Consider the following 57,671-nt stretch of genomic DNA (forward strand, 5'->3'; position numbering starts at 1 on the left):
AGCAGAAGTTTTAGATTACTCTCTTGTATACACAGGCATTACTTCCCTTGGTTTTCCATTCCTGATCCTTACTACTGGAGGCTCTAACCTGATCCGGGCAGACGGAAGTCCCCGTTTCTCCATGGTCTGCACACTTACAGGCGCACTGATCAACACGATCTTAGACCCTTTGTTTATCTTTACTTTTCATATGGGAATGGCCGGTGCTGCTCTGGCAACCATTATCGGCCAGATTGTATCCGGTATCATGGTAATCATCTATCTGACCCGCTTTAAAACAGTCCATTTGACATTTGACTACCTTCGTCCCATTCCTTCCCACATTAAAGCGATCATATCCCTGGGAATGGCACCCTTCTTTAACCAGATTGCAATGATGGTGGTACAGATTGTTATGAATAATGTACTTCGCTATTACGGCGGACAGTCTCATTACGGCAGTGAGATTCCTCTTGCCTGTGCCGGGATCATCAGCAAGGTAAACATGATCTTCTTCTCCCTGGTCATCGGTCTTTCCCAGGGACTGCAGCCCATTGTCAGCTTTAACTACGGAGCAGGAAAATACCGCCGTGTACGTTCCGCCTATCTGAAAGCGGTATGTATCGCCACCTGTATTTCCTCTGTATCCTTTTTATGCTTTCAGCTGATCCCCAGACAGATCATCTCCATTTTCGGTTCAGGAAGTGAGGAATATTTCCGCTTTGCAGAGCAGTATTTCCGTATTTTCCTTTTCTTTACATTTTTAAATGGCCTTCAGCCCATTACGGCCAACTATTTTACCTCCATTGGAAAGGCAGGTACGGGTATATTTATATCCCTCACACGCCAGATTATCTTCCTTCTGCCTCTAATCCTCATTCTTCCTATGTTCTTAGGAATTGAGGGCGTTATGTACTCGGCTCCTGTGGCAGATCTGATGGCCGCTGTTTTGGCAGTCTTCTTTGTGTCCAGAGAGCTAAAGCGAATGAAACAGATGGAGCATCTGTCTGAAACATAAAATCCACACAGCTCCGACAGTATCATTGTATATCTGCCGGGGCTGTATGGATTTTACATTTATCTGACTATAGCTGTTTTAAAAGCTGTTCATACCGTTCCCGGTTTTCCCTGGGAATCTTAAGGGCATCCATCGCCTGACCGGAGGACCAGCTCATGGTCTCCATCAGATTGCGGATGGAGGAAAGAAGACCATGTTCCATGCCCTGTTCCAGCCCCTGCTCCAATCCTTTTTCCATTCCCCTGTCTTCAATTCCTTTACTAAGATTACACATGAGCGATACCTCCCGTTCTAAATCCCTTGTCATCTTAACTGAAAAATCTTCCTCTAAAATATGTTTCTTCTTCTGCGGATCCTGCTCATCAGAAAGAAGGACATCTAAAAGCTTTATAATACCTGAATAATGTTCATTCTCTGAGTCTCCCAGACAGATTATAACTGCCGTCATCAGGTCATAATTTTCCTTCTTCTCCTTTTCCTCTCCTACCATGCACTCTTCTGTAATCGAATATCGGTTAATCGTATTTTTCCGCCGTTTAGGTGGATTCATACAGATCCAGATCGAGTAAACCTTACATATCTTTTCATAGTGTCCATCTGTAAATTCCGAATCGTATCGGAACCATTCGCGGACCGTTCATCCGAATTTACTGCTGTATGGGCAATCTGCGGTTCCTCTTCAATATAATACTCTGCAATGTCCTTAACACTGCATTCTCTATATTCCTCAATACAGCTTTTCATAATCCAGGCTAAAATCTCTTTATTAGCCAGAAGCCGTTTACAGGCCGCGTCATAAGATGCCTTATCTGCAGCAAAATCCAGATTTCTTGCTAAAGTATTTTCTGTTTTCACTTGCCTGCGTCCCCTTTCAACCGTTTTCCTTCTTAAATTCTACCATACTATCAATATCCACGCCAGACTATGAAAACGAAATTTAAATTTTTTAAAAAAACTGTTGACAAAACAGCATAAATCATTTATATTGATATCAGTAATCATTACTATTATCGATTCGCAATGTTAACAGGGTTCCGGGGCATCCCCGGTTCCCACACACTATATAATAAAGGAGATCAAGACTATGAAGAAATGGGTTTGTACAGTTTGCGGTTACGTTTATGAAGGTGAGCAGGCTCCTGAGAAATGTCCTCAGTGCGGCGTTCCTGCTTCCAAGTTCAAGGAGCAGGCTGCTGATCAGATGGCTTGGGCTTGCGAGCATGAGGTTGGCGTTGCTCAGGGTTCCCCTGAGGATATCATGGCTGACTTAAGAGCTAACTTTGAGGGCGAGTGCTCTGAGGTTGGTATGTACCTGGCTATGTCCAGAGTCGCTCACAGAGAGGGCTATCCTGAGATCGGCCTGTACTGGGAGAAGGCTGCTCTGGAAGAGGCTGAGCATGCTGCTAAGTTTGCTGAACTCTTAGGCGAGGTTATTACAAGCTCCACCAAGAAGAACCTGGAGATGAGAGTTGCTGCTGAGAACGGCGCTACTGCCGGCAAGTTCGACCTGGCTAAGAGAGCTAAGGCTGCTAACCTGGATGCAATCCATGACACTGTTCATGAGATGGCTAAGGATGAGGCTCGTCACGGAAAGGCATTTGAAGGTCTGTTAAAGAGATACTTTGGCTAATACTTCCATAATCATTACACACTCTCCATTCATTATAACAGAGATTATTACAGCTCCGGCACATGCACTGCCGGAGCTGTTTTTCATTAAATTAAAACAGCGCCCGCAACAGAATTTCCTCTGCCGGAGCGCTGTTTTCAAAACATATTTATAATCGGGATTGTAAGTCTTTACACTCCCATCTTCCTCTGAACAAACTTTACAACTTCCATAATCGGAATGATCAATACTGCCAGTCCCAGAGCAATAATATACTCATGGAAATCAATAGGAGTAAACTCAAATGCCTTTGCAAGGAACGGAACCTCGATTACTGCGGTTGTAAGAATCAGGGATACGATCATTGCACCGTAAAGGAAGGTATTTCCGGTCTTCATGGTGAAGATAGAACCTCTGCGGCTTCTCATATTCAGAGAGTGGCAGATCTCAACCATGGACAGGGTCAGGAACGCCATTGTTGTTCCGTCAGGGCTGTTTACAAATTCCCAGACGCCGCTTTCAATATAATGGCCTATGATATAGGAAACCATTACAAGGATCGTTACAACAAAACCCTGGAAGAATACGTCAAATCCCATACCGCCGGCAAAAATGCCTTCTCTCGGGTCTCTTGGAGACTGCTTCATAATGTCAGCCTCGCTCTTTTCCATACCCAGAGCCAGAGCAGGGAAACAGTCTGTGATCAGGTTGATCCACAAAAGATGTACCGGCTCCAGAATCGTAAAGCCGATCAGCGTTGCAAAGAAGATTGCCAGCACCTCTGCCAGATTGGAGGCTAACAGGAACTGAATCGCCTTACGGATATTTGCGTAAATGCGGCGTCCCTCTTCTACTGCGGATACGATTGTTGCAAAGTTGTCATCTGCAAGAACCATGTCTGCTACATTTTTGGTTACGTCTGTACCCGTAATACCCATTCCCACACCGATATCCGCACTCTTGATAGAAGGAGCATCGTTTACGCCGTCACCGGTCATAGCTGTAATACGGCCCTTTGCCTTCCATGCATTTACAATGCGTACCTTATGCTCAGGCTGTACGCGGGCATAAACGGAGTATTTTTCAATATCTGTCTTAAACTGCTCGTCGCTGATCTCATTTAACTGAGCGCCTGTAATCGCCTGGCTGGCATCCTCGATGATTCCCAGCTCCTTTGCAATGGCTACCGCTGTATCCTTGTGATCACCGGTAATCATAATAGGGCGGATTCCTGCCTCACGGCACTCAACGATTGCCGCCTTTACCTCAGGACGTACCGGGTCGATCATGCCGGAAAGTCCTACATATACCAGATCCTGCTCCAGATTGGAGGCGTCTGTATTCTCAGGCAGTGCCTTCCATTCTCTCATGGAACCGCAGAGTACGCGGAGCGCCTTATCTGCCATGGACTTATTATTCTTTAAAATGCTGCTGCGGATTTCGTCGGTCATTTCCACGATCTGTCCGCCCACATAGGCCTTTGTACAGCGTTTTAATACTTCATCCGGAGCGCCCTTTGTAAACTGGATGAAACGTCCGTCCGCAGTCTGATGAATGGTTGTCATCATCTTACGCATGGAATCAAAGGGAGCCTCAGCCACACGGACATATTCCTTTTCCAGCTGATCCTTTGGAAGTCCATTCTTTGCAGCATCATTTACAAGAGCACACTCGGTAGGTTCTCCCACTGCCTCGCCGCTGTCAGGGCTTAAGGAAGCATCGGAACAGAGCGCCATAGCAGTTTCCAAAAGCTTCTCATCATCTGCCACATGCTCCACAACAGTCATCTTATTCTGTGTCAACGTACCCGTCTTATCCGAACAGATAATCTGTGTACATCCCAGAGTCTCTACTGCAGTCAGCTTACGGATAATGGCATTTCTGCGGGACATATTTGTAACGCCGATGGAAAGCACGATGGTAACAACTGCAGCCAGACCCTCAGGAATTGCCGCTACTGCCAGAGAAACAGCTACCATAAATGTACTTAAGATCGTATCGCCGGTAATGCCTTCTGCGCTTCCCTGTGCACGGAACAGGCCTACTGCAAAGATAACCACACAGATTCCCACAACCAGCATGGTCAGGAACTTGCTCAGCTGATTCAGCTTGATCTGGAGAGGTGTTTCCTCATCCTTAGCCTGAGCCAGGGCATCTGCAATCTTACCCATTTCCGTATCCATACCGGTCGCTGTGATAACAGCTTTTCCACGGCCGTATACAACGGTGGAGCCCATGTATACCATATTTTTGCGGTCGCCTAAAGGTACGTCCTTTTCACCGCCCAGATTTAACACCTGGATAATCTTGTCTACAGGAACGGATTCTCCGGTAAGGGCCGCCTCCTCGATCTTCATGCTGGCGCATTCAATAATACGGCCGTCCGCAGGAACGGAATCGCCTGCTTCCAGAATCACTACGTCACCCGGTACCAGCTCTTCACTCTTTAATGTAACAAGCTTTCCGTCACGCAGCACCTTACTGGTAGCTGCCGCAATTTCCTGCAAAGCTGCGATTGCCGCCTCTGCCTTGCTTTCCTGAACAACGCCCAGAACTGCATTGATAATAACTACCGCCATAATGATGATCACATCTGCAAAGGACTCACCCTCGTAGTAAGCGGTAATACCTGAAATAACAGCTGCCACGATCAGAATAATGATCATGGGATCTGCCAGTTCATCAAGAAATTTCTTAAGAAGGGAATCTTTCTTTCCTTCCTTCAGCTTATTGTGCCCGAATTTTTCCAGACGGCTGGCAGCTTCCTGAGAAGAAAGTCCCTCTTCTGAAGTATTCTGCTCCTTCAGCACATCCTGAATACTGGACAGGTACTCTTTCATTGCTTTTTCCTCCTTATTATCATATGGAAGTGTCTCTCTCATCATTCCCGTACTGCAGGTGCACTATACATCTGTCTCACAGGCGCATCTGTGCATTTCCATTTCATTGGTGCAAACAAAACGAGACTTACCAGAAGTCCTCCCCTCTGCTGAGAAGACTCCCGATAAGTCTCGCCATTTAAAACCAAGCCACGGACACGCTCCGATGCTGTTGACTTCGCTACACGGTTCCCGGCCTGAAAACTGCCGGTCAACTGCGCTGACTACTCCCTTACTGCCAATAATGCTATCACGGACATGGGAAACTGTCAAGATTCTATTTTCAGGAGTTTTTATGTTCCTCTAAAAAGCGGTCAATTTCTTCCCGTACAGGCATAGAAAGTGTTGTCCCCATCTTCTGTACGGATAATGCAGCAAGACCACTTGCAAAACGGACTGCCTCCCATATATCCCTGCCTTCTGAAAGTGCAGCCAGAAGGCCTCCGTTAAAGGCGTCACCTGCTCCTGTGGTATCTACTGCTTCCACCTTAAAGCACGGAATAATTTCCTCTCTTCCTCCGGATGAAACAAACACACCTCTTGAGCCAAGAGTAATCAGAACCTCTTTAACACCTCTGTCATAAAAATAGGCTGCTGCCTTTTTCGCAGACTCCAAATCTTTTACAGGGACTCCCGTAATCTCTTCTGCCTCTACTTCATTAGGCGTTACCATATACGCTTTTGATAAAAACTCATCTGTAACCGGCGCATAAGGAGCTGTATTTACAATCACCTTACAGCCATGTTTACATGCCAATTCAGCTACAAGCTCATTGGCCTCTTGATTTACCTCCAGCTGCAGCAGTACATATTCTGCTTCCTTAAGCACCGCTTCAATGTTCTTTACTTCCTCTTCTGTTATAGTACTGCACGCTCCGGGAACAATGATAATCTCATTCTGGCTGGTCTTTTCATCTACTAAAATCAAAGCACATCCTGTTTCTGTATCATCCGTTACAAACATATGAGACGTATCCATCTGAAGCTCTCTCATCGTATTGAAAGCAACCTCTCCAAAACTGTCCCGTCCGACTTTCGATATCATAGTTACATCGGCGCCTGCTTTATGGGCGGCAACTCCCTGGTTAAATCCCTTTCCTCCCGGTCCCATTTTAAAAACGGAACCCTTTACCGTCTCTCCCGGTACAGGAAGACGAGGGCTTCTTGCCATCAGATCTACTACAAAACTTCCAAAAACCGCTGCCTTACTCATATTCTTTCCTCCAATCCCCAATATCATTCTTTTGATTTGTCTGTCCCCTATCGTACCTTCTCTCTGATTTCCAGCGTCCTCTCCAGCCCCGGATACAGCACTCCCGCAATCACCAGTCCGCTGATCCCCTGGATCCCATTGGCAGGGAGACTCAAAAAAGCGGCTGCCGGACCATAGAGAAGGCTTTCACAGAGAAAGTATCCGCCTGTCACCAGCAAAATATCTGTTATGCCACCATACAGCACTGCCAGCTTCCCGCTTTTTCCTTTGCTCACTCCATGACAGTATACCACAGATGTGACTACAGCCACAAGGCCTTTGACCACGAATGTAATGGGTACATAAATAAAATATCCGCCCAGGAAATCAGCCATACAGGAGCCAATTCCCGCGGCCAGAAATGCAGCCACCGGATCCAGAAAAATCCCCGACAGGATTACCGCGGCATCGCCCGGATGAATATATCCTCCGGTACCTGGTGTAGGAATTCGGATTGCCATGGTAAAAACACAGCTCAGTGCTGCAAACAGGGCAGCTGCTGCCAGATTTTTTACAGAATTATTCCGCATCATACGTTCCTCCTTGCTTTTTCATCATTTCCCGTATTATAGCAGAATTATGGACTGGTTAAAATAACCATTTTAGTTATTTTAAACCAGTCCAGCTCTGTATTTCCTATTATCTTTTCATCCCTGTCTTTGCCACGTTTTTCATCCTGTCCATACAGTGCTCAAAAAAACTCTTATACGCCTGACAAAAATAGTTCTTATAATAATTGCTTCCCTCCACAGGATCCCTGTAGCGCTGGCATCCGCCCCGGCAGAGGAAGAAATAGGGACATTCCCGGCACTGGGGATCCAGCTGGTGGGAGCGCTTTATAAAGCCAGTCTCCTGACGACGTTTATCCATCTCTTCCATCGTATTCTCATTGAAATTCCCCAGACGGTATTCATCCAGCATATAAAAATCACAGGGATAGACACTTCCGTCCGCTTCTACCACATACTGGATCCCGCACTCGCCTCTCTGGTCGCAGGCCTCAGGGTAATACCCCATCAAAAGGGCAATGTAATTTTCAAACTGGCGGATATAGGGCTGACGGTTTTTCTGCCAATCCTTATACCAGAGATCAAAGAGCCGGGTGAGGAATCTGCCATAGGTCTCCGGCGAAATAGCATATTCTGTCTTCTGATGGCCTTCGCCCAGAGGATCCAGACAGGCAATATACTGCTGATAGTTCCAGCCTCTGCGGCTGTACGCCTTATAGATCTCATCTATCCCTGCAGCTGTTTTTTCTGTCACAACCGTAAGAATATTATACTCCACGCCATAAGCATCCATAAGCGCTGCAGCTTTTGTCACCACATCATAAGTTCCGCTGCCCTTTTTATCATGGCGGCAGGCATCATGGGTTTCCTTCGTTCCGTCAACCGAAAGTCCTACCAGAAAATGATTCTCCGCCAGAAAACGGCACCATTCTTCATCCAGAAGATACCCGTTGGTCTGGAAGGCATTATGTACCTGTATTCCTCTGCGGTTATACTTGTTCTGAAATTCTACCGCTTTTCGGAAAAAGTCCAGCCCCCGCAGCGCAGGCTCTCCCCCCTGATAGGCATAATTAACCTGTCTCCGGGCATGGACCATTGTCCTGCGAATCACATTTTTTAATGTTTCCTCAGACATAAAACCATAGGATTCCTGCTCTCTTTTCTGCATTTCATCACAGTAAAAGCAGTAATCACAATGCATATTGCACATTCCCGATGAAGGCTTCATCAACACGCTCGAATCCGGCATCTTTCTCTCCCTGTCGCTTCGTTAGAATACTTCTTTAAGCACCAGATCCACTACCTTCTCAAAGGTCTGCTTTACCCTTGCGGCAGTTTCCACTACCTCTGCATGATTCAGTGGCTGATCCAGAATGCCTGCTCCCGGATTGGTAACGCAGGAAATCCCCAGTACCGGGATACCGCAATGGCCGCATACGATTGCCTCCGGTACGGTAGACATTCCTACAGCATCCGCCCCCAGAAGCCCTGCCATGCGGACCTCTGCCGGTGTCTCATAATTAGGGCCAGAGAACATCATATATACGCCCTCCTCCAGATGAATTCCATTTTCCTGTGCTTTTTCCTTCAGACGTGTTCTGAATCCTGCATCATATACGCAGCTCATATCCGGAAAACGGGGGCCATCCTCCTCAAAATTAGAGCCAATCAGAGGATTAGAACCGGAATAATTGATATGGTCTTTGATAACCATCAGTGTTCCCGGCTCATAGGACCGGTTTACGCCTCCGGCTGCATTGGTAAGAAGAACCTTTTTAACGCCCAGACGCTTCATAATCCGAATTGGAAGAGTGATCAGTCTCTGACTGTATCCCTCATAATAATGAACTCTGCCCTGCATGGCAATGACTCTCTTTCCCATGCACGTTCCCAGCACGAACTGTCCTGCATGGCCTGCCACTGTGGATACCGGAAAATCCGGGATATCATGGTAGGAAATCTTTACCGGATTTTCAATCTTATCCGCATAATCCCCCAGTCCGCTTCCCAGAATCATGCCGATTTCGGGCTCAAAATCCGTCTTTTCGCGGATGATGCGGACAGAATCCTCGATTATCTTTAATTCTCTTTCATTTGTCATGGATGGTGCGCCTCCCTTACCGATTCTCAATCTCCATCAGCATATTCACTCTTCTCTCATGTCTTCCGCCTTCAAATTCAGCGTCCAGCCATGCTTCGGTGATCATCTTTGCCATCTCGCTTCCCACTACTCTGGCGCCAAAGGCAAGGACGTTGCTGTTATTGTGCATACGGGACAGCTTTGCGCTGTAGGGTTCGCTGCATACACAGGCGCGCACGCCCTTTACCTTATTAGCTGCCAGTGAAATGCCTACGCCGGTGCCGCAGATCACGATACCCAGATCTGCTTCTTTGGAAGCCACAGCCCGTCCTACCTTTTCACCATATACAGGGTAATCGCAGCTTTCTGTAGAATTGGTACCCAAATCAATAACCTCGTAGCCTTTTCCCTCTACAAACTCCTTAATAATATTTTTAAGCTCAATGGCTGTATGGTCGTTTCCCATTGCAATTTTCATTTTCATTTTCTCCTCATTCTCTCAAAAAATTCCTCCATCCGGTCAAGCCGGGAGGTCATGGACATAAGCAGCAGATCTGCCGCAGTAAGCGCTGCCATGGCTTCTGCCACCACAACTGCCCTTGGAACGATAATGGGATCGTGACGTCCATGGATCTCGATCTCCCGTTCTTTCCCGCTCCGGTCCACCGTGGACTGAGGCTGGGCAATGGACGGAGTAGGCTTAAAGGCCGCCCGTATTACAACCGGGCTGGAATCGCTCATCCCTCCCAGGACGCCACCGGAGTGATTGGTTCGCTTGGCCGGGTGGCCCGCACTGTCAATGCAGAAGCTGTCGTTATTCTGTGAACCGGTGGATACTGCCGCCTCAAATCCGTCTCCGATCTCAACGCCTTTCACTGCTCCAATGGACATCATGGCTTTTGCCAGAGCCGCATCCAGCTTGTCAAACACCGGCTCTCCCACGCCTGCGGGAAGCCCCTCGATCACACACTCTACCACACCGCCGCAGGAATCCCTTCGAGCCATCATATCCTCTAAATAACTCTCTGCTTCCTTTGCCGCAATGTCATCAGGCATATAAAGACGGTTTTCCCACATTTTGGAAATCTCCATCCGGGACCGGTCGATGCTTACAGGGCCGATTGCGCTGGTATAAGCAAAAACCCTTACCCCAAGGCGCTCCAGAAGCTTTGCGGCCACTGCTCCGGCTGCTACCCGGCCAATGGTCTCCCGTCCAGAGGAACGGCCGCCTCCTCTGTAATCCCTGAAGCCATACTTTTGATCAAAGGTGAAATCTGCATGACCGGGGCGGTATACATCCATGATATTGCTGTAATCGTGGGATCTCTGGTCTGTATTCCGCACCTCCAGGGCAATCGGCGTTCCGGTTGTCTTTCCTTCAAAGACGCCAGAAAGGATTTCCACCTGATCGCCCTCCTGTCTGGCTGTGGTAAAGCGGCTCTGACCCGGCTTTCTCCGGTCTAAATATCTCTGAATATCTTCTTCATCTAAGGGCAGACCTGCCGGACAGCCGTCTATGACCACGCCAATGCCCTTTCCATGGGACTCTCCCCAGGTGCTGACGCGAAAAAGCGTCCCGTAAATTGAACCCGCCATGACTAATCTCCAATCTTTACAATCGCACAGCAGTTTGGTTCATTAACCGGAATGCTTCTTCCGCTCATGACCAGAAGTCCCTTCTCATAGTCTACCTTAAAGAAGGAAATGCTGCCGCTGTCATGGTTAATGGACGCAATATGCTTCCCATCCGGGAAAACAGCCACGTCCTTAGGATATTCGCCGCTGATCGGCAGGCAGCAGATCATGGAAAGAAGTCCTGTTTCCTCATCCCTGCTGTAGATACTTACCGTATTCTCTCCCGCATTGGTGCAGTAAACATACTTCTCATCCCAGGACATACGCATCGCGCAGGCTGCCGTAAGATTGCCCGGATTTTTCGTCGAGGTAGTAGAAATCGTCTGGATCTTCTCGATTACGGGAGCTCTGTCCCCTGTCTCATAAGTAAATACATCAATTACATTTTTAAGCTCGTACATCAGATAAAGGAAGCGTCCGTCCCTGCTGAACCGGAAATGTCTGGGCGCAGATTCCAGGTCGCAGCGGATGGCGTCTACCTGAACCATCTTCTGTTCCTTATCATTAAAGCGGTAAATCTTTACCTGATCCACTCCGTTATCCACACTGAGGACGTATTTATTGTCCGGCATCCGGCGGGTGCATGTCACGTGAGGGCGGAAATTACGCTCTGCCACGCTTCCGTATCCTTTATCATATACACCGTCCACGATCCCCCCTACGGAGCCGTCTTTGTTCAAGCTCAGGATCGTGGTCTTTCCGTCATGATAACCGGATACGAAGATAAACTTGTCCTCCAGATCGCTGCACAGATGACAGCCCCTCATTCCGCGGATGGGCGCGCTGTTTAAACGCGCCAGGGCGCCGTTCTGCAGGATCCGGAAAGACACCACTCCTTCATCGGCAATGGAATACAATGTCTTTCCATCGCTGGAGGCAATTACATAGGAAGAATTATTTACCTCCATCTCGCATCGCTCCTTAAACGTTCCCTTCTCCACATCTACGTCAAATACTGTGATTCCCTTTGCTTTCCCGGTATAGGAGTAGGATCCCACATATGCCATATATCTGCCGCTCATACCTGTATTTACCTCCTGAAAATAAGTCCGATTTTGTTAAAACCTATCATATCATAATTTTTATTATTTGTTAACCGCTAACTTTCAGAAAAGGTATTGACACCTGATTTATTTCATGTATAATGAAATTCGCCTTGTTTATTATTACTAAACTTTTTGATTATTTATATATTGGGTTAGTATTGCTAAACTTTTTGTATATTTTGCAGCCGTGCAGGGAGGAATTGTATGGATATCGGAAACAGACTGAAGGAGCTTCGTGTCTTAAAGGGACTGACTCAGGAGGAGCTGGCCGACCGCTCGGAGCTTTCCAAGGGGTTTATCTCTCAGCTGGAACGCAATCTGACCTCCCCCTCTATCGCTACTCTGATGGATATTCTCCAGTGTCTGGGAACTACCATCGGGGAGTTTTTTACGGAAGAGCCTGAGGAACAGATCGTATTCGGCACTCAGGACTACTTTGAAAAAGTAGATCCTGAATACAACAATGAAATCAAATGGATCATTCCCAATGCTCAGAAAAACACCATGGAACCCATTCTCTTAACGCTCAAAGCCGGCGGTTCTACCTACCCGGATACACCTCATGAGGGAGAAGAATTCGGCTATATTCTGAAGGGTTCTGTTTCCATCCATCTGGGAAAAAAGACATACCATGCCAAAAAGGGAGAATCCTTCTATTACACAGCAGATAAAAAACACTATCTTTCAAGCAAAAACGGCGCCATGCTCATCTGGGTAAGTTCACCTCCCAGTTTTTAATACGGCCTCCGTTGTAAAAAAGACAATGTTATGACCCACTTCACTTTATAAAGGAGAAAAGACAAATGAGCCAGCCATTGATTGATTTACAGCACATCTCAAAAAGCTTTGACGGCGAGCTGATCCTGGATGATCTGAATCTCTCCATCAGGGAAAACAGCTTCGTCACCTTACTTGGTCCCAGCGGCTGCGGAAAGACCACTACTCTGCGTATCCTGGGAGGCTTTACCAGTCCCGATACCGGAAGGGTTCTCTTTGATGGTCAGGATATCACAAAGCTTCCGCCCAACAAGCGGCAGTTAAATACGGTTTTTCAGAAATATGCCCTGTTTCCTCATATGAGCATTGCAGACAATATTGCCTTTGGCCTGAAAATAAAAAACAAGCCCAAAAGCTATATTGATGACAAAATCCGCTACGCATTAAAGCTGGTCAATCTCTCCGGCTACGAAAAGCGCGATGTAACCTCTCTCTCCGGCGGTCAGCAGCAGCGTATTGCCATTGCAAGAGCCATTGTAAACGAACCGAGAGTGCTGCTCCTTGACGAGCCTCTGGGCGCTCTGGATTTAAAGCTGCGCCAGGATATGCAGTATGAACTGATCCGCCTGAAAAATGAGCTTGGCATCACTTTTATCTATGTAACCCACGATCAGGAAGAGGCTCTTACCATGTCAGACACCATTGTTGTTATGAACCAGGGCTATATCCAGCAGATGGGATCTCCGGAGCAGATCTACAATGAGCCGGAAAATGCCTTTGTAGCCGACTTTATCGGCGAAAGCAACATCGTCCACGGCATCATGCTTCAGGACGAGCTGGTTGAGATCTTCGGAGCAAGATTTGCCTGTGTGGATAAGGGCTTTGGCACAAATAAGCCAGTGGATGTCGTGATCCGTCCTGAAGATATCGACCTTGTAGAACCGGAAAAGGGCACGCTTGTCGGCACAGTGACCCATCTGATCTTCAAGGGTGTTCACTATGAGATGGAAGTTACTACCCCGGACGGCTTTGAGTGGCTGGTTCACTCCACTGATATGTTCCCCGTTGGAAAGCAGGTGGGAATCCATGTAGATCCCTTTGATATCCAGATCATGAACAAGCCTGCGTCTGAGGATGAGGAGGCGCTGGGAGTCGATGAATAAGGAAAAGAAATATCTCGATCTGGGGAAATCCCTTCTCTCCGGCCCCTATCTGGTCTGGATGACCGGTTTTACTATTATTCCTCTGCTCATGATTCTCTGGTATGGACTGACGGGACGTGACGGAGCTTTTACATTGGAAAATATCCTGTCAATCGCAGAACCGGATCATATGAAGGCTCTGGTGCTGTCTCTGGGTTTATCCCTGATCAGCACTCTGCTTTGCCTTTTTCTTGCATATCCTCTGGCTATGATTTTAAGAGGACGGGGAAATAAGGCCGGCAGCTTTATCGTATTTATTTTTATCCTCCCCATGTGGATGAATTTTCTGCTGAGAACCCTTGCATGGCAGACGCTTCTGGAGAAAAACGGCGTAATCAACGGAATCCTTTCCTTTTTCCATCTGCCCGGTATCTCCATTATCAATACTCCGGCAGCTATTGTACTGGGTATGGTATACAACTTCCTGCCCTTTATGGTTCTTCCGATTTATAATGTACTTGCCAAGATTGACGACAGCGTTATCAATGCGGCTCAGGATCTGGGAGCCAATACCTTCCAGACCTTTATAAAGATCTGGCTTCCTTTAAGCCTTCCGGGAGTCATCAGCGGAATCACCATGGTATTTGTGCCTTCTCTGACCACATTCGTTATCTCAGACCTCTTAGGCGGCAGCAAGATCCTTCTCATCGGAAATGTAATCGAGCAGGAGTTCACACGCGGAAGCAACTGGAACCAGGGAAGCGGTCTTTCCCTGGTGCTGATGATCTTTATTCTGATCAGCATGGCTATGATTGCCAAATATGACAAAAATGGAGAAGGGAGCGCATTCTGATGGTAAAAAGCAGAAAAATGATACGGAAGATCATTTCCGATTTCTATATGGTGCTTATCCTGATCTTTTTGTACGCACCCATCCTCACTATGATGGTATTGTCCTTTAACCAGTCCAAATCCAGAGCACGGTGGGGCGGTTTTACTCTTGACTGGTATCTGCAGATGTTTGACAGCCGCTCCATTATGAGCGCCCTGTCAACCACCCTGATTATTGCCTTTGTTTCAGCCCTTGCGGCAGCTGTTATCGGAACAGCGGCAGCTATTGCCATTCAGTCCATGAGGCTGGTTCCCAGGACAATTATTATGGGGATCACAAACATTCCCATGCTGAATGCAGATATCGTTACAGGCATTTCACTGATGCTGTCCTTTATTGCCTTTGGCGTATCATTAGGCTTTAAAACCGTGCTGATCGCTCATATCACCTTTAATATACCTTATGTGATCTTAAGCGTCATGCCCAAACTGAAGCAGACGGATAAGAGTACCTATGAGGCGGCTCTGGATCTGGGAGCCACTCCCCTTCAGGCCTTTTTCAAGGTGGTATTCCCGGATATTCTGCCCGGAGTGCTGTCCGGCTTCCTTTTATCCTTTACCATGTCCCTTGATGATTTTATTATCACCCATTTTACAAAGGGCGCAGGCATCAATACTTTGTCTACACTGATTTACAGCGAGGTACGCAGGGGCATTAAGCCATCCATGTATGCCCTTTCCACAGTCATTTTCCTGACTGTACTGATCCTTCTGCTGATCGTAAATTTCCGTTCCTTTAAGAAAAAGGACTGAAATAATTCATTACTATTAAAAAGGAGAGCGACCCATGAAACGAACACCCATCCTCCTCACAGCAGGAGCACTGGCTGCCCTGATGACCGCAGGTCTTCTGACCGGCTGCGGCGGTTCCGGCAAAAATGGTTCTTCGGGAGATGACAACAAGCTTTATGTATACAACTGGGGCGAATATATTGACGAAAGCGTCATCGACGACTTTGAAAAGGAAACCGGTATTCAGGTGGTCTACGACGTATTTGAAACCAACGAAGAAATGTATCCTGTAATTGAAGCCGGAGGCGTAAGCTACGATGTGGTATGTCCCTCCGACTATATGATCCAGAAGATGATCGAAAACAACCTTCTGGCTGAAATCAACTTTGACAATATCCCCAATTACAAAGAAATCGGACAGGAATATCTGGATATATCCAAAGGTTTTGACCCGGAAAACAAATATTCCGTTCCCTACTGCTGGGGTACCATGGGAATCCTCTACAATACGCAGATGATCGAGGAGCTGGGCGTTCCTGCTCCCACCAAATGGGCCGATCTGTGGGATGAACGTCTGGAGGGAGAAATTCTCATGCAGAACAGCGTCCGCGACGCCTTTACCGTAGCTTTAAAGAGCCTTGGATATTCCTTAAATACCCAAAATCCTGATGAACTGCAGCAGGCAAAGGATGAGCTGATCCGCCAGAAGCCTCTGGTTCAGGCTTATGTAATTGATCAGGTAAGAGATAAGATGATCGGCGGAGAAGCAGCCGTGGGAGCCATCTACTCCGGAGAAATGCTCTATATCCAGAATGCAGTTAAGGAGCAGGAAGCTGATTTTACTCTGGAGTATGTAATTCCGGAGGACGGAACCAACTACTGGGTTGACTCCTGGGTCATTCCCGCCAATGCAGAGCACAAAGAAAATGCAGAAAAATGGATTGACTTTCTGTGCCGCCCCGATATCGCAAAGAAAAATTTTGAGTACATTACCTATGCCACTCCCAACAAAGGTGCCTATGAGCTGCTGGATGAGGAGCTGAAACAGAATAAAGCTCTGTTCCCGGATCTCTCCGCTCTCACCAACTGTGAAATCATACAGTACCCCGGCGAAGAAGCCGACGCCCTTTATAACGAGCTCTGGAAAGAGGTCAAGGCAAACTGACGGACTGCTGCGGCTGTCCCATCTACGCATTTACTAATGGAGGATAAGAATGAAAAAGAAAACAGCTGTTTCACTGGGCATGCTCTCTCTGGCCCTTGCCGCCGGTCTTCTCACTGCCTGCGGTTCCGACCAAAAAACCGGGGCTGAGGAAGGCTCCGGCGAAGACAACAAATTATATGTATACAACTGGGGCGAATACATTGACGAAAGCGTAATTGACGAATTTGAGGAAGAAACAGGAATCGAAGTCGTATACGACCTTTTTGAAACAAATGAAGAAATGTATCCCATCATAGAAGCGGGAGCGGTAAAGTACGATGTGATCTGTCCTTCCGACTATACCATCCAGCGTATGATCCAGAATAACCTGCTGGCTGAAATCAATTTTGACAATGTACCCAATATCAAAGAAATCGGCCCGGAATATATGGATATGGCAAAGGATTTTGATCCGGAAAACAAATATGCCGTTCCCTACTGCTGGGGCACAGAAGGAATCCTCTACAATAAGCAGCGCTTTGATGAGCTTGGCATCCCATATCCCACCAAATGGGCAGATCTGTGGAATCCTGAGTTAGAGGGCGAGATCCTGATGCACAATACCCTGCGCTATGCATTTATGGCCGCATTAAAGATCAAGGGCTACTCTTTGAATACCACAGACCCGGATCAGCTGGCTGAGGCTAGAGATATGCTCATTGAGCAGAAGCCCCTGGTTCAGGCCTATGTAATCGACCAGGTAAGGGACAAGATGATTAACGGCGAGGCAGCTGCTGCCATGCTCTACTCCGGTGATCTCCTTTATATTCAGGATACCGCAAAGGAACAGGGTTCTGAATTTGATCTGGAGTATGTGCTTCCCGAAGAGGGAACCTCCTACTGGATCGACTGCTGGGTCATCCCTGCCAATGCAGAGCACAAGGAAAATGCCGAGAAATGGATTAACTTCCTGTGCCGCCCTGACATTGCAAAAAAGAACTTTGAATACATTACCTACGCTACCCCTAACAAGGGCGCCTTTGAGCTACTGGACGAGGAGCTGCAGAATAACAAGGCTGTGTTCCCGGATCTTTCCCAGCTGAAAAACAGCGAGAGCGTTCAGTATCTGGGCGAGGAAGTAAATGATATGTACAATGAGATGTGGAAGCAGGTAAAGGCAAACTAAACAGCTGTCTGTGAAAGAGCCGGGCATATCATCAGTGGACAAAATGAATCATGGTTTGCTTGTCAATCCTTTTCTTCTATGATACACTGAAGAGGTAGCAGTTCCCGTTTTTCAGGCAGACGGGAAAGAAAACCGTAAGGGGGAATGTTTGTTTTGAAAATACAGGAATCCGCTGAAAACTACCTGGAAACGATTTATATGCTGAGCCGCCATAAACCCTATGTCCGCTCCATTGATATTGCAAATGAACTGAGTTTTTCAAAGCCCAGTGTCAGCGTAGCTATGAAAAACCTGAGGGAAAACGGCTATATCCGCATGGATGAACAGGGTCACATCACACTTACTGAGACTGGACAGTCCATTGCTGACGTTATGTACGAACGCCATATTCTTTTGTCCAACTGGCTGATCTATCTGGGTGTGGATCCTCAGACAGCTGCAGAGGATGCCTGCCGTATGGAGCATGTAATCAGTCCGGAAAGCTTTGAAGCAATTAAGAAACATATTACCCAGGGAAATGAGCTTCCAAAGGAGCTTAAGGAGGAATCTATTCATGCTTAAAGACCTTGTAAAAAGCTGCCGCTCCTATCGGCGGTTCTATGAAGATATATCCATTCCGCAGGAAGAGCTGACAGATATGGTCGATACGGTGCGCCTTACAGGCTGCACAGCCAACTGTCAGCCCCTAAAATACCGCATCATCCGTACTCCGGAGGAATGCGCGGCAATTTTCCCCTGCCTTTTGTGGGCAGGCGCCCTGAAGGACTGGGACGGACCGGAAAAGGGAGAACGTCCCTCTGCCTATATCGTCATTCTCTGTGATCTGACTGTGGCCAAAAATAAACAGTGGGATGAGGGAATCGCCGCCCAGACGCTCATGCTGTCAGCTGCAGAAAAGGGCTATGGCGGCTGCATGATCGGAAGCTGCAGGCGCAGTGAGATTCTGTCCATTTTAAAGCTTAATCCGGAAAACTATTCTGTGGGCCTGGTTCTGGCCCTTGGAAAACCCAAAGAGGAAGTCCGGCTTGTACCTGTAGGGGATGATGGAAGCACAACGTACTACAGGGATGAAAATCAGGTGCATTATGTTCCCAAGAGAAGTCTGGAGGATGTGCTGGTTTGATTTCTTCCGTTTTACAGAGATGAATTCTGCTTTTGACATTTTCATATGACACCTAAAAAGGACGCCGTTCTGCCTGAGCAGATGCGTCCTTTTTTCATTCCATTATATCGTTTTTATCTACCAATCAGCTTCATAAACAAAGGAATCTGTCTATATAATTATCCCTTCAGAGCCCTCATGGCATTCAAAATCGCGATCACGGACACTCCCACATCCGCAAACACAGCTTCCCACATATTAGCCGCGCCAAAGGCTCCCATCGCCAGAACGATCAATTTCACGCCCAGGGCAAAGACGATATTCTGCATCACAATTCGGAGTGTTTTACGAGAAATACGGACAACGGCTGCAATCTTTCTGGGATCATCATCCATAAGGACAATATCAGCCGCCTCGATAGCTGCGTCCGATCCCATGCTTCCCATAGCGATTCCCACATCTGCACGAGAGAGCACCGGGGCGTCATTGATGCCGTCGCCTACAAAGACCAGCTTTTCCTTTCCCTTGCATTCTGCCAGCAATTTTTCTACCATATCTACCTTGTCGCCGGGGAGGAGCTCTGCATGAACCTCATCCAGGCCGATTTCCTTTGCTACCGCTTCCCCGGTTTTACTCCGGTCGCCTGTAAGCATCACTGTCTTTGCAGCACCGGCCTTTTTAAGATCGCGTATTGCTTCTGGAATGCCTTCTTTTATTACATCGGAAATAAGAATGGAACCCAGAAAATTTCCTTCCTCTGCTAGATAAACCACCGTTCCCACGCCCGGACATGGCTTATAGGCAATATTTTCCTTCTTCATCAGACGGTCATTTCCTGCCAGCACAGTGCGTCCATCTGCCTTCACACGGATTCCATGACCGGGAATCTCCTCCGCATCTGCGATCCGCGTATGCTCAAAAGAATGCCCCCAAGCTTCACGGATAGACCTGGAAACAGGATGGTCAGAGGAGCTTTCTGCCAAGGCTGCCAGTTCTAACAGAGCCAACTGGGAAGCCGACCAGCCGTCAGCTTTATCTGTATCCTGCCTTTTCTCTATTGTTTCCTGAGCCGCATCTCCGGACGGATAAATGCCTGTCACCTTAAATTCTCCCTTAGTAAGGGTTCCCGTCTTGTCAAATACCACTGTATGGACATTTGCAAGAGCCTCCAGATAATTACTTCCCTTTACCAATACACCTTTTTTAGAAGCCGCTCCGATTCCGGAAAAGAAGCTCATGGGAACGGAAATGACCAGTGCACAGGGACAGGAAATCACCAGGAAAGTACAGGCTCTGCGTATCCCTTCGCTCCATGTCTGTCCAAAAAACAGCGGAGGAAGAATAGCAAGAACTACTGCCGCAATCACCACAACCGGAGTATAATACCTTGCAAACCGGGTAATAAAGTTCTCCACCGGCGCCTTTTTGCTGCTGGCATTCTCTACCAGTTCCAGAATACGTGCTACTGTGGAATCGTCAAATTCTTTCGTAACCTCTACCCGCAGCAGTCCGCTTCCATTGACGCATCCACTGATCATCTCATCTCCTGCTCTGACTCTTCTCGGGACAGACTCTCCTGTAAGAGCAGATGTATCGATCATGGAGTCTCCGGAAATAACCCTTCCGTCCAGAGGGATCCTCTCTCCGGCCTTTATGACAATTATATCCCCCACTGATACATCATCCGGATCCACCTGCTTTAGCTGTCCGTCTTCTTCAATATTGGCATACTCCGGGCAAATATCCATCAGGTCTGAGATTGACTGGCGGGAACGGTTTACGGCATAATTCTGAAACAGCTCCCCTACCTGATAAAACAGCATCACCGCAACTGCTTCTGAGTACTGTTGTACCGCAAATGCTCCTACTGTAGCCAGAGCCATCAGAAAGTTTTCATCAAACACCTGTCCGTTTCTGATATTGCGCAGAGCCCGGTAAATAATATCCCATCCAATGAGAAAATAGGGGATCAGATACAGCGCCGGCCATACCGGGCTTTTCTCCCCAAACGGCAGAAGTCCCAAATGCTCTGTTACTGTGAGGGCAATATAGATTCCAAAGGTTCCAAGGATACGTATAAGCATACGCTTCTGCTTTACTGTCATGTTCCGTTATTCCTCCTGATGCATCATTCTCAACGGCTCTACATCTGAATTGTACAGTCCGGCTCTACTTTTCTGCATACAGACTGCACTTCCTCCATAATCTCATCAAAACGGCTGTCATCCGCTTCAATCGTCATCTTCTGAGTCATAAAGCTCACATTGGCATCCCTTACCCCGTCAATCTTTTTAATGGCGTTTTCCATCTTTGCAGCGCAGTTCGCACAGTCTAAATTAGTTAATTTGAATTTCTTTTTCATGTTCTTATTTTCCTCCATTTTTATATTCTTACTCTGATATATGATCCATACCCTGACTGAGTATGGTCTTTACATGGCTGTCTGCCAGAGAATAAAATACGGCCTTTCCTTCCCGCCGGTTCTTCACCAGACGGTTCTGCTTTAAAATCCTAAGCTGATGGGAAATAGCGGACTGATTCATGTTTAAAAGCTGGGCAATATCGCACACGCACATCTCTGATTCAAACAATACATACAAAATCTTAATCCGTGTGGAATCGCCAAACACCTTAAAAATCTCCGCCAAATCGTACAGCTGATCCTCATCCGGCATCTTATCAGTCACGGACTTTACCACATCCTCATGAACCTGATAAAAATCACAGCACTCTACATCATTTAATGCCATTTTTTTCCTCCTCTCCTTCGGCCGCTTAATATATGAATAAATGTTCATATGTTTATATAAACAGTATAGTTCTTTTTTTCTGAATGTCAATAGTTAAATTTAAAAAATAAAAAAGCAGTGCCCTGAGATCTCATTTCTCAAAAGGCACTGCCTCAAATTTTAAAATATTACTGTTTTTCTTCTTCCGCAACCTGGATTCCCAGCTCTTCCAGCTGTTTTCCATCTACAGGAGCAGGAGCTTCCGTCATCAGACAGGATGCGTCCTTCACCTTAGGGAAGGCAATCACATCACGGATGCTGTCTGCGCCTACCATCAGCATAACCATACGGTCAAGGCCGTATGCCAGACCTGCATGAGGCGGAACACCGTACTTGAATGCCTTTAACAGGAAGCCGAACTGTTCCTGTGCACGCTCAGGAGTAAAGCCCAGAACCTCAAACATCTTTGACTGGATATCGGCCTGATGGATACGGACAGAACCGCCGCCCATTTCCACGCCGTTTAATACGATATCGTATGCCTTTGCACGGACACGGCCTGGATCAGAGTCAAGGTACTGCAGATCCTCCTCCATCGGCATGGTAAATGGATGATGCATTGCCACATAGCGGTCCTCTTCCTCAGAATACTCAAGAAGCGGGAACTCAGTTACCCACAGGAACTTAAAGTCATCTTTTTTCAGCAGATCCAGCTGTCTTGCCAGCTCCAGACGCAGGTTGCCCAACACGTCGAATACAACCTTGTCCTTATCTGCTGCAAAGAGAAGGAGATCGCCCGCTTTTCCGTCCATGGCAGCGATCAGGGCAACCATTTCCTCTTCCTTCATAAACTTTGCAAAGGAAGACTTAAAGGTGCCGTCCTCATTGATGGCAATGTATGCAAGACCCTTTGCCCCAAAGCCCTTTGCATACTCTACCAGAGCGTCGATTTTCTTTCTAGGCATATGGCCCTGGCCCTCAGCATTGATACCGCGGACAGAACCGCCATTTTCCAGAGCGCCCTTAAATACCACAAATTCGCAGTCCTTCACAACCTCGGAAACATTCTTTAATTCCATTCCAAAGCGCAGATCCGGCTTGTCGGAACCGAAGCGGTTCATCGCCTCTCTCCATGTCATGCGCTGGATGGGAAGCTGCAGCTCATAACCGCAGATTTCCTTAAAGAGCTTCTGTAAGAGACGCTCATTTACATCCAGAACATCATCTACATCCACAAAGGACAGCTCCATATCGATCTGTGTAAATTCCGGCTGGCGGTCTGCACGCAGATCCTCGTCGCGGTAGCAGCGGGCCAGCTGGAAATAGCGGTCATAGCCGGATACCATTAACAGCTGCTTAAACAGCTGGGGAGACTGGGGCAGAGCATAGAAAGAACCGGGATGCACACGGCTGGGAACCAGGTAATCTCTTGCGCCTTCAGGGGTGCTCTTAATCAGAGTAGGAGTCTCAATCTCAAGGAAGCCCTCTTCTGCCAGAAATGCTCTTGTGAGAGTTGCCACGCGGCTGCGGGTAATCAGATTGTGCTGGATATCAGGCCGTCTCAAATCAAGGAAACGGTACTCCAGACGCAGCTCTTCCTTTGTCTTGCTCTTCTCCTCAATAGGGAATGGCGGTGTCTCAGACTCAGCCAGGATCCGCAGGGAATTGGCACGGATCTCGATGGCTCCTGTAGCCAGATTTTCATTTACAGCGCCGGAACGGGCCTCTACGCGGCCTTCTACTGCCACTACAAACTCGCTTCTTAACTTCTCAGCCTTTGCGAAGTTCTCAGCGCCGCAGTCATTTTCCTCGAAAATCAGCTGTAAAATACCGGAACGGTCTCTTAAGTCTACGAAAATAATGCCGCCTTTATTTCTGCTCTTCTGAACCCAGCCCATAACGGTGACATTTTCACCGATCTGCGCTGCAGTTACCTCTGTACATCTGTGGGTACGCTTCAACCCAGCCATTGATTCTGCCATGATTATTCTCCTTTATCATCGTAAAGATTTATCGCATTCGCGCATTTTGCAGTAAGCTCCTGAACTATGAACATTCAGGTGACTTTGGAGGCTGTTAGAAAGCCTTAGAGGGTTAAACGTTTCGTTAAGAGCCATATCAAACCTGTTTGAGCGCAGCGAGTTTTTGATATGGCTCTTGTATTTAGAAATGTTTCAGCCTCTTAGCCTTTCTTACAGTCGTAAACCGGAACCTGAATGTTCTGTTCAGAAGATGGCTGCAAAATGCACAAATGCATTTTCGCCCTTAATGCTTCAGGCTCTCTCTGTAAAACTCCTTAAACTCTCCATAGCCCTCTTTGCCAAGCTGCTCCTTCTGGAACTTCTTGTTTTTATTCATCTGGGCTACCAGCACCTGAACGCCGTTCTTTCTCTCCTCCATGGCCTCACGAATCACTGCTGCCAGAGCTGCGGAATCGATGCCCTTTTCAAAGAGATATGCCTTCTTTTCTCCGGCTCCCGGAACGGTAAAGCCGTTATCTAAGAGGATGGTGACAATGCGCTCAAAACCGATGGAAAAGCCGCAGGCCGGCGTTTCCATGCCAGTGAACTTTCCGATCATCTTATCGTAGCGTCCGCCGCCGGCAACAGAACCGCCGAAGCCCTCCATGGATACCTCGAAAATAGTGCCTGTGTAGTAGGACATACCACGAACCAGAGTGGGATCAAATACAAGTCCAAACTCAGTTTCAGCCACATCCTTAACGGTCTCCATAATGTGTACCAGTCCCTGACATACAGCCGGGTCCATCACATCCTTTAAGGTCTCGCCCAGAGCCTTTACACCCTCTGCATCTCTTGTAACGGTACGGAGAAGCTCCAGATAACGGTCTACGCTTTCCTTTGCATTTCCATTTTCAAGAAGCTCCTTCTCCACACCCTCAAAACCGATCTTGTCCATCTTGTCAAGGGTAATCAGAACACTGTCCATAGCCTCCTCAGAGAAGCCGCAGTAGCGGGCCATGCCAAAAAGGATACCACGGTCGTTGATACGGACGGTAAAACCATTGTCAGGGCAGATTTTTCCAAGAGCGGTTGTAGTGGCTAAAATCAGCTCAATCTCTGCCAGATTGGTAGCATCACCCAGAATATCAATATCACACTGGGTAAACTGACGGAAACGGCCCTTCTGGGGACGGTCTGCCCTCCATACGCTTCCCATCTGTAGCGCCTTAAAGGGGCTTGGAAGGCTGGATGCATTGTTTGCATAATAGCGGGACAGCGGCAGTGTCAGGTCGTAGCGCAGACCGCTGTCGGTTAAATCATTTTCATCCTGTGCGGTTTCCAGATTTAACTTGTCGCCTCTTTTTAATACCTTGAAAATCAGTTTTTCATTGTCTCCGCCCTGCTTGCTGGTCAGGTTCTCAATGTGCTCTACACAGGGAGTTTCGATCTGGGAAAAGCCAAAGCTCTTATAGGTTTCACGGATCTGGTTCATAACATACTCACGGATCTGCATCTCGGCAGGCGTGATATCCTTCATTCCGGTTACTGGTTTTTTCGTTAACGGCATAGTATTTTCTCCATAATTTGCGTTTTGTTTCGTGATTACTATTGTAGTGTACTTTTTCTATTTTGCAAGTGTTTTGAGGAAATTCGCGGGAAATCAGGGCTGGAATATACCGTTTACCCCCATATCCTCTCCTTCCGCCCGATCATCTCATCAATCCTGCTGATATACTGCTCCACTTCCTTCACATTCTCGCACCGTTCCCTGCGGTTTTCTGCAGGGAATACAACCTTTGTGGTGGTGCCTGCGCCGCAGGCGGCGATGGTCTGAAGCTCCTCCATGATGAGGATATTGTAAATGCAGGCTTTGCCGGGAAGGGAATAGCCTACGTTTTCAAAATTTCCGGCCATGTTTTTCTGGCGGTAAAGATAATAGGGTTCCATGCCAAGGCGACGGGCGCAGGCCTCGCTCATGGCGATCATCTCAGGTGTATTGTTTATCTTTAAGCCGCCGTACTCTTCCTTAAACATATTTAAACGGGCAGCCCGCTTGATGGCCAGGGAATGAACCGTAAGAGAATCGGGCCTGAGAGCCTCGATCTCTTCCAGTGTGTGGCGTACATCGTCTAAATCCTCCTCCGGAAGCCCCATGATCAGATCCATATTGATATTGTCAAAGCCCAGCTCTCTTGCCATGAGGAACTTTTCCTTTACCATCTCCACCGTATGGCGGCGGCCGATCAGATCCAGAGTCTTCTGGTTCATAGTCTGGGGATTTATGGAAATCCTGGTGATGCCATGGTCTCTCAGCACCCGAAGTTTTTCCTCTGTGATACTGTCAGGCCGCCCTGCCTCCACCGTAAATTCCAAAGCATTCTCCGTATCAAACAGCTGATCCAGCTTTGTCAGGATCGCGTCAATGTCCTCTGCCGGCAGAGCAGTTGGGGTTCCGCCTCCAAAGTAGATGGTATCCAGAGGGCGTCCCTTCATCTTGTCTGCCACATATTCCATTTCCTTAAATAATGCTTCCAGATAAAGGCCGGTGCGCCCCTTCCATTTGCTGATGGGATAGGAGGTAAAGGAACAATAAAGGCAGGTGGTGGGACAGAATGGGATTCCCACATACAGGCTGTATCCCCTGTCATAATCCAACGGCTCTAAAAGCATTTTCTCCCTTGCGGCAATTTCAATGCTCAAATCAATCTTTTCATCGCTCGCCAGATAGTTTTTTTTCATAAAGGAGCGGATCTCTTCCTCCTTCCAGCCCTCCTCCAGACGGCTTAAAGCAATCTTGGTGGGCCGGATTCCCGTGAGGGATCCCCAGGGCAGCTCATGGCCGGTGCGTTCTGTGAGCATACGGTAAAATAGCTGCTTTACCACATTTTTCGTCTCGCTGTGGTCGGAAAGATCCGAATATCCTCTGGAGGATGACGCAAGGTGAAAGTCCTCCAGTCCTTCCGGCACTGGAAAATAAGGACTGCAGCCTGCGGCCTCTCCCTCTTTTATCTGTTCCCAGAGGGCAATCCCTACATTCCATTCCTGTCCGGCCGCATCCTCCTCCGAGGCAGCGCAGCCGTCCTCTTCCTTCTGTATGAGACGGGTCTGCACATAAAAATCCACTCCGTCTTTTATTTCATGGGCATATGTTTCGCCCGGATAAAAAGACATCAGAAGTTCTCTGATGTCCTGTTCGTATGCATTATCCTGTATCAGTAAACCGATCATTTTGTTCCTGCTTTCTATTTTCTATCTATAGCATGCAATAGGATTGTTCTGCGCCTCATAACCAATGGTAGTGGACTCTCCATGGCCCGGATAGACCATAGTATCTCCCGGCAGTATAAACAGCTTCCTAAGTACAGAATCCACCAGCGCTCTGCTGCTTCCTGTCGGCAGATCTGTCCGTCCATAGGAATCCTGGAACAGAGTATCTCCAGACAGAAGCACCTCTTCTTCCGGCAGATAATAGCACACAGAGCCTGCGGTATGGCCGGGAGTTGCAATGACTTTCCACTTATATCCCAAAAGCTCCAGCTCATCCCCGTCATGTACCAGCCTGTCTGCATGAAAACTCAGAGAATGGCCTGTAAAATGAGCGGTCAGATTCAAAGACGTATCCGCCAGCATACCATCCTCGGTTTCCGATGCATAGATGGGAATGGTAAAGGCCCTTGCTATCTGAAGAGCCGCTCCGATATGGTCAAAATGCCCATGGGTCAGAAGCACAGCCTGAAGCTTTATCCCAAGCTCACTGCATTTATTTAAAATATAATCTCCGTTGTCTCCGGGGTCTACTGCCACAGCCTCTTTGGTTGTGTCGTTGTAAACCAGGTAACAGTTCGTGCTTACCGGCCCCAATACGCAGGTTTTGATTCTGAAATCGCTCATACGCATCCTCCTTTAGCCCGTGGTTCTCTGGATATCCAGCACGCCTTCAATCTGGCGGATCTTATCTGTGATCCGGTTCAGTTCTTCCGTGCCGTGAATGTCAAAGGTCATGATAATGGTTGCCTTGCCCTGCTTGCTGGTTCTCACATTCATAGAAGTAATATCAATCTGCTTCTCTGTAAATACCTTGGAAATATCCGCAAACATGCCAATGCGGTTATTGGCGAAAATCTGAATTTCCGTAGAGTACTGCTCCGTACTTCCCGCTGTTTCCGCCACCTGCCATTCTGCATCGATCAGACGAACTCTCTCTTCCTGAGGAAGATTGATCACATTAATACAATCTGTACGGTGGATCGACACACCGCGGCCTCTGGTGACAAAGCCTACGATCTCATCGCCGGGAACCGGATTGCAGCAGCGTGAAAAACGCACTGCCAGGTCATGAAGTCCCTTCACCACAATGCCGCTCTTATTTTTGCGCACCGTCGCTTCTCCGGAGCGGCCGTCTGTATCGGCAATGCCGCCCAATACGTCTGCATCTGTGATCTCACGCTTGCGCTTCTTCTCCCGCTCCTCCATCATCTTATTGATAACCTGGCCTTCCTTCAGGCCGCCGTGGCCGATGGATGCCAGCACGGAATCCCAGTCCTTAAAGGCATACCGGTGCATAACCTTTTCCATAAACTCCGGTTTTCCAAGCTCCGCCCAGTTGATGCCCTTGGCCTTGCAGTAGCGCTCTACCGCCTCACGGCCCCGGATGATATTGTCCTCCTTCATCTGGGTCTTAAACCACTGGTTAATCTTGTTTTTGGCCTGGGTGCTCTTTACCACCTTCAGCCAGTCGCGGCTGGGACCCTTGCAGTTCTGGGAGGTGACAATCTCGATCTGGTCGCCGTTCTGGATCACATACTCAATGGGAACCAGCTTTCCGTTTACCCTTGCTCCTACCATCTTGTTGCCAACCGCACTGTGGATGCAGTAGGCAAAGTCAATAGGCGTAGAGCCGCTTGGAAGGGTCTTTACATCACCCGAGGGCGTAAAGCAGTATACACTGTCGGAAAACAGATCCAGATCGCCCTTTACCATATTTAAGAATTCTTTGGAATCATCCGTATCCTTCTGCCACTCCAGGATCTGGCGCAGCCAGCTCATCTTTTCTTCTTCCTTGCCTGCTGCTACCTGTCCGCTGCCGCTTTCCTTATATTTCCAGTGAGCCGCAATACCGTACTCCGCCGTGCGGTGCATTTCGTAGGTACGGATCTGGATCTCAAAGGGCTGTCCTGTGCTGCCAATGAGCGTAGTATGGAGAGACTGGTACATATTTGGCTTCGGCATGGCGATATAGTCTTTAAAACGACCAGGTATCGGCTTATACATCTCGTGGATGACGCCAAGAGCCGCATAGCAGTCCTTCACCGTTTCTACCATGATGCGCACGGCAAAAAGATCGTAAATCTGATCCAGGGTCTTGTTCTGCTTGACCATCTTTTTATATATGCTGAAGAAATGCTTCACCCTGCCGCCTACGGAAGCCTCGATGCCCGCCTCGTCCATATGCTCTTTTACCTCAGATACAATGGACTGGACAAAGGCCTCTCTGGCGTCCTTTCGCAGATCCACCTTTTCTACCAGATCGTAATACACATCCGGATGGAGGAATTTTAAGGACAGGTCATCCAGCTCGATCTTAATCTTGGAAATACCCAGACGGTCTGCAATGGGAGCATAGATCTCCAGTGTCTCTCTGGCCTTTTCCTTCTGCTTCTCCGGCTTCCAGTATTTTCCAGTCCGCATATTGTGGAGACGGTCTGCCAGCTTGATAATGATGACGCGGATATCCTTTGCCATGGCAAGAAACATCTTCCGCAGGTTCTCCGCCTGGATCTCCACCTTATCCTTGTCCCAGTTTAACTGGGTCAGCTTGGTAACGCCGTCTACCAGAAAGGCTACCTCAGAGCCAAACTCCTTTGTCAGCTGCTCAAGGGTCATAATGGTGTCTTCAACCACATCATGGAGAAGGCCCGCTGCAATGGTCTCCTTATCCATTTCCAGATCAGCCAGAATGATCGCCACGCAGAGCGGATGGATAATATAGGGCTCTCCTGATTTGCGCTTCTGCTCCTTGTGAGCCTCATCAGCGATTTTATATGCCTTTTCGATCATGGTAAGATCATCCGACGGATGGTACTTTTGGATGGCGCGGATCAGATCCTGATACAGTACCTCCGGACTGGTAAAATCAGCCGGCGCTTCCAGTTCAATATCCAGTTTTTCTTTTGTTCCCTCTTTTCCCATATGTGTGGTCACCTTTTTCTTAGAAATAATTAGTTATCATTATAATTTTATTTCTGTGAAAAAGCAAGGCCGTCCTTGAAAATATGGCGTCCATGACCGAAACAAATAAAAATTCAGGGATATCCATACATCTTTTTCATGTACAGTTATCCCTGAATCCATATGTTTATTTCATGCTGTCAGCGCCAAACGGGCCTTTATGACAATTCCAGCTTTCCCGTATAGAGCTGATAATACGTTCCCTTTAAGCGGATCAGATCCTCATGGTCTCCCCGCTCGATGATCCGTCCATGATCCAGCACAATGATCGCGTTGCTGTTGCGGATGGTGGACAGACGGTGGGCGATCACAAATACGGTGCGCTCCTTCATCAGATTGTCCATACCTTTCTGCACAATACTCTCGGTTCTGGTATCAATACTGGAGGTTGCCTCGTCTAAGATCAATACTGGCGGATCTGCCACCGCAGCCCTGGCGATAGATAAGAGCTGTCTCTGGCCCTGGGACAGCTCCTCGCCGTCTCCGCTTAACATGGTATCATAGCCCTGAGGCAGCATACGGATAAACTGATCCGCATGGGCCAGCTTTGCAGCCGCATATACCTCTTCATCTGTAGCATCCAGCTTTCCGTAGCGGATATTTTCCCGGATCGTTCCTGTAAATAAATGGGTATCCTGAAGCACGATTCCCAGAGAACGCCTTAAATCGTCCTTCCTGATCTTCGTAATATTGATGCCGTCATAACGGATCTTTCCATCCTGAATATCGTAAAAACGATTGATCAGGTTGGTAATGGTGGTCTTTCCGGCTCCTGTAGAGCCTACAAATGCCAGCTTTTGACCGGGCTTTGCAAACAGGCTGATATCATGGAGGATCACCTTTTCATCATCATAACCAAAGGTCACATTCTCAAACCGAACGTCGCCTGTAAGCTCTGTATAGGTCACACTGCCGTCGCCGTGGGGATGCTTCCAGGCCCACATGCCGGTACGCTCCTTACATTCAGAAATCACCCCGTCCGCATCCTTTCTGGCATTGACCAGAGTTACATAGCCTTCATCCTTTTCCGGCTTCTCATCAATCAGGGCAAAAATACGTTCCGCGCCTGCCAGAGCCATGATAATGGCGTTAAACTGCTGGGCCACCTGCATAAAGGGCTGGGTAAAGCTCTTTGTAAACTGCAGGTAGGAAGCCATCACACCCAGGGTAATGCCGCCGACTCCCAGCACAGACAGGAAACCTCCCAGCACTGCCGTAAGCACAAACTGCATATTTCCGATGTTTCCGATCACAGGCCCCATAATGTTGGCAAAGGTATTGGCCTGAGAAGCACATTCAAAAAGCGCTTCATTTAATTTGTCAAACTCCTCCTCGGATTTGCGCTCATGGTTAAATACCTTAACCACTCTCTGGCCGTTCATCCGCTCTTCCACAAAGCCTGTTATGTCCGCTACAGCCACCTGCTGGCGCACAAAATATTTTCCGCTGTTTCCTCCGATCTTTCTGGATACGAAAAGCATGACAACAATAACCAGTACAGCCAGCACCGTAAGAGCAGGGCTTAACACCAGCATGGAGATAAAAGTTACTACGATCGTAAAAAAGGAAGACAGCGCCTGGGGGATGGACTGGCTGATCATCTGGCGCAGCGTGTCTGTATCGTTGGTGTAAAGACTCATGATAGAGCCGGTTGTATTCTGATCAAAATACCGGATCGGAAGGGTCTGCATGTGCTCAAACATATCGTCACGGATCCGTTTTAACACACCCTGTCCGATATAGACCATCAGTCTTGTATAGGTAAAGGTGGCAAGTACGCCCGCAGCGAAAATACAGGCCAGCGTTCCCAGCGCCCGGTACAGCCCGGCAAAATCCGGCGTCTGCTGTCCGATCAGCGGGATAATAAAGTCGTCCAGCAGAAATTTCAGCGACAGAGATACGGAAATGCTTGCTCCTGAACTGATAAAGATACAGATAAATACCAGAAAAAAGCGCAGCTTATACGTTTCTGTCACATATTTTAAAAGACGCTTTGCGGTCTGAGCCGTGTTTTTGGAAATCTGTAGTTTCTTACTGCTCATTCTCTTCGCCTCCCTTCATCTGAGACTCATATACTTCACGGTAGATCTCATTGGTGCGCAGAAGCTCACTGGAAGTACCCACGCCCACAATCTGTCCTTCCTCCAGAACAATGATCTGATCTGCGTCCTCAATGGAGGAAACCCGCTGGGCAATAATGATCTTTGTAGTATCGGGAATCTCCTCTCTGAAGGCCCTGCGGATGAGAGCATCCGTCTTTGTGTCTACCGCACTGGTAGAATCATCCAGGATCAGGATCTTAGGCCGCTTTAACAGCGCTCTCGCAATACACAGGCGCTGCTTCTGGCCGCCGGATACGTTGTTTCCGCCCTGAACGATCATAGTATCATAACCGTGAGGAAACTCCTTCACAAACCCGTCCGCCTGAGCCAGACGGCATACCCGCTCCACTTCCTCATTGGAGGCCCTTTCATTGCCCCAGCGGATATTCTCATAAATGCTTCCTGTGAAAAGCACATTTTTCTGGAGCACCATGGAAACCTGGTCTCTCAGAACCTCCAGGTCGTACTCTCTTACATCAATTCCGCCTACCTTTACGCTTCCCTTTGTCACATCATATAATCTGGGAATCAGCTGTACCAGCGTGGATTTGGAGCTTCCGGTCCCTCCGATAATGCCTACGGTCTGTCCCGGCTTGATGGAAAGATTTACATCCTTTAAGGAAAGAGGGCCGCCTTCACCTGCATAGCTGAAATCTACATGCTCAAAGGTGATGCTTCCGTCCGCAACCTCCTTCACCGCCTGCTCCTTTGCCTGCATTTCAGGCACTTCCGTAAGGACACTGGTAATACGGTCTGTGGATGCCTCAGCAATCATGATCATAACAAAGACGAAGGTAACCATCATCAGGGACATCATGATCTGCATAGCATAGACGATCACACTTGTCATCTCTCCTGTCTCCATGGTTCCAAAGACAATGCTCCTGCCGCTGATCGCTACCAGAAGGATGATCACTATATAAATTACCGTCTGCATTACAGGAGAATTCCATGCCACAATCCCTTCAGCCTTTGTAAAAAGCTTGTAAACGTACTTGGATATATCATGGAACTTACCGATTTCATGATCTTCCCGTACAAAAGATTTTACCACTCTGGAAGCGTTTACATTTTCCTGTACAGAATTATTTAAAATATCGTACTCGTCAAAAACCTTTACAAAATGGGGATGGGCCTTCTTCGCAATAAAAATCAGGGCGCCGCCCAGAACGGGGATCACAACTAAAAATAAAAGCGCAATCTTTGGATTGATGGTCAGAGTCATAACCCATGATAAAGCTATCATGATGGGCGCTCTGGCTAACAGGCGCAGGCTCATCATATAAGCCATCTGAACATTGGTAATATCCGTAGTCATACGGGTTACAAGACCTGAGGTAGAGAAATGGTCGATATTCTTAAACGAAAACTCCTGAACCCTGTAAAATATATCATGGCGCAGATTTTTTGCATATCCCGCCGCCGCGATTGCCGCCGTCTTTCCGGCTGTTACGCCGAAATACAGGGCAAGCATTGCCATCACAACCAGTATGAAGCCCCTCTGGATGATGTAAGGCAGATTGCCTCCTGCGATTCCAATGTCAATGATCTTTGCCATTTCCATGGGGATCATAACTTCTAACAGCACCTCCAGCAATACAAATATGGGAGTCAGTATAGACTGCTTTTTGTATTCCCGGACCGATTTTAAAAGTAATTTATTCATCCTTTTCCTCTTCCTCCTTTATGTTTTTATTTGTTTTAGACGCTTCCTCCTCCGCTTTTACAAGATTGCCGAACATCCGGCACATCACACTACGCCAGATATGAAGCTCTTCTTCCGGGATTCCCTCCATAAGAAGGGCTTCCGTTCTCCCCAGCTGCTCCAAAATCTGGGGACGCAGTGCCTCTGCCCTGGCTGTCGGCACAATGCGCTTGAGCCTTGCATCCTGAGGAACGCTTTCTCTCCTGATGAATCCATTTTTTTCCAAAAGTTTCAGGATCCCTGTTACCGTTGATTTGCGGATACGGAACTCTTCCTCGATATCCTTCTGATACACATCCGTATGAAGGGTCCGCAGAAGGATAAACTTCATAATATGCCGCTGAGACCCGGTCAATCCCTCATCCATCAGCTCCTCCTGGATGTTCCTGCGCTTTAACTGATGAGAGAGCATATGGATCATCCTTCCCATATGCATTGTTTCCATTCTGCATTCCATATCCTGCATCATTTCACCTCTTCGTATGCACTGCTTTCAGATAGTTAGCGTCCTAACTTTTGGTATTATACAGACTTAAAAATTTAATGTCAAGATAGTTTCACAGGGGAAAATGTGAAAAATATGTGTTCAAAAAAGCGTCCATCCCATTTTTCAACAGAATGAACGCTTCTGGACGGAAAATTACTTTCCCTCATAAACGATTGCAGAGTCCACTGCATAATCCTTTAACTTCTCTCTGCCCTTTAATCCGGCCAGTTCCATTACAAAACAGATTTTTACCACCTGGCCTCCCAGCTGTTCGATCAGCTTTATGATCGCCTCTGTAGTGCCTCCGGTGGCGATCAGATCGTCTACGATCACAACCTTCTGGCCCGGACGGATGGCGTCCTTATGGATCTCGATCTCTGCAGTTCCGTATTCTAGTTCATACTCTGCAGAAATGGTCTCGCAGGGAAGCTTTCCCTTTTTGCGCACAGGCACAAAGCTCTTATGCTCTGCATAGGCCACCGGTACGCCGAAAATAAAGCCTCTGGACTCCGGCCCAACGACTACGTCATAATCCAGATCCTTCACCATGGCGCGCAGGCTGTCTACTGCCAGCTGCAGTCCGTCTGCATCCTGTAAAATAGAGGTTACATCCCTGAAAATGATTCCCGGCTCCGGGAAATCGGGAATGCTTCTTACATATTCTTCCAGTTTTTTCATGTCTGCCTTCTCCTTTTGTTTGATCTGCAATCGGTTCACGGACTATTCTTCCTTCAGGTTCCGTACCGTATCCCGTATGATAAGCTTATTATCCAGATAAATTCTCCTGTTATCCACAATTCCATCGTCCAGACGGCGCAGAAGCACTCTGGCGCCCTCTCTGGCGATATCGCCCATGTTTCTCTCCACCGTAGTCAGATGCATATCGGAATAACCGGACAAATCCCAGTTATCAAAGCCGATCAGAGAAACGTCTCCCGGCACAGACAGCCCCGCCTCATCGATCGCTGTCCTTGCCCCAAAGGCCATCTCATCATTAAAACAGAGAATTGCCGTAGGCTCATAGGAAAGGAGCTGTTTTGCTGCGCTGTAGCCGCTTCCGTAACGATAGTTTCCATTAATCATAGGCACCTGATCGGGATCCAGCCCGTGCTTTCGCATGGAGATCCGCCAGCCTCTGTGGCGCAGGCGGGTAGAATCCAGCTCTGGCCTTCCCTCGATGACTGCCAGCTTCCGATGGCCATTATCCAAAAGGTAATCCATGGCCCGTTCCATGGCCCTGGCCTCGTCTGTTGTCACATTGGGCGCATCGATATCCACGGAACGGCAGATAACCGTCATGGGAATCTTCTTTGACAGAACCTCATCCATAAATTCCATATCCTCATTTTTCTGAGACAGAACAATGATCCCGTCAAAATAGCTGGGATTTAAGGTACCCGGTTCATGCATATCAATACCCTTTACCACTACATTATACTTGCTTCCCGTAATACTGTAAACCCCTGTAAGTACATCGTGAAGCACATAGGGAGAAGTCATTTTGCTGATCGTGGAAAAATACAGTCCGATCACATAGGAACGTGATTTTTTCAAGTGGATCGCTGCCTGATTGGGTACATATCCCATTTCAGACGCCAGACGGCGGATCCTGTCTCTTGTCTCGGAATATCCACCCACTCCGTTTAAGGCCCTGGAAACCGTTGAATAGGAAACCCCCGCCTTTTTAGCGATATCCTTGATCGTTACTGCCACTTTATCCCCTCCGTTTTACATATTCCCGATATTTTTTGTGACAACTGCAGGCCCTTCCTGGCCGCTTATCTCCACATCCTTTAATATAAGCTCTTCGATATTATTTGCATAGATTCCCTGGCGGCAGGTGGTCTTACTGCAGCCCTCCATCATGGCCGGCTGGCCGCACATAGGTTCATCTGCATAAGTTACCCGCACATGCTCCATCTCTACCCGTCCGATCTTCTTTTCCGGCAGGCCGTACATATAGGCAGCAGCCACATGGCAATTTCTGGCCTCAATATTTCTAAAGGTAAGGGTAGCGATCTCCGGCAGGCGGTCATCCACCGGTCCGGCTTCCTTGCTGCGGACATACTCAGAATGGCCATCCGGATCGCAGAAATAGAAACAATTGATCACAAAGGGAGTCATTACATGATCCATTGTGATATTTTCAAATAAAATACCCTGAACTACCGCATCCTTTCCACGTCCTCTTCTGGTCTTGATCCGCAGTCCCCGGTCCGTATGAAGGAACATACAGTCTCTTACGGTCAGATTCTTCACGCCTCCGGCCATCTCGCTTCCGATGGTAATGGAGCCGTGGCCGTCGCGCATACAGCACTGGCGGATGGTTACATTTTCACAGGGACGCTTATAGGTTGATCCCATATAGATCTTTCCGGATTTTAAGGCAATGCAGTCATCGCCCAGAGAGAAGTACACGCCTGTTATTTCCACATTTTTACAGGACTCCGGATCCAGACCGTCGGTATTGGGAGAATCCTTTGGATTTAATACCTTCATATCCAGGAAGCGGAGGTTGTCGGAAAAATAGGGATGGAGATTCCAGCTTGGGCTGTTCTGTACGGTGATGCCCTGGAGAACTACATGTTCACACCGCTCTAAAAATACCATTCTGGGGCGGAATGCGCCGTTCATGATCTTGGGATCCTTCCACCAGTTCTCTCTGTCTGCATTTCCATCTATCGTTCCCTGTCCGTAAATCGTTACATTTTTTACGTTCACACCTGTAATAATAGCTGTAAACATAGGAAGAGGATTTCCCTCCCAGGTACCCAGATTGTACTCATCCTTTTCATTATAACTCTGGATCATCCCTTTGAACACAGGAAAACGGCTGCGGTCTGTAAAAGCAGACAATACGGCTCCCTCATCCAGCTCAATGGAAACATCATCCTTAAGGAACAGAGAAGAGATCCGGTAGGTTCCTGCCGGGATCAGCACACGACTCTCTTTCGGGCAGGCCATGATCGCTGCCTGGATAAAGATCGTGTCATCGCTCTCCCCATCTCCCTTTGCGCCAAAGTCGCGGACATTTAAGGTAACAAACTCATAGTCTGTAGCAAAGTAGGACATAATCCTCTCTCCGGCCTCATTGACCGCCTCTACTTCGTACTGGGTATCGGGAGTCAGATGATACAGGCTGGTGACCGCCTTGTCTGTTTTTGCCGCCTCTTTGTGATTTAAGTAGATAGTCCAGGAAGAAGCTGTATGGTAGCGTCCTCCGTCTTCAATTTCAATTACCGCACATCTTGCGTTCTTGTAGATTACTTTTAATTCCATAGCTTTTGTCTCCTTTAACAAAAATAGAGGAATCCCCCGAAAGAGAATCCTCCGTTTTTAATGTACCATGTAACATTTAACCCTTTACACCGCCGGCTGCGATACCGTCAATAAAGGAATCCTGGGCGCAGAAAAATACCACCAGGGAAGGAATAATGGAAATCAGGGACATTGCCAGAATCCGGTTCCACTGGAAGCCTACGTCGCCGTCCATAGACATACGCAGATATACGGAGTTGGTATATTTATCCATATCAGCGATATAGATCAACGGGCCCTGGAAGTCATTGTTGGTCCACATGAACTGGAACAGCGCACAGGATACCAGTGATGGCTTTAACATAGGCACGATTACATACCACAGTGTTTTTAAGGTGTTGCAGCCGTCAATCTTAGCCGCCTCCTCCAGCTCTTTTGGTACGCCTCGTAAGAACTGGATCAGCATGAATACAAAGTAGGTATCAGCTGCAAATAAGGACGGGATAACCAGAGGCAGGTAGGTATTTACCCACTTCCAGTTGTTGAACATGATGTACTGAGGTGCGTTTAATACAACCTGAGGAAGGAACAGGGTAGACATCAGCAGTGCAAAAAAGATGTTCTTTCCTTTAAAGTTGAAACGTCCAAAGCCATATGCTGTGATCGTTGCGGATACAACGGTAAAGATAACCTTCGGAATAACGATCTTGTAGGTATTGATCAGAGATTTAACCAGATCGATCTTTCCTCCGTAGCTCTTAAATGCATTGTCATAGCCGTCGAATACAGGATTCTTCGGGATAAACCATGCGCTGGTGAAGATCTCGGAGTTGGTCTTAAAGGTTGCTCCCACCATCCAGATCAGAGGATACACCATGATAATCCCTACCAGGATCAGAAGGGTGTAGCGGATCACAGTACTGATTTTTCTTCTTGTCTCTCTTGTCATCTGATTCTACCTCCCATCCTCATCTGAATAGTAAACCCACTTCTTCTGGCTGACAAATGCAACAACGGTCATGGTCATAGTAATCAAGAACAGGATCCACGCCTGGGCGCTTGCCATACCCATCTTGTGGCGGAGGAATGCGTTGTTGTAGATCAGCATGGAGATCAGGGTGGTTGCTCCGTTTGGTCCGCCCTTGGTTACAAGGAACGGTCCGTTGAACTCCTGGAACGCCTGGCATAACTGGGTAACCAGGTTGTAGAAAATAACCGGTGTGATCAGGGGTACGGTAATCTTAAAGAACTGTGTCCACTTGCCGGCGCCGTCGATGGAAGCCGCCTCATAAAGATCCTCAGACACGCCCTTTAAGGCTGCCAGGAAGATAACCATAGCGGAACCGAACTGCCATACACGGAGAAGTACGATCACCATCAGGGCGCTCATGTCTCCGGCCATCCAGTTGATCTCCGGGATACCGAACGCGCCTAAAACGGTGTTGATCAGGCCGTCTGTGTTAAATACAGCTCTCCACAGGATAGCGATCGCGATGGAGCCGCCCAGAATGGAAGGGATGTAGTAAGCGGTTCTGAAGAAGTTTACGCCCTTTAACTTAAAGTTTAAGATGTAGGCAATAAACAGAGCGAACATCAGCTTTAAGGGCACGTCAAAAATGGCGTATTTAAACGTTACCACAAAGGCGCGGATGATATCGGGATCCGTAAAGATCTTCTCGTAATTCATCATGCCGTACTTGGTAATGCCATTGAAAAGGTCGTAGTTGGTGAAGCTGTAAAAAAGGGATGAGAGGAAGGGATATACCTTAAACAGGATAAAACCAACCAGCCAGGGCAGGATGTACAGAAGGCCGATATTCAGCGCCCAGAATCCTTTCTTGTTTTTCATACGGTTACCTCCATAATATTTCGTACTTTTATACGCGATCCGCATACTTTTCTGCCAGGAGAGTGCCCAGGGCGCAGCCCTTTTTTATGGCGTATGCGAGCTGCTCGCCGGAAGCCTCTTTGGAAGCCTCCAGATGTTTTCTTATGCCTTCACGGAACATGTCCTGGAGCGCTCTGTAATGCTCATAGATCTCCGGAGACATCTCCTCTATTATGTCGATCAGCAGGGCCAGATCTGCCTCGCTGAGAGTTTTCTGTGTTTTAAAATAAGTAACAATACTGCTGTAATTTTCTTTGTTTTTAACTGCTTCTCTGATTTCTTTTTCTGTCATATTCACTGTTCCCCTCAAAGGGAGGCAGCGTCTGAAAGGGACGCTGCCGTTTATTTCTTGCGGATTAGTAGTTGCTGTAGCACTCATCAATGCCCTTAAGCAGTTCCTCGGCAGCCTCGGCAGATGTCGTGTTGCCTGCGGACAGCTTACCGAATACCTTGTAGTATACGCCGTCAGGGTTAGCCTTTAAGTCATTATGCTCGAAGTAGGGATCCAGAGGGAACTTGCTGTATGCAGTCACCTTGGAGTTTGCTTCCTTAACCATCTCATCGCCGATTCCCTTCTCATTGAGAATCTCAATTGCCTTCTTGGAGCAAGGGATACCTCTCTCAGTACCGGAGATTTCGATGCCTTCATCCTCATTTAACAGGAAGTTGATCAGCATGGCTGCTTCCTTCGGATGCTCAGAATTTGCTGCAACTGCAAATGCCATGGATACCTTGGTAAATCCGCCGTTGTGATCGCCGAACTTGATGAAGTCGCCGATTACCAGCTCCTGTCCAGGCTTATCTGTACTCTCTGCGATCGCCTGCTGGAACTTGCTTACAGAAGAATCCCACTCAAGGATACCTGCATACTTACCGTTGATCCACTTAGCGTTCTTGTCAAGAGAGTCTGCCATATCGCCCTGAAGTGTAGCCAGAGTAGGAATTACATGATTCTCTTCCAGCTTTGTGATGAAATCCATACCTTCCTGGATCTCTTCCTTTGTATACTGAACAGCTCCGTCCTCTACCCAGGCCTTGCCGTACTTGCTCTCTAAGTAGTATACCAGGAAGATCGCACGGTCGTACTCGCCCAGTGCCAGAGGATAATAATCGTCGCCGTATGCCTTAAATGCCTCTCCGGCTGCCAGTAAGGATGCCTCGTCTGTAGGAAGCTCGCATCCGATCTCATCAAATGTGGTCTTATTCCAGTAGAACAGACGGCCTGTCAGAGAAATCGGAACTGCCATCAGCTTTCCGTCTGCCTTACACTGATCCAGAACCTCCTGGTCAAACTGTGTCAGGTCGATCACATCGCTGTACTCGTCCAGATTTACAAAATTCTTGCCGTTTCCGCTGTAGGATGTGATCCAGTTCCAGTTGATCTGCATCACGTCAGCTGCATTGCCTCCCTGGATCGCCAGAGCCTGCTTCTCTTCCCAGCCGGTCCATGCGCCATACTCAGCCTCAACCTTGATGTTTGGATACTTTTCCATGAAAGCTGCGATTGCCTTTTCTGTTGCCTCATGACGGGCATCACCGCCCCACCATGAAAACTTTAAGGTAACTTCCTCATTGCTCGCTGCGCTGTCGCCGCCCTCAGCCTTACCTGCTGCAGTTGTATCTGTAGATGCGGACGTACCGCCGCAGGCTGCCAGAGATAATGCCATGGTAGATGCCAGAGCCAGAGATACTGCTTTTTTGAAATTTCTCTTCATTTTACTCTCTCCCTTTCTTTTCCCCTTCACATACACATTTTGCAAAGGTTTGCAACGTTAATCAAAAAATTATGCACATTTCCTATGTAAACATTTACATTTTTGTATGCTTTTAAGTAAACGTGCTCATTTCTTTAGGTATTTTCATCATAGCATTATTGCTTTCAGTTGTCAATTATGTATTGTGTATATTTTAACATATGTTTTTTGTGCATTGTGTCCAGTTTTATTATTTACTTTTTTATGATAATATGGTTTTAAAGCAGGAATTCATATATCACATAGAAATATAGGTATTTTTCGCCAAAACTTTTCAGACTGCCCTAATATATAATGGCATTCATTACCTGTTTTTCGCATGCAAACGTTTACAGCCTTTTTTCCTCTCTGCTGTCTTCGAAAGCACTGCTGTTTGTGATACAATTCAATAAGGATAAAAGGAGAATCTAAATTTATGATACGGATTTTAGACAATTACATTGACCAGCTGCTGAAAAAAAGCACCCCCCAGGCTCCTGTCTGGAATATTGAAAAGATCAAAAACGGAGCGCCTTCTACCTGGAACTATATCGATGGCTGCATGATCAAGGCAATTCTTGAATTGTACCATATTACCCGAAATGGAAAATACCTGGAATTTGCCGACGCCTTTATCGACTACTTTGTGCAGGAGGACGGCTCCATCGCTTCCTATGATCCAAACGAGTATAACCTGGACAATGTAAATGCCGGCAAAACCCTTTTCGATCTCTATGAGCTTACCGGACGGGAGAAGTACCGCAAAGCCATCGACACGGTATACAGCCAGCTGAAAGGGCAGCCAAGAACCACAACAGGCAACTTCTGGCACAAGATGATCTATCCAAACCAGATCTGGCTGGATGGCCTGTATATGGCCCAGCCCTTCTATATGCAGTATGAAGTAACCTATAATAACGGCGCTAACTGCCAGGACTCCTTTGAGCAGTTTCTTCATGTATATGACCTCATGAAAGACACACGCAACGGACTGTACTACCATGCATATGATGATTCCAGAGAATCCTTCTGGTGCGATCCCGTCACAGGCCTGTCAGACAATTTCTGGCTTCGCGCGCTGGGCTGGTATGCCATGGCCCTGATCGATACCATGGAGGTAATGCCGGGATCCATGGCCCAGGAGAAGGAAAAGCTGGGCGCTATTTATAAGGAACTGATCGATGCCATGCTGCCCTATCAGGACAAGGAAACCGGTATGTGGTATCAGGTTGTAAACAGAGGCCGCATTAAGCCAAACTATCTGGAAACCTCCGGCTCCGCCATCTTCGCCTATGCGATCATGAAGAGCGTGCGTCTGGGCTATCTGGATGAAAGCTATTTTACCTTTGGAGAAAGGGCATTTACCGGCATCTGTGAAACATATCTCTCTGAAGAAAACGGAGAACTTCAGTTAGGCGGCATCTGCCTGGTTGCAGGACTTGGAAATAAAGAAATGCGGGAAGGCACCTTTGACTACTATATGAGAGAACCCATTGTAAAAAATGAGGCAAAAGGCGTAGCCCCTCTGATCCTTGCTTACATTGAAATCCTGCTCCGCGAAAAGGCAGGCACACAGGAGTAGATTTTATGCTGAAAGAAGAACGACAGGCACTGATCTTAAACAAGCTTCATACATCAGGAAAGGTTGTGGTAAGCCAGCTGGCAGCCGACCTTAAGGTTTCCGAGGATACAGTCCGCAGAGATCTGCTGGATCTAGATCAAAAAGGACTGCTAAAACGGGTGTTTGGAGGGGCAATCCCTCTGGAACGTCCGGTCATCGGTTTTTTCGACCGGGAAGAGGCAGACGTAGAGCTGAAGCAGAAGCTCGCCGAAAGAGCCCTGGGCTTTCTGGAACCCGACCAGCTGGTAGCCATTGACGGCAGCAGCACCAATCTGCAGTTTGCTAAGAATATCCCTTCCGATATGAAACTTACGATTTTAACAAACAGCTACAGCATCGCCCATGTGTGTTCCATGAAGGAGCAGGTAAAGGTGATCGTTCTGGGCGGGGATCTGTTAAAGGATTCCATGACAACCGTAGGTGAAACGGCAGCTGCTCAGGCAGCCGCCTACCATCCGGATCTGTGTTTTATGGGCGTTTATGCCGTACACCCCGAATACGGCATGACGATTCCCTATCCTGAAGAGGTAAGTATTAAGAGCCAGCTGATCCGATCCTCCAGACGGGTCATCGCTCTGGTGGATCCCGTGAAGTTGAATACCGTATCACGATATCATGTGTGCGGGATTGAAGCCTTTACAGCCCTTATTACAGACGGATCTGTGGAAGGCGAGATGGCTTTGGGATACCGGAACCGGGGACTGGATTTTATATAAAAACGGCCTGCAAAGCCTCTCTTTGCTCTTTTTGCGTTTGTTTGCGTTAGTTTTTCTTTAATGCGTGCGTTAGTTTGCGTTTTTAATAATTTATGTATTCACATGATTTTATTTTTGCGCAAATTAACGCATTTTTTTGCGATATTATGCTTGACATTGTGCTGTATGGCGCTATAATAAATGTATAAACCAGTATGAAATACAGCAATTTGAGGAGGATTTTGTTTATGAGATTTTTCGTTGATACTGCTAATGTAGAAGACATCCGCAAGGCAAACGATATGGGGATCATCTGCGGAGTTACAACCAATCCGTCTCTGATCGCCAAAGAAGGCCGCGACTTCAAGGAAGTAATCTCTGAGATCACATCCATCGTAGACGGCCCTATCAGCGGCGAGGTAAAAGCTACAACCACAGACGCAGAAGGCATGATCGCAGAAGGCCGCGAGATCGCTGCCATCCATCCAAACATGGTTGTAAAAATCCCCATGACCGTAGAAGGCTTAAAGGCTGTAAAGGTGCTTTCTGCAGAAGGCGTTAAAACAAATGTTACTCTGGTATTTTCTGCTGCACAGGCACTGCTGGCCGCCAGAGCAGGAGCGACTTATGTATCTCCTTTCTTAGGCCGTCTGGATGATATCTCCATGCCGGGCATTGACCTGATCTACGATATCACGGAGATTTTCCAGATGCACAATATCGAAACAAAGATCATTGCAGCCAGCGTGCGCAATCCGATCCATGTGATCGACTGCGCCAAAGCCGGAGCAGATATCGCTACCGTTCCCTACAAGGTGCTGGAGCAGATGACAAAGCATCCCCTGACCGATCAGGGAATTGCAAAATTCCAGGCAGATTATAAGGCTGTGTTTGGCGAATAATGATATGAAAAATGCCAGCTCCGTTTTCGCTTGCGGGGCTGGCATTTTTCATATTAAAACAGTTTCTGTTACATGATCCGCACATGCTTCAAAGCGCCTGTCTTTGAAAACTCGGTCCATTCGCACACATTTACGGCATGGTCTCCGATGCGCTCCAGATATTTGGCGACCATCAAAAGATCGATTCCCTGATCTGCCTGATCCGGCGATGTTTTCAGCAGGCTGATCACATCTGTCTTTACCTGATTAAACAGGCTGTCTACTCGATCATCCATACGGATGATTTTTTCAGTTTCTTCCAGATCCTGGGAAATAAAGGCCTCTACCGCATCGTGAACCATTTTCCTGGCTTCTTCCGCCATAAGAGGAAGATGCTTTACAATGTGATAAGCGTGTTCGCTTTTAATCCTCAAGATCAGCTCTGCTATATCGGAAGCATGATCTCCGATACGCTCCAGATCCGTAACCACCTTTAAAGCGGTGGAAATCTGGCGCAGGTCGCAGGCTACGGGCTGTTGGCGCAGGATCAGAGACAGGCAGCGGGATTCTATAGCCCGCTCCATATCATTAACCGTCCGATCCCCCTTGATGACATCTTCTGCAAGTGTATAATTCTGATCCTCAAAAGCCACAAAGGTCTGCTCAATGGCCTTTTCCACCATGAACGCCATTTCTCTTAAATCCTTATTCAACTCTTCCAACTCATGTTCATAAGTTATGCGAACTGTCATATCTTTTCCTTTCCGCCGCGGTTTTACTGTCTATCAGCCGAAACGTCCTGTAATATAGTCCTCTGTACGCTTATCCTTTGGCATGGTAAACAATTCGTTTGTAGAAGCATATTCTACCACCTCTCCTACAAGAAAAAAGGCTGTATAATCTGCAATACGGGCCGCCTGCTGCATATTATGAGTTACAATAGCCACTGTATATCTGCTCTTTAAATCATCCATCAGATCCTCGATCTTCAACGTGGAAATGGGATCCAGGGCAGATGTAGGCTCATCCATAAGAAGAACCTCCGGCTCTACCGCCAATGCCCTTGCAATGCACAGACGCTGCTGCTGGCCGCCGGACAGTCCCAGAGCAGATTTCTTTAAACGGTCTGAAACCTCATCCCAGAGAGCCGCCCCACGCAGGCTTCTCTCCACTATCTCGTCCAGTTGGGCCTTATTTTTAATCCCGTGGATCCTGGGGCCATAAGCAATATTGTCATAGATACTCATCGGAAATGGATTGGGCTGCTGAAAAACCATTCCCACCTTTTTGCGCAAAAGAGTCGTATCTACCTGGGGATCATAAATATTTTCATCATCCAGAAGAACCGTTCCCTCGATTTTTACATTGGGAACCAGATCGTTCATTCTGTTTAATGTTTTTAAAAAGGTCGATTTTCCGCAGCCGGAAGGCCCGATAAAGGCTGTAATCTTATTTTCATATAAATCCAGATTAATATTTTTTAAAGCATGATTTTCTCCATAGTACAGATTTAGATTCTGTGCGGAGATTTTTACCTTGTTTTCCACAGTTTTTCTCCTTTTGACTGCCTCCGGCGCTTATCGGGTTTCCACATTAAAGCGATGGGACAAATATTTTGCAAGACCGTTAATACCCAGAACGATTACCAGAAGTACCACAGCTACTCCAAATGCCTCATTATATTTTGCCTTCTGCATAAACAGATACAGCTGGATCGTCAGCGTTCCTCCGGACTCAAAAATCTTGCCAAGAATATTTTTGGGCAGATAGTAACCGCTTCCTGCAGTGAATAAAAGAGCCGCAGATTCTCCTACAATACGTCCGATAGCCAGGATCACGCCCGTAACAATACCCGGCATAGCACTGGGAAGAAGAATCGTACGGATCATGTACCATTTGGTAGCTCCGATCCCAAGAGCGCCATGACGGTAACTGTCCGGCACCGTCTTTAAAGCCTCCTGTGTCGTTCTCGTGATCAGGGGAAGGATCATCAATGTCAGCGTCAGGGAACCGGTAAGAATGGAATAACCCAGACCAATGGTATTTCCAAAAAATACCATTCCAAAAAGTCCAAAGATAATGGAGGGAATACCCGAAAGGGTTTCTGTCGTAAATTCGATCATCCGGACAATCTTCCCCGGCTTTGCATATTCATTCAAATAAACGGCAGAACCTACGCCAATGGGAGTAGCGATCAACAGTGTAATTACCACTATGTAGATCGTATTAATAATATTTCCCAGAATACCAAAGGTTCCCTTGACCGCACTGGAAGCAGTGCTTAAGAAAGACCAGGTCACATGAGGAATCCCTCTTACAAATGTATATCCCAGAATGCCCACAAGAATAAGCAGAGAAACAGCGGTACAGCCATAAATAAGACCTGTGAGCAGCATATCTGACGAACGGACATGCTTTCCGTAAATGCTTTCTCTAACTTCAGAATATTTATTAAGCCTGACGGCTGCTTCACCTGTCATTCTTCTTATCTCCCTTCTTAAGAATTCCTGTAAGACTGATATTGATCAGCATAATAAATACAAAAAGTACAAGTCCAATAGTAAAAAGCACCTGCCTGTGGAGACCGGAAGCGTATCCCATTTCAGCCACAATAGCGGTTGTCAGGAAACGGACAGAATTAAAGGGCAGCGGAAGGTTCACCGAGCTTCCGGATACCAGACTGATGGCCATAGCTTCTCCAATGGCGCGGCCCGTTCCCAGTACAATAGCTGTGATAATACCTGACTTGGCCGCCGGAAGCACCACATGGAAAATTGTCTGGATCCTGGTAGCGCCCATTGCCAGAGAAGCGCTTCTGAAGTGCAGAGGCACAGCTCTCAGAGCAGACTCGCTGATGTTGATCACTGTAGGAAGAATCATCAGAGCCAGCACCAGCACTGCTGAAATCAGGTTTGCTCCTCCGGTAAACTGGTGATCTGTTCCCTTAAAAATGATCAGCTCCAGCTTATACATCAGCGGATTTAAAATCAGAATACCAAGAAGTCCATAAATAACAGACGGAATTCCAGCCAGAAGTTCTACTGCCGGGCGCACTACGGATGCAATCTTTTTCGGTGCGATTTCCGCCAGAAACACAGCGGTCATCACTCCAATAGGAACTCCGATCAGGATCGCAAGGAAGGTTCCCACAATAGAAGTCAGGATAACATATAAGATACCAAAGCTGGGATCTGCGGCATCCGGCTTCCACACAGAACCGAACAGGATATCTGTAAGACCTATCTGAAACAGGGCGGGAGTGCCGCTGATAATCATATACAGTGTAATGGATGCAACAGCCAGAACAGCGAAAAAGCCGCAGGCGGTGAAAATCACCTGTGCAGCTTTTTCTACGCCGGACTTGCTGCCATGATGGGAACGTATGGAACAGGTTTCCGTTGTCATTGCAGATCGTCTCCTTTCCAGCCCGGATTATTTCTCTACAGAAATCAGTCCTACAGACTTTACAAGTTCAGCGCCTTCCTCAGAATAAATGAAGTCAAACAGAGCCTTTACCAGATCATTCTGCTCAGAAATCTCACCCTTGGTAGCCATTACGAAGGGACGGCTTAAGAAGTAGGTTCCAGCCTTAATGTTTTCTTCTGTAGGCTCTGCGCCCTCCAGCTTTACTGCTTTTACCGTATCATCCAGTACGTCTAAGGACACATAGCCTACGGCTCCGGGAGTAGAAGCAACCTTTGCCATGACAGCTCCTGTGCTGTCCAGCTCATTTGCATATTTGCACTTATCTTCCAGCTCTAACAGTTCTTCAAAAGCGGTTCTGGTACCGGAACCGGACTCACGGCCTACGACTACGATCGGAGCGTCATTTCCGCCTACATCCTTCCAGTTGGTTACTGTTCCGTCATAAATGCCGGCCAGCTGATCCTTTGTCAGATCTTCTACCGTATTAGAAGGATCAACAACCACTGCAATACCGTCGATTGCTACTATATTCTCAGCGATTCCCTTTGCTTTTTCCTCGTCTTTTAAGTTCCTGGAAGCGTTTCCGATATCTGCTGTTCCATTTGCAGCTGCCTCAACGCCTGCACCGGATCCTACAAACTCTGCCGTCACAGTGACCTTAGGATATTTTTCCATGAATGTTTCACTGAGTGCATTTGCGAACTTCTCCATAGAAGTAGAACCTACCATGCTGATGGTTCCGCTTAAATCAGCAGCAGCCTCTGTTTTCTCCTCTTTCTTTGCTTCCGTGGTATCAGCAGCCTTGCTGTCTGCCGCTGTTGTTGTCTGTGCCGCTGTTGTCTCTTTAGAAGAACTTCCGCAGCCTGCCAGCATACCTGCTGCCATCACTGCTGTACCAACTGCTGCCAGAATCATTTTGCTGTTCTTTTTCATAATATTCTTTCCTCCACGTTGCGCTCTGCGCTTTATTTTCATTGTGTTGTGTTCTTCGCTACATGGAGGAGTATACAAAAGTTTTACATTGAGAGAAAGCAAGGAAAGGTATAAGTTTTGTAAATTCTATGTAAACTAACGCGTTTTATGGAAAAATAACAAAAAAATACCGGCAAAAGCAGTCTTTGCTTTTCCGGTACTACAGTCTATTTTTTCGCGCCTGTGTTTTTTATAAAATCATGGCCGCATTTGGGACAGCGGATGCTGACCTTCCCATGATTTCTGGGAATACGTATCTTCTGTTTACAGCCTGGACAGCTGAAAATCTTATATCTGCGTCTCTCCTCCAGATGGAAGCGCCAGCCTTTTAAGCGCTCTGAAACCTGAAAATGCAGGCGGATATACGCATTATTTTCCTGACTGCGCCTGGTAATGTTCCGGGAAAAAATCCGAAAATAAAGAATTGCCAAAAGGATGATCAGCACACTGCGGATCAATGAGCCAAACCAGTAGGAACGTATAAAGAAGCTTACTGCTGCCAATATGACAATTACAATCGACAGAAATCTTCCCAGCTGGTCTGCGCCGTATCGGCCAATCATAAAACGCTGAAATTTTTCTTTTAGGTTTTGCATGGGGTGTGTCCTTTCTTGCACTGAAAATGATATTTCACAAAAATCCGTCAATCTGTTCCATTCTATTTTCCTTTTCTATCCGCTGGCAGATCTGTTCAAATTCATTTTCCGGTGGGGGAGGCAGGGGGATCGTACTTTTCATAGCCTCCTCAAACTCCCTTAAAACCTGTTCATCTGAAAAACCGCTTATTTCTCCCGGCTCTCTCTGCATATTATCATTCTGATCTGGTTTTTTGCTGTTAAATTTTTCCACGGGTCACCTCTGTTTGCCAAATCTCCTTAAGTTCCCTGATGCTTTAGGGTTGACTTTTTGCAGTTAACGCTTACTATAATACTATAGCACCTCTGTTTTCCGTGCTGTTACAGATACTCATTCAGGAGGTCAATTATGAAAAAAATCATTCTGACCGGCGGTGGCACTGCCGGCCATGTCACTCCAAACCTGGCCCTGCTCCCATCTCTTAAGGAAGCCGGGTATGAGATCCGTTATATCGGTTCTTATCAGGGAATAGAGCGAAAACTTATTGAAAATGCAGGCATTCCTTATGACGGGATCTCCTCCGGTAAGCTGCGCCGGTATTTTGACCTGAAAAATTTTTCAGATCCCTTCCGTGTGATCAAGGGCTATGCCGAGGCAAAACGCCTCTTAAAACGCTATAAGCCGGATGTTGTATTTTCAAAAGGCGGATTTGTAGCCGTTCCGGTTGTACTGGCCGCGAAACACTATAAAATCCCCACCATTATCCATGAATCTGATATGACGCCGGGACTGGCAAATAAAATCTGCATCCCCTCTGCCGCAAGGGTTTGCTGCAATTTTCCCGAAACCATGAAATATCTTCCCGCCGACAAGGCAGTTCTCACCGGCTCTCCCATCCGCGCAGAGCTTTTAAAGGGAGAACGGACTTCCGGACTGGCTTATGCGCACTTAAAAGAAGAGAAACCAGTCCTGCTGATCATAGGAGGCAGTCTTGGGTCTGTGGCTGTCAACACCGCTGTGCGCCGTATACTGCCCCGTCTTCTGCCCTCTTTCCAGATCATACATATCTGCGGTAAGGGCAATCTGGATGAATCTCTCATCGGCACCGAGGGATATGTGCAGTATGAGTATGTAGACGCTCCGTTAAAACACCTCTTTGCAGCGGCAGATATCGTTATTTCCAGAGCCGGAGCCAACTCCATCTGCGAGCTTTTAGCCCTCCGCAAGCCCAATCTGCTGATCCCGCTGTCCGCAGCTGCCAGCCGGGGCGATCAGATCTTAAATGCAAATTCCTTTGCAAAGCAGGGCTTCAGCAAGGTTTTAGAGGAGGAAGCCATCACAGATGATAGTCTCTGTGAAGCAGTAACTGAACTTTATGCCAATCGTTCCTCCTATATCAGCGCCATGGAAACAAGTAAATTAAACCATGCAGTGGAAACTATCATGACGCTGATCAATGAATGTTCCGAAGGAAAATAATCGCTTCTACGGCCACATTTCATTTCCGAGAAGGGTTTCCATATACTTTCTGATACGGCTCACTCTGGAGTAGCAGGCCTTTTCTGAAATATTCAGGATCTGGCATACCTCCTCTGTGGGCCTTCCCTGTATCAGTTTTAAATTTGCCACCTTCTGCCAGTTATCAGGCATATTCTCAATTGCATCCAGTATGGCGATACATCGCTCTTTACTGGCTACATACTCCGGAATACTCTGCTTTCTATTCTGTATCCTGAAGTCTTCCATTATAAAATCATCATTATCTACATCCTCACAGGTTCTGTTTTCAAGCCTTCTGCGGTAATCTACACAACGGCTTTTCACAATCCGGCCAAGAAGTATCCTCTTGCCCGTTTCTGTCTGCTCCAGAGAATAATCATACTGGGCATAGGAAACAAATGTATCCTGAACGATGTCGTCTATATAATCTACAGGAATATTATATCCATAGGCAAGTCTGCGGACGGTACCTTCATACTCCTGGTACATCTGCTCAAACCGCCTTCTGGCTTTTTCATCCATCTTCTTAATCATTCCTGCTTTCGAAAACTGCCTTTTATTTTTTCTGCCAGCTCTGTAAGATCATCTCCGGAAACAGCTCCGGGTGTCCAGCTGACTATATTGGGTCCCCCCTCATAGCGGGGGATCACATGCATATGAAAATGCATCACGGTCTGTCCGGCTGCCTCTCCATTATTCTGAACCAGGTTAAAACCTGCACAGCCTAATCCTTCTTTCATCGCTGCGCCGACCTTTGCTCCTATAGCAAGCACTTTCGCAGCTGTTTTCTCATCCAGTGCGCATACATCCGCAAAATGATTCTTGGGCAGAATCAGGGCATGGCCTCTGGTCGCCGGTCCCAGATCCAGAATAACCCGAAACATATCATCTTCATATACTGTTGCGGACGGTATCTCTCCGTTTGCAATTTTGCAGAAAATACACTTATCGTCTGTCATTTTGACATTCCTCCCTCCTGCGGCCCGAACCGCTTTTCATACCATACGATAAAAGCATATCCGGAATGATTATCCATTTTCAATGTCGTTTACAATCATTTCCAGATATGCTTAATATTAACATAACTTTAATCTCTTGTTAAGTGGGTTGCATTCCCAATATGGAAAATTCTCCCCATCCCCTGTAAAAATCGCCCAATTAAGGAAGAATTATGTAAATTTTTCACAGTACAAATTTACCGTCATTTGGATTGCCTCTGCTCTGGTTACAACTCGGTTCATATCCTGGCAGGTATCTTTGATCCATCCCAGTTTTTCTGCCTCCCGGATGCATTCCAGACTTCCAATCCTTCTCTGCTGTTTGGGGCGGAATGCCCTGACAGTAAAGCTTATGAGTTCTCCCAGTGTCAGCGGATCATCCGGACGGAAGCGATCATCCGGTGTAGTCTCTGGATCAATAAGGTTTTCATCCCAGGCCGCCTGAATCTGCTCCGCATCATACTCATAACGGCTTAAGTCACAATACTCACCCTGCCAGGGGCGTCTGAGCGTTGGTTTCACTGCTTTCAGGAACAGAAACACAAACTGCGCCCGTGGCATTTCCTCCAAGGGATGGAGATATCGCACGCAGGGGTCTAAAAGACCGCATTTCATCGCCTGCTCGAGCATTTCCACATCCTTTTTGGTCAGGCTGCGGCAGTCCTCATAGGGGAGCTCCGGCAGATCCATGCTCAGATTAGGCCGCTCCTCGATCTTGCTGCTTTCTGCCTGTCCCTGAGGACGAAGGGACAGATCCGGTTCCCAGCCACCAGAAACGGTATGGTTCATATGACTGCACAGCGGCTCAATTCTCAGCCTCCGTATTTCTTTTACCATCATATCGGCCAGAAGAGCTCCGCCGTAATCATTTACATGGGTGGTATCATTAAAATAATTCTGGCAGGTCTCCGGCCCCATGGAACAGAATGCTTCAAAAGTCAGGCTGTGAAGGTCAATCACAGGAACGTTCATCTCCTGCCCCACACGTCGGATACTGTCTGCATGAGCCTCCAGCAGATCATACCAGCCCTTTTCGTCCCGAACCGGAATCCGGCTCATAGGGGTAACAAGCACCGGTACAGCGCCCAGCCTCCTGGTTTCCATTACATAGCGGCGAACATTGGACGCAAACTGATCATAGGCCTTTAAATTCCTGCGCTTCTGGTCATTTTTCCGTAGCATTTTCAAAGCATTGATCTGTAAATCTGTACTCTGCCATCTCTTTTACCTGCGCTTTTTTATGATTATATTTCTATCATGCAGCTGCCGCAGGGCTCCAGATCCACTTCCTTTACGGCACCGCCCAGGGTGATCTTCAAGTGCTGAGGCCGATCAGAATTATTGACTGCCACTGCCTTTCCTGAACAGGGGAAATAAGCTGCTTCACAATATATGTTATCTCCCAGCTGCGCTTTTGCCTCTTCCTTTCCCGCTGCCTTTAAGAGCAGTTCCAGAAGAAAACGGCTGTTTTCAACGCTGTATGTAAAATGTGACAGGTAAATGCCGCAGCCCTTTCCATAAGGGTGATAGGTCAGCTTAGGGCTATGTACCTCTTCTCCAATCGGGCTGTAGGCCACATCCTCCGCCAACACCTGTACATTAAAATCTGTAAGATAAATACCTTCCGTTCCTTTCAGGCTTCCTGCAATCGAATCAAGCTCTTTTTTGCTGAATACACTGTCATCTCCAAAGAATTTCTCTGCCTTTTTATAAGAAATCCGCCCATGACAGCACCGTTCGCCCGTATCCTGATCTACGCCCAGCACATCTGCAAGACGGAAATTCGTCATATATCCTTTTATCATAGAAGGCTGGCATACTCCCAGGATACATCCGCCCTCCTCTGCATAGCTTCTGAGTTTTTCCAGTACCCGGCTGTCGTTCCACTGCTCTCCGCCGCTCCATGCGCTTCCTGCAAAGCCTGCATTGATAATTACATCATAGTCAGAAAGCTCCTGCTCCCTTATATCCTCAAAATCAATGTAATCCACCTTTACCGGCCAGCCGGACAATGCCTCATTGATATGTATCAGATCATTCTGCCAGGTCTCATGGAAATGGCCGGAAAGTGTCCAGGAGCGTGTTTTTCCCCAGGCAGTCAGCACTCCCACATGAAGGCGCAGAAGCTGGGGCTCTCCCTCCTCATGAAGAGCCTTTATGGCTCTGAATTCATCTGCAGTCCGGCTGATATATTCCACAAAATCAGGATAATCCTCTAACAGATGCAGGTACCCTCCCAAACCGATCCGGTCAATTTTTGCCCGGAGCATGGCTCTTCTTGCCGCAATCCAGTATTTTTCAGCATCTCTTTTGGGATCTCCATTTCCGGAAAAGGTAGGCGCCCCTCCAAGTCCCACAGGGAACAGATAGGGATGAAGGCGAACCTCATGAACCGGAGCGTCCACACCTGCACACAGGCGGACCTCATAGCCTGAAAAGATACATTTGATGATACCGTCAAATCCAAATTCTGTAAATGTTGGGAAATAAGGCTCCAGTCCTACCCAGCTGTCATCATAAAACACATAGGCCTTTTTTCCATAGGAATGAACCAGATCTACCAGCTGCTTTCCAAAAGAAATCACAAAACGGTTGGTGAATTTCATATAATCCAGCTGCTTTTTGCCGGGAGCCATATGAGTCGCGTGAAGGCGTCCCTGATTGATAAAATCCTCAGAGGTCAGGCCATAGCCGTATTCCTTCTCAAACTCCTTCAAAGCCCTGGGGCTTACGGTGAAGTCATAGGAGCCCCAGTCTGTGAAATGGTTTCTATGGCGTTCATCCTCTCCCCAGATCCAAACGAAGTTGTAGAAAAGAGAGGTAAAACGTACCACCGTGGTATCCGGATTTTCCCCGCACCAGTTTTTCAGCCAGGAAAGCAGATATTCCTGCGTATCCGGGTAACGGGGATCAACGGGCATCAGATGCTCCTTATCCCAGTGATTTGTAACATGATTATACATATTGATCTCTTCCCAGATCCGATATGCCAGGAAATTCACCGTATAATCGTGATATGCCCTGATTCCTGCAACCGTCACAGTGCCCTGCGCCTCATCAAAGGTCCACTGCTCTCTGGGAACCTCTGCATTGTCCGTGCGGTCAAACACCTGCCAGAATTCCAGAGAATCCTCTGAACCATTTACAAGAAACTGCTCCTTAAAATAGCCGTCCAGAAGGCCGATTATTACTGTATCTGCTTTTGCAGTTTTGGGAGCAGACATGAGAAATGTCTGCTGCAGACGGTCCATATGGGCTCTGGCCCATTCATTGTGGTCCCGGATGATGCAGATCGTGGAATAGATCCCATAGCCTGCATTTACGATTTCATCTGAAAGCCTGGTTCCGTCTGAATCACGGATCACATCTGCCCCCCATTGATCTGCCAGCTCCAGTGTCAAAGCCTCGCAGCCTGCCTCTCCCGGAAGTGTAAAGCTGCCCTTTGTATGCGGATATTTTGTATGTTCCATTTTCTCTGCCTGCCCTTTGGCACTCTCCCTCCTACAGCGCTCCGTCGCCTGTAAATTTTTCATAATTAAGGACCGTACCGAAGAATGCCAGCGCCATTCCCTGGCCCCATCCCTGGATCCAGCGTTTGGAAATGCTCCGGTATCCCTCTCTGTCCTTCATCACTGCTGTTCCGCCGGATACATTCATTACCTTTCCATCCTCAGAAATATTTTCCAAAATTCCTGTGATGGCTTTGTTAATATATTTAATATGAAGAGGATTTCCCTTTAACACCATAGCTGCTGCGATTCCGGCAGAGGCAGAAACCTCCTCATAGGACTTCGGATCATCCAGAATGGTTCTCCAGAGGCCGGTGCGCTCATTCTGCAGATACTGGATATGCCAGTACCACTGGTTTAAAGCATCCTCCACCAGTTCTGGACGTTCAAACATAACGCCTGCCCGCAGCATGAAAAATGCAGCCATAAACATGGTATCTGCCCAGCACTGCTCCGGAAAATCATTATTTGCAGATACGGTGTGCTGAAGGACATGATCCCCAAAGCGCAGAGCATGGTTTGTGAGGTAATCCAGCTTATCGTCTATGATCTTTTTATAAGTCTCATCACCTGTTTCCTTATAGAGCGTCAGAAGCACATGGCCCATGGCGCAGTTATTTACCGTAAAGTCCGGAAGCCCCAGGCTGATCAGCTCATCTACCCTCTCTTTTACCATATCAAGGTACTTCTTATTTCCTGTCGCTTCATAGGCCTCCGTTATGCCGTAATAAGCTACACCGCAGGGCCAGTCCCAGGTCATATCCATGTTCATGGTGCGCTCTGCCACTTTGTCTACAACCGCTTCAAGCTGAGCTTTATCATAGTTCAGTTTCATTTTCCTTTCTGTACCGGGCAATTTTGTGTCTATACCTCGGTTTTTGTCCATTTTAATACGGTATTTTCTCTTTTTCTATCACTATATTGCTCTTTTATCATCTATTTTGTCCAGATATGCAGCCCTCCTTTTTCGGATAATTCTAAAAAACAAAAAAGAAGTCAATATCATATATGATACCAACTCCTCTTCCAGACATTAATTTAAAATCACAGAAAAATCCACCCGATACCGTCAATTTACAGCCTGATATCAACCTCCTATCCGTCAGGCGAAATAAACCTCCTCGGCATTTTCATAAAGAATTTTCCCCTTCTCATTCTCTGTAAGCTCCTCACTCCGAGAAATCCATCCGATCAGATGCTCATATGACTCTTTTGTCAAAACGGACGGAACATCCGAACCAAACATAATCTTATCTATCCCCACACTTTTAATTGCAATGCGCAGATATCTCGTCGCGCAGGGGAAGGGGTATGGATCCGGACGGCAATTGTTCGGAACCGCCGCCAGATCAAACCATACATTTGGAAGTGCCAGAGCCTGTAATCCCTCCCGAAGCTTTTCTTCATATCCTGCTGCCACTGCCAGCAAATGACAGACTACAAACTTCATTTGGGGATATCTCAGGATTACATTGCGAAGGGCTTCAATCTGCCAGCTTTCACTTCCGCATTTGCCGATATCTACCACACAGATCAGGTCGTGCTCTGCCGCATATCCAAATTCCTCCATCATCATAGGATCATCCAGAGGCAGCGTAAAATGGTTGCACATAAGTCCAGAACCAGTGCTCATCTCAAATTTCACAATCGGAAATCCCAGTTCTTCAAACAAATGTCTTCGTATCTGTTCCCTGTTCCTGCAAAACGGATCATAGGATGCCGCTGACCGGAACCGATCTGGATATTTCTTTACTGCCTCAAGAGAATACAGATTTTGGAACCCGATATAGTTTCCCTGCAGCAGCACCATCTTATCTACGCCGTTATTGTCCATCAGCTTCAGCATATCCTCCGCAGTCACAACTCCATTGTTAAACTGCTCCGGAAGAATACGGAACCTCTCTCCGGATGCATATTCTGCCATCCCGTTTCCCACAAAACGCAGTTCCCCTCCGGCGCCGGTTCCGGCAATATACTGTACCAAATGCCCGTGGGCATCAATGATTTTTCTGGTTTTCTCAGCCATATTCAAACCCTCTTTTTTAAGTTTTCCTGATGCAGAAATTTCATTATCCCTTCAAGCCGGATGTACTGATTCCTTCTACCAGATATTTCTGGAAGAACAGGAAAATCATAATTGCCGGTAAAACCGACAACGTAGCCATTGCAAACATTGCTCCATAGTCTGATGTAGAACCCGGATCACAGAACAGCTTTAATGCAAGGGATACAGGATACTTGCTGGATTTGCTGACATACAACAGCGGTGAAAGGAAGTCATCCCAGCGCCAGATGAATGAGAAAATACAGGACGTAACCAGCGCCGGTTTAATAAGCGGCAGCATGATATTGACAAAAATGCCCCAATAAGAACAGCCGTCGATTTTAGCCGCCTCATCCAGCTCCTTTGGAATTCCTCCGATAAAATTGGAGATCATATATACGAAGAATCCCTGTGTTGCAAAGAAGTAGGGTACA

Annotated in this window: 56 protein-coding genes (2 of these 56 running past the window's edge); 14 read left to right on the forward strand and 42 right to left on the reverse strand. The window is 47.3% G+C overall.

All coding sequences use genetic code 11. From position 1 onward, the window contains the following. Positions 1-997, forward strand: partial view of an MATE family efflux transporter gene (locus tag WKT10_RS01865; protein ID WP_340275076.1) — the 3' portion only. The gene continues 419 nt to the left of window position 1, outside the view; only the last 997 of its 1,416 coding nucleotides appear in the window; its start codon lies beyond the left edge, outside the window; it ends in the stop codon at positions 995-997. Positions 998-1,064: 67 nt separating this feature from the next. Here WKT10_RS01865 and WKT10_RS01870 read toward each other — a convergent pair whose 3' ends face one another. Together WKT10_RS01870 and WKT10_RS01875 are read right to left on the reverse strand one after the other, a co-directional pair. Further along, complete coding sequence (locus WKT10_RS01870; RefSeq protein ID WP_340275078.1) at positions 1,065-1,547, reverse strand: hypothetical protein; 483 nt, start codon at positions 1,545-1,547, stop codon at positions 1,065-1,067. Continuing rightward, positions 1,544-1,852 (reverse strand): hypothetical protein, encoded by a 309-nt coding sequence (locus tag WKT10_RS01875; RefSeq protein ID WP_340275081.1) that lies wholly within the window; start codon positions 1,850-1,852, stop codon positions 1,544-1,546. The genes WKT10_RS01870 and WKT10_RS01875 overlap by 4 nt, the downstream gene beginning before the upstream one ends. 229 nt (positions 1,853-2,081) lie before the next feature. Here WKT10_RS01875 and WKT10_RS01880 point away from each other — a divergent pair, with 229 nt between their 5' ends. After that, the gene (locus WKT10_RS01880; RefSeq protein ID WP_340275083.1) at positions 2,082-2,627 is read left to right on the forward strand and encodes an NADH peroxidase; all 546 of its coding nucleotides are present in this window, start codon (positions 2,082-2,084) and stop codon (positions 2,625-2,627) included. A 170-nt stretch (positions 2,628-2,797) separates the two neighbouring features. Here the strand turns inward: WKT10_RS01880 and WKT10_RS01885 are convergent, their stop codons facing one another. The 8 genes from WKT10_RS01885 to WKT10_RS01920 all read right to left on the reverse strand — a co-directional run bounded on the left by WKT10_RS01885 (position 2,798) and on the right by WKT10_RS01920 (position 11,983). Beyond that, complete coding sequence (locus tag WKT10_RS01885) at positions 2,798-5,446, reverse strand: cation-translocating P-type ATPase (RefSeq protein ID WP_081422856.1); 2,649 nt, start codon at positions 5,444-5,446, stop codon at positions 2,798-2,800. 322 nt (positions 5,447-5,768) lie between these two features. Continuing rightward, complete coding sequence (gene rbsK / locus WKT10_RS01890) at positions 5,769-6,698, reverse strand: ribokinase (RefSeq protein WP_066544945.1); 930 nt, start codon at positions 6,696-6,698, stop codon at positions 5,769-5,771. Between the two features lie 47 nt (positions 6,699-6,745). After that, on the reverse strand, positions 6,746-7,270 hold the full coding sequence (locus tag WKT10_RS01895; RefSeq protein ID WP_417045498.1) for an ECF transporter S component: 525 nt from the start codon (positions 7,268-7,270) through the stop codon (positions 6,746-6,748). Between the two features lie 106 nt (positions 7,271-7,376). Further along, positions 7,377-8,495, reverse strand: a complete 1,119-nt coding sequence (locus WKT10_RS01900) for an anaerobic sulfatase maturase (RefSeq protein ID WP_066544951.1) — start codon at positions 8,493-8,495, stop codon at positions 7,377-7,379. 21 nt (positions 8,496-8,516) lie between these two features. Then, on the reverse strand, positions 8,517-9,347 hold the full coding sequence (locus tag WKT10_RS01905; RefSeq protein ID WP_340275087.1) for a purine-nucleoside phosphorylase: 831 nt from the start codon (positions 9,345-9,347) through the stop codon (positions 8,517-8,519). Between the two features lie 16 nt (positions 9,348-9,363). Continuing rightward, on the reverse strand, positions 9,364-9,804 hold the full coding sequence (gene rpiB, locus WKT10_RS01910; RefSeq protein WP_066544961.1) for a ribose 5-phosphate isomerase B: 441 nt from the start codon (positions 9,802-9,804) through the stop codon (positions 9,364-9,366). A 2-nt stretch (positions 9,805-9,806) separates the two neighbouring features. Next, complete coding sequence (aroC, locus tag WKT10_RS01915) at positions 9,807-10,922, reverse strand: chorismate synthase (RefSeq protein ID WP_337434183.1); 1,116 nt, start codon at positions 10,920-10,922, stop codon at positions 9,807-9,809. A gap of 2 nt (positions 10,923-10,924) precedes the next feature. After that, on the reverse strand, positions 10,925-11,983 hold the full coding sequence (locus WKT10_RS01920; RefSeq protein ID WP_317438058.1) for a lactonase family protein: 1,059 nt from the start codon (positions 11,981-11,983) through the stop codon (positions 10,925-10,927). A gap of 228 nt (positions 11,984-12,211) precedes the next feature. Here WKT10_RS01920 and WKT10_RS01925 point away from each other — a divergent pair, with 228 nt between their 5' ends. The 8 genes from WKT10_RS01925 (at position 12,212) to WKT10_RS01960 (ending at position 18,942) form a co-directional block, all read left to right on the forward strand. Continuing rightward, positions 12,212-12,745, forward strand: a complete 534-nt coding sequence (locus tag WKT10_RS01925; RefSeq protein WP_317438057.1) for a helix-turn-helix domain-containing protein — start codon at positions 12,212-12,214, stop codon at positions 12,743-12,745. Positions 12,746-12,810: 65 nt separating this feature from the next. Continuing rightward, positions 12,811-13,887 carry an ABC transporter ATP-binding protein gene (locus tag WKT10_RS01930; RefSeq protein ID WP_340275090.1) on the forward strand — a complete coding sequence of 359 codons (1,077 nt, stop codon included), beginning with the start codon at positions 12,811-12,813 and terminating at the stop codon, positions 13,885-13,887. After that, a complete protein-coding gene (locus tag WKT10_RS01935) occupies positions 13,880-14,719 on the forward strand; it encodes an ABC transporter permease (protein ID WP_066544971.1) in 840 nt (279 codons plus the stop codon). Before WKT10_RS01930 ends, WKT10_RS01935 begins: the two co-directional genes overlap by 8 nt. Then, positions 14,719-15,510 (forward strand): ABC transporter permease, encoded by a 792-nt coding sequence (locus tag WKT10_RS01940; protein WP_337434186.1) that lies wholly within the window; start codon positions 14,719-14,721, stop codon positions 15,508-15,510. Before WKT10_RS01935 ends, WKT10_RS01940 begins: the two co-directional genes overlap by 1 nt. Before the next feature lie 34 nt (positions 15,511-15,544). Then, positions 15,545-16,654: an ABC transporter substrate-binding protein gene (locus WKT10_RS01945; RefSeq protein WP_317438054.1), complete on the forward strand. Its 1,110-nt coding sequence runs from the start codon at positions 15,545-15,547 to the stop codon at positions 16,652-16,654. Positions 16,655-16,703: 49 nt separating this feature from the next. Beyond that, positions 16,704-17,819 carry an ABC transporter substrate-binding protein gene (locus WKT10_RS01950; protein WP_337933802.1) on the forward strand — a complete coding sequence of 372 codons (1,116 nt, stop codon included), beginning with the start codon at positions 16,704-16,706 and terminating at the stop codon, positions 17,817-17,819. Between the two features lie 153 nt (positions 17,820-17,972). After that, positions 17,973-18,380, forward strand: a complete 408-nt coding sequence (locus WKT10_RS01955) for a metal-dependent transcriptional regulator (protein ID WP_179297077.1) — start codon at positions 17,973-17,975, stop codon at positions 18,378-18,380. Beyond that, complete coding sequence (locus tag WKT10_RS01960; protein WP_340275096.1) at positions 18,373-18,942, forward strand: nitroreductase family protein; 570 nt, start codon at positions 18,373-18,375, stop codon at positions 18,940-18,942. Before WKT10_RS01955 ends, WKT10_RS01960 begins: the two co-directional genes overlap by 8 nt. A 158-nt stretch (positions 18,943-19,100) precedes the next feature. Here WKT10_RS01960 and WKT10_RS01965 read toward each other — a convergent pair whose 3' ends face one another. From WKT10_RS01965 to WKT10_RS02050, 18 genes are all read right to left on the reverse strand, one after another. Then, entirely contained in the window at positions 19,101-21,026 is a 1,926-nt protein-coding gene (locus WKT10_RS01965; RefSeq protein ID WP_340275098.1) for a heavy metal translocating P-type ATPase, read from the reverse strand. A gap of 38 nt (positions 21,027-21,064) precedes the next feature. Next, positions 21,065-21,283, reverse strand: coding sequence for a cation transporter (locus WKT10_RS01970; RefSeq protein WP_066544984.1), 219 nt, complete (start codon positions 21,281-21,283; stop codon positions 21,065-21,067). A 28-nt stretch (positions 21,284-21,311) separates the two neighbouring features. After that, the gene (locus tag WKT10_RS01975) at positions 21,312-21,671 is read right to left on the reverse strand and encodes an ArsR/SmtB family transcription factor (RefSeq protein WP_066544985.1); all 360 of its coding nucleotides are present in this window, start codon (positions 21,669-21,671) and stop codon (positions 21,312-21,314) included. Positions 21,672-21,838: 167 nt separating this feature from the next. Further along, a complete protein-coding gene (gene aspS / locus WKT10_RS01980) occupies positions 21,839-23,632 on the reverse strand; it encodes an aspartate--tRNA ligase (protein ID WP_340275101.1) in 1,794 nt (597 codons plus the stop codon). Positions 23,633-23,915: 283 nt separating this feature from the next. After that, on the reverse strand, positions 23,916-25,181 hold the full coding sequence (hisS, locus tag WKT10_RS01985) for a histidine--tRNA ligase (RefSeq protein ID WP_066544988.1): 1,266 nt from the start codon (positions 25,179-25,181) through the stop codon (positions 23,916-23,918). A 113-nt stretch (positions 25,182-25,294) separates the two neighbouring features. Further along, positions 25,295-26,842 (reverse strand): coproporphyrinogen dehydrogenase HemZ, encoded by a 1,548-nt coding sequence (gene hemZ, locus WKT10_RS01990; RefSeq protein ID WP_340275104.1) that lies wholly within the window; start codon positions 26,840-26,842, stop codon positions 25,295-25,297. Positions 26,843-26,863: 21 nt separating this feature from the next. Further along, entirely contained in the window at positions 26,864-27,505 is a 642-nt protein-coding gene (locus tag WKT10_RS01995) for an MBL fold metallo-hydrolase (RefSeq protein WP_340275106.1), read from the reverse strand. A gap of 12 nt (positions 27,506-27,517) precedes the next feature. Continuing rightward, positions 27,518-29,803, reverse strand: coding sequence for a RelA/SpoT family protein (locus tag WKT10_RS02000; protein ID WP_337933792.1), 2,286 nt, complete (start codon positions 29,801-29,803; stop codon positions 27,518-27,520). Between the two features lie 197 nt (positions 29,804-30,000). After that, complete coding sequence (locus tag WKT10_RS02005) at positions 30,001-31,884, reverse strand: ABC transporter ATP-binding protein (protein WP_340275108.1); 1,884 nt, start codon at positions 31,882-31,884, stop codon at positions 30,001-30,003. Beyond that, entirely contained in the window at positions 31,874-33,610 is a 1,737-nt protein-coding gene (locus WKT10_RS02010) for an ABC transporter ATP-binding protein (RefSeq protein WP_340275110.1), read from the reverse strand. The genes WKT10_RS02005 and WKT10_RS02010 overlap by 11 nt, the downstream gene beginning before the upstream one ends. Continuing rightward, on the reverse strand, positions 33,603-34,094 hold the full coding sequence (locus tag WKT10_RS02015; RefSeq protein ID WP_340275112.1) for a MarR family winged helix-turn-helix transcriptional regulator: 492 nt from the start codon (positions 34,092-34,094) through the stop codon (positions 33,603-33,605). Before WKT10_RS02015 ends, WKT10_RS02010 begins: the two co-directional genes overlap by 8 nt. A gap of 195 nt (positions 34,095-34,289) precedes the next feature. Then, complete coding sequence (locus WKT10_RS02020) at positions 34,290-34,814, reverse strand: adenine phosphoribosyltransferase (RefSeq protein WP_066545009.1); 525 nt, start codon at positions 34,812-34,814, stop codon at positions 34,290-34,292. A gap of 42 nt (positions 34,815-34,856) precedes the next feature. Then, the gene (locus WKT10_RS02025; RefSeq protein WP_066545010.1) at positions 34,857-35,849 is read right to left on the reverse strand and encodes a LacI family DNA-binding transcriptional regulator; all 993 of its coding nucleotides are present in this window, start codon (positions 35,847-35,849) and stop codon (positions 34,857-34,859) included. A gap of 15 nt (positions 35,850-35,864) precedes the next feature. Further along, entirely contained in the window at positions 35,865-37,415 is a 1,551-nt protein-coding gene (locus WKT10_RS02030) for a glycoside hydrolase family 28 protein (RefSeq protein ID WP_340275114.1), read from the reverse strand. A gap of 76 nt (positions 37,416-37,491) precedes the next feature. Further along, entirely contained in the window at positions 37,492-38,343 is an 852-nt protein-coding gene (locus WKT10_RS02035) for a carbohydrate ABC transporter permease (RefSeq protein ID WP_066545013.1), read from the reverse strand. A 6-nt stretch (positions 38,344-38,349) separates the two neighbouring features. Further along, positions 38,350-39,243 (reverse strand): carbohydrate ABC transporter permease, encoded by an 894-nt coding sequence (locus WKT10_RS02040; RefSeq protein ID WP_066545017.1) that lies wholly within the window; start codon positions 39,241-39,243, stop codon positions 38,350-38,352. 28 nt (positions 39,244-39,271) lie between these two features. Further along, the gene (locus WKT10_RS02045) at positions 39,272-39,574 is read right to left on the reverse strand and encodes a hypothetical protein (protein WP_340275116.1); all 303 of its coding nucleotides are present in this window, start codon (positions 39,572-39,574) and stop codon (positions 39,272-39,274) included. A gap of 64 nt (positions 39,575-39,638) precedes the next feature. Then, positions 39,639-40,997 (reverse strand): ABC transporter substrate-binding protein, encoded by a 1,359-nt coding sequence (locus tag WKT10_RS02050; RefSeq protein ID WP_337933780.1) that lies wholly within the window; start codon positions 40,995-40,997, stop codon positions 39,639-39,641. 457 nt (positions 40,998-41,454) lie between these two features. Between WKT10_RS02050 and WKT10_RS02055 the strand changes: the two genes are divergently transcribed. From WKT10_RS02055 to fsa, 3 genes are all read left to right on the forward strand, one after another. Then, the gene (locus WKT10_RS02055; RefSeq protein WP_340275196.1) at positions 41,455-42,597 is read left to right on the forward strand and encodes a glycoside hydrolase family 88/105 protein; all 1,143 of its coding nucleotides are present in this window, start codon (positions 41,455-41,457) and stop codon (positions 42,595-42,597) included. A gap of 5 nt (positions 42,598-42,602) precedes the next feature. Then, positions 42,603-43,352, forward strand: coding sequence for a DeoR/GlpR family DNA-binding transcription regulator (locus WKT10_RS02060; protein WP_296036636.1), 750 nt, complete (start codon positions 42,603-42,605; stop codon positions 43,350-43,352). Between the two features lie 227 nt (positions 43,353-43,579). Next, positions 43,580-44,233: a fructose-6-phosphate aldolase gene (fsa, locus tag WKT10_RS02065; protein ID WP_340275122.1), complete on the forward strand. Its 654-nt coding sequence runs from the start codon at positions 43,580-43,582 to the stop codon at positions 44,231-44,233. Positions 44,234-44,301: 68 nt separating this feature from the next. On the opposite strand, the gene phoU is transcribed toward fsa, so the two are convergent. The 7 genes from phoU to WKT10_RS02100 all read right to left on the reverse strand — a co-directional run bounded on the left by phoU (position 44,302) and on the right by WKT10_RS02100 (position 49,459). Beyond that, positions 44,302-44,964 carry a phosphate signaling complex protein PhoU gene (gene phoU / locus WKT10_RS02070; RefSeq protein ID WP_066545028.1) on the reverse strand — a complete coding sequence of 221 codons (663 nt, stop codon included), beginning with the start codon at positions 44,962-44,964 and terminating at the stop codon, positions 44,302-44,304. 33 nt (positions 44,965-44,997) lie between these two features. Next, the gene (gene pstB, locus WKT10_RS02075; RefSeq protein ID WP_296036642.1) at positions 44,998-45,759 is read right to left on the reverse strand and encodes a phosphate ABC transporter ATP-binding protein PstB; all 762 of its coding nucleotides are present in this window, start codon (positions 45,757-45,759) and stop codon (positions 44,998-45,000) included. 30 nt (positions 45,760-45,789) lie between these two features. After that, positions 45,790-46,692: a phosphate ABC transporter permease PstA gene (gene pstA / locus WKT10_RS02080; RefSeq protein WP_066545032.1), complete on the reverse strand. Its 903-nt coding sequence runs from the start codon at positions 46,690-46,692 to the stop codon at positions 45,790-45,792. Further along, entirely contained in the window at positions 46,682-47,617 is a 936-nt protein-coding gene (pstC, locus tag WKT10_RS02085; RefSeq protein ID WP_340275125.1) for a phosphate ABC transporter permease subunit PstC, read from the reverse strand. The genes pstA and pstC overlap by 11 nt, the downstream gene beginning before the upstream one ends. Before the next feature lie 27 nt (positions 47,618-47,644). Then, positions 47,645-48,571, reverse strand: a complete 927-nt coding sequence (locus tag WKT10_RS02090; RefSeq protein WP_337933770.1) for a phosphate ABC transporter substrate-binding protein — start codon at positions 48,569-48,571, stop codon at positions 47,645-47,647. Between the two features lie 206 nt (positions 48,572-48,777). Next, a complete protein-coding gene (locus tag WKT10_RS02095; protein ID WP_337434200.1) occupies positions 48,778-49,206 on the reverse strand; it encodes a hypothetical protein in 429 nt (142 codons plus the stop codon). Between the two features lie 34 nt (positions 49,207-49,240). Beyond that, positions 49,241-49,459 (reverse strand): hypothetical protein, encoded by a 219-nt coding sequence (locus tag WKT10_RS02100; RefSeq protein WP_337434201.1) that lies wholly within the window; start codon positions 49,457-49,459, stop codon positions 49,241-49,243. 135 nt (positions 49,460-49,594) lie between these two features. On the opposite strand from WKT10_RS02100, the gene WKT10_RS02105 reads away from it, so the two are divergent. Next, positions 49,595-50,665: an undecaprenyldiphospho-muramoylpentapeptide beta-N-acetylglucosaminyltransferase gene (locus WKT10_RS02105; RefSeq protein ID WP_337434202.1), complete on the forward strand. Its 1,071-nt coding sequence runs from the start codon at positions 49,595-49,597 to the stop codon at positions 50,663-50,665. Positions 50,666-50,671: 6 nt separating this feature from the next. Here WKT10_RS02105 and WKT10_RS02110 read toward each other — a convergent pair whose 3' ends face one another. The 7 genes from WKT10_RS02110 to WKT10_RS02140 all read right to left on the reverse strand — a co-directional run. After that, positions 50,672-51,220 carry an RNA polymerase sigma factor gene (locus WKT10_RS02110; protein WP_337434203.1) on the reverse strand — a complete coding sequence of 183 codons (549 nt, stop codon included), beginning with the start codon at positions 51,218-51,220 and terminating at the stop codon, positions 50,672-50,674. After that, a complete protein-coding gene (locus WKT10_RS02115) occupies positions 51,217-51,645 on the reverse strand; it encodes an HIT family protein (RefSeq protein ID WP_066545043.1) in 429 nt (142 codons plus the stop codon). The genes WKT10_RS02110 and WKT10_RS02115 overlap by 4 nt, the downstream gene beginning before the upstream one ends. Before the next feature lie 210 nt (positions 51,646-51,855). Beyond that, on the reverse strand, positions 51,856-52,866 hold the full coding sequence (locus tag WKT10_RS02120) for a hypothetical protein (RefSeq protein ID WP_340275130.1): 1,011 nt from the start codon (positions 52,864-52,866) through the stop codon (positions 51,856-51,858). A gap of 62 nt (positions 52,867-52,928) precedes the next feature. Beyond that, a complete protein-coding gene (gnpA, locus tag WKT10_RS02125; protein WP_340275132.1) occupies positions 52,929-55,154 on the reverse strand; it encodes a 1,3-beta-galactosyl-N-acetylhexosamine phosphorylase in 2,226 nt (741 codons plus the stop codon). 31 nt (positions 55,155-55,185) lie between these two features. Further along, positions 55,186-56,028: a glycoside hydrolase family 88 protein gene (locus WKT10_RS02130; RefSeq protein WP_340275134.1), complete on the reverse strand. Its 843-nt coding sequence runs from the start codon at positions 56,026-56,028 to the stop codon at positions 55,186-55,188. A gap of 267 nt (positions 56,029-56,295) precedes the next feature. Continuing rightward, entirely contained in the window at positions 56,296-57,219 is a 924-nt protein-coding gene (locus tag WKT10_RS02135) for an amidohydrolase family protein (protein WP_340275136.1), read from the reverse strand. A gap of 43 nt (positions 57,220-57,262) precedes the next feature. Further along, positions 57,263-57,671, reverse strand: the end of a protein-coding gene (locus WKT10_RS02140) for a carbohydrate ABC transporter permease (protein WP_340275138.1). Its footprint extends 437 nt past the window's final position; the window shows 409 of its 846 coding nt (coding positions 438-846); its start codon lies off the right edge, out of view — the gene reads right to left on this strand; its stop codon occupies positions 57,263-57,265.

Source organism: Enterocloster sp. HCN-30185 (assembly GCF_037890305.1).
Lineage (GTDB): Bacteria > Bacillota > Clostridia > Lachnospirales > Lachnospiraceae > Enterocloster.

Coding starts and splice junctions, on each gene's coding strand:
- WKT10_RS01870 (WP_340275078.1), bottom strand. CDS start 1,547: ATGAATCCACCTAAACGGCGGAAAAATACGATTAACCGATATTCGATT.
- WKT10_RS01880 (WP_340275083.1), top strand. CDS start 2,082: ATGAAGAAATGGGTTTGTACAGTTTGCGGTTACGTTTATGAAGGTGAG.
- WKT10_RS01885 (WP_081422856.1), bottom strand. CDS start 5,446: ATGAAAGAGTACCTGTCCAGTATTCAGGATGTGCTGAAGGAGCAGAAT.
- rbsK (WP_066544945.1), bottom strand. CDS start 6,698: ATGAGTAAGGCAGCGGTTTTTGGAAGTTTTGTAGTAGATCTGATGGCA.
- WKT10_RS01895 (WP_417045498.1), bottom strand. CDS start 7,270: ATGATGCGGAATAATTCTGTAAAAAATCTGGCAGCAGCTGCCCTGTTT.
- WKT10_RS01900 (WP_066544951.1), bottom strand. CDS start 8,495: ATGCCGGATTCGAGCGTGTTGATGAAGCCTTCATCGGGAATGTGCAAT.
- WKT10_RS01905 (WP_340275087.1), bottom strand. CDS start 9,347: ATGACAAATGAAAGAGAATTAAAGATAATCGAGGATTCTGTCCGCATC.
- rpiB (WP_066544961.1), bottom strand. CDS start 9,804: ATGAAAATTGCAATGGGAAACGACCATACAGCCATTGAGCTTAAAAAT.
- aroC (WP_337434183.1), bottom strand. CDS start 10,922: ATGGCGGGTTCAATTTACGGGACGCTTTTTCGCGTCAGCACCTGGGGA.
- WKT10_RS01920 (WP_317438058.1), bottom strand. CDS start 11,983: ATGAGCGGCAGATATATGGCATATGTGGGATCCTACTCCTATACCGGG.
- WKT10_RS01925 (WP_317438057.1), top strand. CDS start 12,212: ATGGATATCGGAAACAGACTGAAGGAGCTTCGTGTCTTAAAGGGACTG.
- WKT10_RS01930 (WP_340275090.1), top strand. CDS start 12,811: ATGAGCCAGCCATTGATTGATTTACAGCACATCTCAAAAAGCTTTGAC.
- WKT10_RS01935 (WP_066544971.1), top strand. CDS start 13,880: ATGAATAAGGAAAAGAAATATCTCGATCTGGGGAAATCCCTTCTCTCC.
- WKT10_RS01940 (WP_337434186.1), top strand. CDS start 14,719: ATGGTAAAAAGCAGAAAAATGATACGGAAGATCATTTCCGATTTCTAT.
- WKT10_RS01945 (WP_317438054.1), top strand. CDS start 15,545: ATGAAACGAACACCCATCCTCCTCACAGCAGGAGCACTGGCTGCCCTG.
- WKT10_RS01950 (WP_337933802.1), top strand. CDS start 16,704: ATGAAAAAGAAAACAGCTGTTTCACTGGGCATGCTCTCTCTGGCCCTT.
- WKT10_RS01960 (WP_340275096.1), top strand. CDS start 18,373: ATGCTTAAAGACCTTGTAAAAAGCTGCCGCTCCTATCGGCGGTTCTAT.
- WKT10_RS01965 (WP_340275098.1), bottom strand. CDS start 21,026: ATGACAGTAAAGCAGAAGCGTATGCTTATACGTATCCTTGGAACCTTT.
- WKT10_RS01970 (WP_066544984.1), bottom strand. CDS start 21,283: ATGAAAAAGAAATTCAAATTAACTAATTTAGACTGTGCGAACTGCGCT.
- WKT10_RS01975 (WP_066544985.1), bottom strand. CDS start 21,671: ATGGCATTAAATGATGTAGAGTGCTGTGATTTTTATCAGGTTCATGAG.
- aspS (WP_340275101.1), bottom strand. CDS start 23,632: ATGGCAGAATCAATGGCTGGGTTGAAGCGTACCCACAGATGTACAGAG.
- hisS (WP_066544988.1), bottom strand. CDS start 25,181: ATGCCGTTAACGAAAAAACCAGTAACCGGAATGAAGGATATCACGCCT.
- hemZ (WP_340275104.1), bottom strand. CDS start 26,842: ATGATCGGTTTACTGATACAGGATAATGCATACGAACAGGACATCAGA.
- WKT10_RS01995 (WP_340275106.1), bottom strand. CDS start 27,505: ATGAGCGATTTCAGAATCAAAACCTGCGTATTGGGGCCGGTAAGCACG.
- WKT10_RS02000 (WP_337933792.1), bottom strand. CDS start 29,803: ATGGGAAAAGAGGGAACAAAAGAAAAACTGGATATTGAACTGGAAGCG.
- WKT10_RS02005 (WP_340275108.1), bottom strand. CDS start 31,884: ATGAGCAGTAAGAAACTACAGATTTCCAAAAACACGGCTCAGACCGCA.
- WKT10_RS02010 (WP_340275110.1), bottom strand. CDS start 33,610: ATGAATAAATTACTTTTAAAATCGGTCCGGGAATACAAAAAGCAGTCT.
- WKT10_RS02015 (WP_340275112.1), bottom strand. CDS start 34,094: ATGGAAACAATGCATATGGGAAGGATGATCCATATGCTCTCTCATCAG.
- WKT10_RS02020 (WP_066545009.1), bottom strand. CDS start 34,814: ATGAAAAAACTGGAAGAATATGTAAGAAGCATTCCCGATTTCCCGGAG.
- WKT10_RS02030 (WP_340275114.1), bottom strand. CDS start 37,415: ATGGAATTAAAAGTAATCTACAAGAACGCAAGATGTGCGGTAATTGAA.
- WKT10_RS02035 (WP_066545013.1), bottom strand. CDS start 38,343: ATGACAAGAGAGACAAGAAGAAAAATCAGTACTGTGATCCGCTACACC.
- WKT10_RS02040 (WP_066545017.1), bottom strand. CDS start 39,243: ATGAAAAACAAGAAAGGATTCTGGGCGCTGAATATCGGCCTTCTGTAC.
- WKT10_RS02045 (WP_340275116.1), bottom strand. CDS start 39,574: ATGACAGAAAAAGAAATCAGAGAAGCAGTTAAAAACAAAGAAAATTAC.
- WKT10_RS02050 (WP_337933780.1), bottom strand. CDS start 40,997: ATGAAGAGAAATTTCAAAAAAGCAGTATCTCTGGCTCTGGCATCTACC.
- WKT10_RS02060 (WP_296036636.1), top strand. CDS start 42,603: ATGCTGAAAGAAGAACGACAGGCACTGATCTTAAACAAGCTTCATACA.
- fsa (WP_340275122.1), top strand. CDS start 43,580: ATGAGATTTTTCGTTGATACTGCTAATGTAGAAGACATCCGCAAGGCA.
- phoU (WP_066545028.1), bottom strand. CDS start 44,964: ATGACAGTTCGCATAACTTATGAACATGAGTTGGAAGAGTTGAATAAG.
- pstA (WP_066545032.1), bottom strand. CDS start 46,692: ATGACAGGTGAAGCAGCCGTCAGGCTTAATAAATATTCTGAAGTTAGA.
- pstC (WP_340275125.1), bottom strand. CDS start 47,617: ATGACAACGGAAACCTGTTCCATACGTTCCCATCATGGCAGCAAGTCC.
- WKT10_RS02090 (WP_337933770.1), bottom strand. CDS start 48,571: ATGAAAAAGAACAGCAAAATGATTCTGGCAGCAGTTGGTACAGCAGTG.
- WKT10_RS02095 (WP_337434200.1), bottom strand. CDS start 49,206: ATGCAAAACCTAAAAGAAAAATTTCAGCGTTTTATGATTGGCCGATAC.
- WKT10_RS02105 (WP_337434202.1), top strand. CDS start 49,595: ATGAAAAAAATCATTCTGACCGGCGGTGGCACTGCCGGCCATGTCACT.
- WKT10_RS02110 (WP_337434203.1), bottom strand. CDS start 51,220: ATGATTAAGAAGATGGATGAAAAAGCCAGAAGGCGGTTTGAGCAGATG.
- WKT10_RS02115 (WP_066545043.1), bottom strand. CDS start 51,645: ATGACAGACGATAAGTGTATTTTCTGCAAAATTGCAAACGGAGAGATA.
- WKT10_RS02120 (WP_340275130.1), bottom strand. CDS start 52,866: ATGCTACGGAAAAATGACCAGAAGCGCAGGAATTTAAAGGCCTATGAT.
- gnpA (WP_340275132.1), bottom strand. CDS start 55,154: ATGGAACATACAAAATATCCGCATACAAAGGGCAGCTTTACACTTCCG.
- WKT10_RS02130 (WP_340275134.1), bottom strand. CDS start 56,028: ATGAAACTGAACTATGATAAAGCTCAGCTTGAAGCGGTTGTAGACAAA.
- WKT10_RS02135 (WP_340275136.1), bottom strand. CDS start 57,219: ATGGCTGAGAAAACCAGAAAAATCATTGATGCCCACGGGCATTTGGTA.